The sequence below is a fragment of the Paenibacillus mellifer genome, from assembly GCF_023195895.1.
Classification (GTDB): domain Bacteria; phylum Bacillota; class Bacilli; order Paenibacillales; family Paenibacillaceae; genus Fontibacillus; species Fontibacillus mellifer.
The window spans coordinates 1-57,671 of record NZ_JALPRK010000001.1 but is presented as its reverse complement, the minus strand read 5'-3'; the positions used below and the strand labels follow the sequence as shown (position 1 = coordinate 57,671).

Genomic DNA, 57,671 nt, shown 5'->3' with positions numbered 1-57,671 from the left:
TCAAACAACTGCGTTTCCATGACCCTGCGGTTATTATCGTAATGCTGGCCCGGCACACTTACCGGGTAACGGAATACCGGATGTACCGTGCAGGGCAGGAAACGTCCGCATTCGATGCTCTCCGCTCCGTCCCGGCCGAGAAAAGCACGGAATGTCGTCGGCACGGCCGTGTAGATGTAACACGGATGATTGTCGGCGCTCTGCGGAGAACGCATATACGTAAATTGACCGTCGGTCACGTTTACCGCCATGCCATGGTATCCGTAAATCGCCGCGTCGCGCACTTTCTCCTGCGTTCCCTCCAGCAAACCGCGAAGCGAATGGCCTTTCACGGTTTCCGGAACCGCCACGCCCATATAATCAAGAATCGTCGGCATCAAGTCAATCGTTTGCGTTAACCCCGAAATCCGTTTCCCACCGCTCACTCCGCCAGGCGGACGGATCATGAGCGGAATATGGGCCAGCTCGTTGTAGACATGCATTTGGTTCTTGCCGAGCATGTGGTGTTCGCCAAGCAGGAAGCCATGATCCGTGGTGAATATAAACAACGTATCCTCCCACAATTGATGGCGGTCCATCGTATCCAGCAGTTTGCCGAACCAGTGATCGATCATACTGAGATTGGCCGCGTAACGGACCTGAAGATGGCGTAAAGCATTCTCTGGCACATTTGCATCGCCGTAAGCTGGCCAGTCAAAACGGGGACCGTCATAATCATCCCCGTACCGATCCAGATAATGCGGCGGGAAATCAAACGGCTCGTGCGGATCAAACGCCTCCACCACTAGGAAATAGTTGTCTTCATCTTTATTCAGCTCCAGCCAATCGCAAGCTGCAGCCATAGTACGCGGCCCGGAAAAATCCTCTTCCCGCCGGAACAATTGTCGGTTCAACTCATATTGCCCCTCGACCCTCCCGAAATACGCTTCCGGTTTCTCCGGTTCGCTTACGATCGAATGCCATGGATCTCCCTCCTGCCCCCGATGGAAATCCCAGGTCGTAAACGACTGGCAGTAGTTTTCCCCGCCCCGCGCGAAGTAGTGGTAATGGTCCGTGATGATGTGGCTGAAAATCCCTGCTTCGCGCAAAGTATCCGGCAATGTCCGATCAAAGGGCTCGATGCCACCCCAGCCCTTTTCCAGGAAGGCCGTTCTTCCGGTAAACAAATCGCGCCTTGCCGGCATGCAGGGCAGCGAACCGGACCAATGCTGCTGAAATACCACGGATTTCTCCGCCGCTCGCTCTATGTTAGGCGTGCTTGCCCCGCCGCCGTAAGTGGGAAGGCTGCGACGATTTAAGGTGTCCATTAACACGAGTATTGTTTTCATCATGATCCCCCTCAGGCTTTCAAGCCGGTCGTAACAATCCCCTGCACGAAATATTTCTGAGCTGCGAGGAACAACAGAATCAGCGGTAACACGACCAAAGTAGTGGCGGCCATTAACAGATTCCACTCCACGTTTGTTTCTCCCCGAAAAATCGTAAGTCCCAGTTGGACCGTCCTCATCTCCGGCGTATTGGTCATAATCAGCGGCCACATATAATCGTTCCAGGCTGAAGTCGTCTTGAATATGGCCAACGTGGCCAAAATCGGTTTGCTCAGCGGCAAATAAATTTGGAAAAATACCCGCAGCTTGGATGCTCCGTCTATTTGCGCCGCTTCGTCCAACGCTCTCGGGAAGTTAAGGAAGAACTGGCGGCACAAGAAGATGCCGAAGGAACCGGCGATGAATGGCAGGATCAAGCCGGTGTAGCTGTTTATAAAACCAATCCCTCCTTGGCCGAACAGATCGTTTCCGCCTGCTAGGGGGAACTGCTTCATCATCAGAAAAGTGGGAATCATCGTCGTTTGGGCCGGTACCATGATCCCGATCAGGACGGAAAAAAACAACACGTTCCGACCTGGAAACCGCAGCCGAGCAAAAGCGTAACCGGCCATGGAATTCAGCACCAAACTGATGATTACGGTAATGGCCGTGACGACAAAAGAGTTGAAAAAGTACCTCGCCCAGTCTCCCCGGGATAAGGCTTCGGCGTAATTGTCAAAATGCCATTCCTTCGGAAACAGAGTAAAAGTCGGCGATTGGATCTCTCCCATCGTCTTGAAGGAGGTTAAAACCATGATCACAAAAGGCACAAGCATGACTACGGCCACGGCCAATAGAACGACGGACAACAAAAAACGGCTGTTTCGTTTGATACTCAAGCTCTCCACCTCCATCTCTAATCTAAAATTGCCCGGTCATCTGTTTAATCGACATCCAAATCGTCTCCCTGATTGCCATACCGGAAATTAATCAAGGTAATCGCCAGCGTGATGATGAACAACACGACGGCCATTGCCGAGGCATAACCCATCTGAAAGTCCTGAAACCCCCGCAAATAAATCTGATGTACGACCGTGGTCGTCGAGTTGAGCGGCCCGCCTCCCGTCATAATATTCACTTGCTCGAACACCATAAAGGAGTTGATGCAGGACATCACGAGAATGAAAAAGGTGGTCGGCTTCAACATTGGAATCGTAATGGAGAAAAACTGCTTTACCTTCGAAGCTCCATCCATATGGGCGGCTTCGTATAGGCTAGAAGGGATCGATTGCAATCCGGCCAAATAAACGATCATCGTATATCCAATCGATTTCCAGATGCTCATGACGACTACCGCCAGCATTGCCGTGTTCGGATTATAAAGCCACTGCATCGGATCAAAGCCGAACGTTTTGATCATTCGGTTCAAAATCCCCAACGCCGGGTCGTAAATCCACAGCCAGATCATCGATACAGCGACCATGGAAGTTACGTTGGGAATATATATGCTGGCCCGGGAAAACACGCGGCCGAACACTTTACCATTCAAGAGCGCGGCCAACACCAGTCCTAAAAACATCTGCGGCAAAATCGTCAACAAGGCATATATAAACGTGTTGTACATTGCCGTACCGAACAATTCATCGTGGAGCAGTCGTATGTAGTTCTGTAATCCGACGAACTGCGGTACGCTGTAGAAATTATAGTTCGTGAAGCTGTAATAAACCCCGACAAGAAGTGGGATGAAAATAAACAAGAAATAAACCAGATAACCCGGGGCGATCATGGCATAACCGATATAATCGATATTCGTCCCCCGCCTGGATTTGATCCGCTCATGTACCTTCGAGCCGGAAACCACCGATTTCATTCGAACCTCACCTCACATAATTCAATAATGGCTGAATGCGCCAGAATAGCGAAACGCCCGTGCGCGATTTTCCGGCAATCAGGCGTTCCACAATAAGGGCCGTGTTATTTTACGATCAAATTAGGCAACTCTTTGTTCAATTGCTCGACGCCGTCCTTCATCGCCTGCTCGGCCGAAACTTTGCCATAATAAGCAGACTCCAGATTCTGGCTGATAATCTCGGTCAGCTTGCCTGCATACGTTACCTTTGCCGCCCCCTTACCATACATAACGGCGTCGAAGATCGCCTGGTTGATCTCCGGTTTGTCGTTGATGTAATCCTCCTTCAAGGAGTTCAACACAACCGGCGCTCCCAGCTCGGTATAACGTTTCCAAGTTTCCTCCTTGGACAAGACCTGTTTCATGAATTCGGCGGCCAATTCTTTATTTTTGCTTTGCGAGCTCATAAACAGCAGCCTCATGCCGGAGAACGTCGCCTTTTGCTTTCTTTCGATCGGGCCGGATACGCCGATTTGACCTTGCAGCTCCGGGTGGTCCTTCTGCAAATTGGCGTAAGCCGTGGGACTGTCGTATGCGATCGCCGCTTTTCCGTTCGGGAACAGATTTTCGTTGGACTTAGTCGAATCGTTGGGGATCGTTACCCCCTTCGCCACGAGATCCGCGAGATATTCGGTCGCTTCGATCGCTTCCGGCGAATCGAACAACGGCTTATTATTCTCTTCGTCGATAATCAGACCTCCGTTTTGCAGAACAAAGGACTGCCAGAGCGTCCACCCGACTGATGTCGGGATGGCAAAACCCGCCAACGTGGTCGTATTGCCGTCCTTCTTCGTCAACTTCTGGGCATAATCGGCCAGTTCCTCCCAACTGCCCGGCGGCTTCTCCGGATCCAACCCTGCCTCCTTGAACAAATCCTTCCGCCACAACAATACGCGAGGGTCGGGAATAAAACCAAGCCCGTACAACTTCCCGTTATAATAACCCGTCTGCGCTACGCTTTCCATCAAGTCGGACTTGCCGTCCCAATCGGCCAAATATGCGTCCAGCGGTTCATATTGGCCCAAGCTGGCGCGCTGTGCTACGGAAGCCAGCGTATATGACAAGACGTCCGGCGCCGTTCCACTGGCATAGGCCGCGTTCAGCTTGGTCTCCATGTCGTTCCCAAACGGGGCCTCGCTTAGTTCTACCTTCACGCCCGGGTGGCTGGCTTCAAACTCGCTGATCACCCGTGACCAATACGCATTTTCCTGAGCGTCCGTACCCGCTCTCCAGAACGTAAGCGTCGTCTCTTTGCTGCCGTCCGACGCCTTTTCGTTTAATTTTTCCGTGCCCCCGCTACCGCAACCACTGAGTGCGGTTGTCGCCAGAAGGGTTACGCCTACCGCGGCTACCAACCATTTTTTCTTCATCCGTGTAACCTCCCTTTTTACTGTTTCCGGTTGTTGCAAGCCAAGTATACGACAAGCCCACCTTCTCTCAGTGACGGAGGATTCGGCTCTTTTACAACTTTGGTCCCTTCTACGGTCCATACACTGGCTGATATAAGAGTGCGCCATAGCACGATATTCGTCTCCCGTAACACAGCATTCGGATTGCCATCTGAATACGAAAAATCCGAACCCACGGGATGTGGATTCGGACAATCTCACCTAACGAGTCCTGCCTCCGCCCTGCATTTCCATAAATTCATAAGGGGAAACGCCGGCGTGCTTTTTGAATAGCTTGATAAAATAGCTTGCATTGGCATAGCCGACCTCCGCGGCCACGTCCGATACCCGCATCTGCCGCTGCCCAAGAATCTCCTTCGCCCTTTCCATGCGGACTCGCATCAAATACTCATTAAAGTTCAGTCCGGTTTCCTTCTTAAACAACTCGCTGAAATAGGTTCGGTTCAAGTGGACGTGCCCGGAAATTTCTTTCAATGAAATATCCTCGGCGTAATTGTGCCGAATATACTGGCAAGCCAACTCCACCGGCTCGGCATAACGGACACGGTGGGCTTCTATCATTTCCGAAACTTCGCGAAGCTGTTCTCGGGTCCAATCTGCGAGCTCGGGATATGTCTTCTTGTTCATGGCCTGACCGGCGGTTTCGCCAAGCACCTTATCTAGCTTATCCTCTGGCACATGAAGGCGCCGTGCCTGGTTAACCGCCTTGTAGATCAACTCAAGAAACAAGGTGCGAATGGGATTGGGTGAAACCGCCTTCTCGATTTCAACCACCCGCTGCAGACGTTCAAATTCGGCCAATGCTTCACCCGTTTGGTTATCCTCAATCCAGTTGGCAAATGCATCCGCATGCGGTTTAAGGCTGGCTATAGTTTTTTCTCCTTGTTCTAACCGGGTGTCAGCTTGATAATACGCGATGCCGCGGTCGCCGTAAAACCGATTGCGGTCAAGCGCTTCCATTGCCTCGTCGAATTGTTTCGGGAGAAAGGAAAGCCGTCCGTAAGGCATGCTGATCCCGATCGCGGTATCGATGCCAAGAAACCTCTTCAAATTTTCCGATACGCGGCTGGCAACCAGCAGCAGCAATTCCCGCTGCGACTTCATGCCGGAAGCCGAAACGTTGACGAACAGGAGATACACGTCGGGTTCGTACATAAAAGAACATCCGCTTCCCGTCTCATTCATCAAGGTTTCATTCAATACATTTATGACAGCGTGCTGCAGCAGAATCGGATCGACGATTTTCAACTGCCCTTCTTGATCAGGACGTCGAATGAGGCCGAGGATCAATAGAGTCAAGTTTTTCTCAGCCAACCCGATGCGAAAAAACTCCATTTTCTCGCCGAATTGCATAACCGCTTGCCCGCTACCCATCAGCAATTCTTTGAAATAGGCCGCGCGGAGCGCCTGCTCGTTTTGATTAAGTACATGCCGGAGCGAATTGACTTCCATGGTCCGGTTTCGCTCCAGTTCGAGATCCCTCCTGACTTTTTCCAGGATTTCCGTCAAACCGGTTTGCGTGATCTCCGCCTTCAGAACGTATTCGCTGGCCCCGAATTTCAACGCCTCGACGGCAAAATGAAACTCGTTGTAGGAACTGAAAATGACTGAACGAATCCCGGGTTGCTCCTCTTTTAGCCTTTTGATCAACGCCAACCCGTCCATACCGGGCATTTTCACGTCCGTGACCACCAGGTTCACCGGATGTATTGCGCAAAATGCCAAGGCTTCCTCTCCGTTGGACGCTTCGCCGATGATGCAGTATTCCCCGCCAAGCTTGTCCACCGTCATTCGAAACCACTCGCGGATGATCCGTTCATCGTCAACAATCAGAATATTCATCGCTGCTTCGCTTCCTCCAGATGATAAAATGCCGGAATTCGTATTTTGACCCGGGTGCCGCCTTGTTCTCCCGCAGCGAGCGCAAGACCGTATTTTCCTCCGAAATGTAGTTGAATGCGCTCATGAACATTCCGGAGTCCACCGCCATGCGCGGTTTCTTCATCTGCCGCCCTGCTTCCGAAGTTCGCTAGCGTTCCGGCGTCCATCCCGATGCCGTCGTCGGTTATCTCAAACAATACGTCCGCTCCCTCCAAATAGCCTCTAATCCGGATGGTCCCCTTATCCCGCTTCGGTTCAATCCCGTGAAAAATGGCATTTTCCACGATAGGCTGTAAGATCAGCTTGATCGTCCGGTAAGCGAGAATGGCTTCGTCGATTTCGTATTGGATATCCAACCGGTTGCCCTGGCGAATTTGCTGAATGAACAGGTAGTTTTTCAGAATGCCCAGCTCCTCTTCGATGGGAATCCATTCATCCGGCTTGGATATCGACTGTTTCAATAAGCGCACCAGCGCCACGATCACCTCGTCAATCGTCTCCGGCTTATGCTTGTATAACATGAACCGGATCGAGGCCAGCGTATTGTACAGGAAATGTGGGTTGATCTGGGACTGCAGCGCCTGGATCTCGGCTTGCCGCTTATTTTGCTGTTCCCGGGTCACATCGTGCATAAGTTCGTTCAGCTTAGCAACCATTTGATTGAACTTCCGGGTCAGCATGCCAATTTCGTCCTCGCCGTAAACCGGCGATCTGACCGACAAATCCCCTTCCTCCACCCGGCCGAAATCTTTGTGCAGCCGTTTGATCGGAATGGCGAGCCGCCGTGCCATATAATAGGAGGCTGCGAAGGACAGTAACGCCACGACGGCAAAAACAACCATAACGATCGTTTGGATCCGGTTGATCGAAGCCAGCACGGTACGCGTCGGAGTGTATGATACGAGCTTCCAGTTCGTTTTGCCGATCGTCTGGAAGGAAATCAACTGTTCGGTACCCAGCTCCCGATCCACGAAATAACCGGAATCGTAATGGTCTATTTTCTTGTAATAAGGACGGTTATTCAAATCAACGTTTTCCATAAACCTTTCGTTTGAAGAGACGACCTGACCATCATTGACGATGATGATCTCCTGATTTTCGTCCAAAGAACCCGCATAGAGATTTCTTAGCGTTTTTTCGTCAATGCGTATGATCACGAGCCCGATCGGAGCCCAGCTTTCGAACAGGTTACTGACCCGGACCGCATAAACCGAATGGTCAGCCGTTCCCGCCGGGCCTAGGCCCGGAATCGGTTCGGTAATCCACAAAATCCGTCCCTTGGCCTCTGTCGCCGTACGGTACCAGTCCTGCTCTACAATGTCCTGCAAACGTATGGAATGATATTGGGGATTCGTCGATAACTTAAAGCCATTGAGGCCAAGCAGAGTAACGTCATATTTGATGTTTCCGAAGGAGTAAATCGAGTTGGTCAGCAGCCGATCGAAAGCGGAACGAATCTGCGCTTCCTCGTAACTGTTTGGGGTAAAATGGGTCGAGAAACCGTGGGTGACCTCCGTGTTCAGATAAAAGGTGTTGGACACAGAAATGATGTCATCGATAAGCATGTCCGTCTTTTCGGAAATTTGGCCCAGCGTTCTTAAGTTGAGTTGGTTTACCTGCGACTCGATCGATTGCTTGGATACCTGGAACGAAACGATCCCGAACAGCCCGAGCGGAATGAGGATCAGGAACAAGGTCGAGATCAGAAACTTGTTTTGCACGCTGCTGTTACGAATAAACCATCTGCGAAACATCCACGCTCCACTCCCTGAAAAATCATTATTTTCACTATATCAAAAGAACGTTTTCAAAGATATATAGAAATGAACATTCCCGTAAGCGTAAATAAACCCCTGCCTATAGGCAGAGGTACGCTTGATCGAGAATCTCACGGAAACCGAGGCCAATGCTGCTTAGATCATTGTTACATCTTTTCCACCTGCACCAGCGTGACTTGTTTGACGGAGAACGTCCCTGCCAGCTTGTCCTCGGGGATCACGTTCAGCTTCACGAGTCCGGCTACCTTTTGCGCATCGGCTTTGGAAATCAACCGCCATACTTCGGGATCCGGAAGCGCTTCGTAGAGCTTATGGTCATCGTACTCCTTCCGTTCCTGGCGGATCGTTCTGACCCGGTATCCGTCCAAGTCCAGCTCCGAGATGCCTTGATCACGAAAATGGTCTAAAATATCCCCGCGCAAAGCAGCCAGCTCCTGCTCCGTTTCTTTCTGCAGTTGCTTCAATTCATAATAGCGATGCACTTTCTGATCCATTTAACCACGCTCCTTCAGGAAGATCGAAACCTACCTGATGTATATGAAAACCGCCGTCGGCATCATGCGCAACAACGGCGGTTCGATTCAATCTTATTTCGTGAAATCCTTAAAGATTCGGTAAACGACGACAGCCGCTTCGGCCCGGGTCGTTGGCAATTCAGCTTCGAAGCGGTTCCCTGCTTTGCCTTTCATGATGCCAAGGCCCGTAACTTTGGCTACCGCCTCGTTGGCCCAGTCCGGAATGCGGGCTTGGTCGGCAAAACCGTTCAGCGAACCGGCTGCCCCCGCAGATTGGCCCAATGCTTCCAGCGCCTTGGCCAGAACGACCGCCATTTCACCGCGGGTAATCGGCCGGTCCGGCGCAAAAATGCCGTCGGAGTAGCCGCTGATCAGGCCTCGGGATGTCGCAATCTTCACGGCCTCCTCATACCAGCTTCCTGCTGGAACATCAGTGAAGGAAACCGTGTTAGCATCGGTTGGATCCCCCTTCAGTTCCAGAGCTCGCACCAGCATGGATACGAACTCGGCGCGGGTCACCTGTGTATCGGGATGGTAGCTGCCATCGCTCGATCCGGCGAGAATGTCCTTCGACGCCAGGATTCCAATGGCATCCACTGCCCACGCGTACTTCTCGAAAGTCACATCGGTAAAGCTAACGTTTTTGGCTAGATAGATGTACCGGCTGAACCCGTACAGATTAGCAACAACCTTACCATCCGTTATTCTTCCGAAGAACTGGGTCAGCTGACCTTTATCTCCCAGCTTGAACAAGCTGATCTTTTCCCCTTTAATAGTCCTGGGGTTCAATGCTGTAAGTGGGATCGCCGCTTCGGCTGGTTTGCTGAGCGTGATAGGGTCCAGCGGTTTCCCGTCTTTCGTCAAAATGTTGATATCATAATAGATTCCAAACGGTTGAATCCCCGCCGCCAGCTTCAAGCCTTCCAGCAGCTTCTTCGTATCTTCCTCGGTCGCCGGCGTGACTTGAACGTAAGCGGCCTCCGGCGAAGTAATTGCGCCTGCGGGAATCGTCAGCGTAAACCCGTTCGGCAGCTTCACGACCGTAGGCTCGCCTGCCTTGATAGCTACGGCATCCTTAGGGATTGCCGGTGGAGCAGGTGGAGTTGGCGTCGTTGTTGGCGTAGAAGTGGAACCGCCGCTGCTCGATCCTCCCCCGCCGCTGCCGCCGCCATTACCTCCTCCGCCTCCGTTGTTAGGCGGGTCTGCCGGAGTGACCGTGACGGGCACGTGCTCCGTTATACCTTGGTAGGTCACGTCGATGGAGGTTGAGCCAGCTTTCACGCCCGTGACCAACCCCGTACTAGATACGGTAGCAACCTGCGGATCCATCGATTCGTAAACCGCATCCATCACGGTTATTTCATTACCTTCCTTATCCGTATACGTAACGCTCAGCTGAGCAGTGCCCCCGACTTTCAGCGGTAAGGAAACTGGGGTGACCTTCAAAGTACCATCAGGCTGCTCCGTAGGTTCTTGTACCGTCAATGTCGTGCTGAGAGTTTGTTCAAACTGAAGCTCATTCCCGTCTTTGTCGAATAATTTCAAATCACTTAAGGTAAAGGTGTAATCTCCTGCCGGGGCTCCATCAAAATGAAATACCGCCAAGGATCCCGTACCTGTATAACCATCCCCTGAGCTTAAGCTTTCCGAGAACTCATGACGTGTCAGTTGCGGCGATTGTTCATATACCGCTTCTGATACTGTCAAAGGAACCCCAGGAGCCTCCTTTTCCTGATAAGTGCTTAATTCTGGGCTAGGTAATACCTCACTTGCCGTTAGTTGATTGCTATAAACCAAGTTAAATTCTGCTCCGTAAACGGCGGTCGTAGCTGAGAATTGCACATGGAGATCGAACGGTTCATTAGGTTGAACTTGATCGGGCTCAATAACCGGGAATACGTAATCCTGCTTGTGCTGGTACTCCACAACATGAGCCGGATCCCAATACCCATTCCAATATCCATTCCCGGCCAAGTCATAGACGTAAACCTCGTAATAGTTGTCTCCAATTACAACCGGGACGTCGATTTTAAAGTTTCCTTGATTATCAATAGTCCCTATGCTTGTTTCGACCTCACCATTTGCGTTCAAATACAGCGCTTCGACGCCAATCACAACGTCCATATCCAGCCCACCTCCGGTGACCAGATAATTGATCAGCATATCCTCTGTAACTTCGCCGTAAATGACCCCGGTCTGACCGGAGCTCTTCACTTTCAATGCTGGCTCGTTAAGCTTGGAATTCGGCGCTGAAGTGTCGACATAGAAGACGTATCTAGAATCTTCCGAAGGAACCGATTCAAACTTGGACGGTCCGGTATAAGGGACCAGCAGGTATTCGCTATCAGGAAGCACGATTTCCTCATCGAATTCTCCGTAGATGATTCCGTCCCATCCGTTTAATGTGTAGCTTCCCGGATCGATGCCTGTATCTGCTTGAGCTATTACACCTAGCCAATATCCGTCCATATCATGGACTTCCAACGAGAAATACTCGGCGTATTCGTTCACCGTAAACGCGATATCTGTGGTATCAAACAGCCCATCGTCGTTTGGCGAAATCGGGTTGTTCGACAGTTCTACGTCCGTAATCACATCCTGCTGTGGTGTATCGCCGACATAAACCGCTACCGGCAGTTTGATCTCATGCCCGGTCGTCGTCTCCGTCAAAATCACTTCGCCTTCGTACCGCTCATTTGCCGCTTCTTCCGGCACGACAACTTCGACATCGAAGCTGGTTTCCCCGCCGGCGCTTACCGCGACCTCAGTTGCAGACAAATTCAGGTCAATCGTTGCATCTCCATACCACTGCGAGCGAACGGTGTAGTTGGAGGACGCACCTGCGATGTCCTTCACGATCACCTGTTGCTCGGCGGAAAAGCCGTTACCCACATATCCGAACGACAGGCTGCCCGTATAAAAAGTTTCCGGGACCTCCCCATCCACATATGGCGTCGAGTCCTCCACCATCGCTACCGCTTTGGCCTCCAGCACCTGATCCAACGCGATCCGCCCGGCTCCCTGATCCATATGCGTATAGCGGTCACCGTTTCGATCGCTCAGTTTCACCGTGCTATTCATCAATAAGGACTTGACTTCATAAGGCGTGAGGCTTGGATATTTCTGCACCACCAGTGCCGCTGCACCTGCAACATGCGGTGCGGCCATGCTGGTACCGTTCTGGGCGGCATACCAGCCCTCGTACTCCGGCACGCTGGAGCGAATGCTCATCCCCGGTGCGGAAATGTCCGGTTTGATGTCATACCCAGGTTTGGCCGGCCCGCGTGAGCTAAACCCAGCCATAATATCCTCTTCAATCGTCGAACTGAACTCGGCGGACAACTCCTGTGTTTTCAGAGCGTTCCGAATTCGTTCTCCGTAAGCTCCGGAAAGCGCGTAAACCGGAATATTAATCTCCGCATCCGCTAATGTCCCGCTTTCCAGTGCCTCCGGCGCGTTGTTGAACACGATCGCGGCCACCGCGCCTGAAGCTTGGGCGTTCAAGGCTTTATCCGCAAAGGAGATTTCGCCGCGTTTGATGAAGGCGATTTTACCGGTTAAGTCTTTTCCCGCATAATCCCCCGGCTTCCCTACCCCGACATCGACCAGCGGGTAAGACTCGGTCAGATCCTCAATTCCCGCGGATTTGTCGAACGTCTCCATAAAGAAGCCTTCCTCGCCCATCGCCGCAATCTGCATGATCGGCGTGACAAGCGGCGGCTTGGAAGCGCCGACGGTTATGGCCAGCTCCGAGCTGCCTGGATCGGTGACAGTTGCTCCTCCAGGTCCAGAGTTGCCGCTGGATACGACAGCTACAACCCCCGCCTTCATCGCATTGTTGACGGCGATCGAATCGGCGGAGCGCTGGTTATTGGTCTCCGAACCCAGCGACAAGTTGATGACGTCCATGCCGTCCTCCACAGCCCGCTCGATTCCGGCGATCACATCCTCCGTCGAACCGCTGCCGTAAGGCCCTAATACCTTATAAGCGTAAACTTCCGCTTCAGGTGCAACCCCTTTGACGCCAGCGAGTTCGTCTTTGCCTACGCCGCGTCCGGCTACAATACCCGATACATGGCTGCCATGCGAGGTGTAGTAAGCTCGACCGTCTTCATCCACCTCAGGCAGCGATGGATCCTCGGCCAGCGCATCCAAATAATCCTGCTTCGTCGTTTCATAAGGCTCAGAATCCTCGTTGACGAAATCATAACCCCAGTATCCCTCAGGAATCGCTCCCGACAAATCAGGATGGTCCTTGGCCGTGCCGGTATCGATTACGCCGACCTTAATGCCTTGGCCTTCGGTCCCTTCCTCCCAGAACGCCCCGCTGCCGATGAATGACACGCTGTCCAGCGGTGCGGCCGGAACCTCTTCTTCCTCAGTTGCATAAACCATCTCATTCGGGTATACCGCCTTGACGCCCGGGAGCTCCAACAGGCTTTCCACCTCGTTAGCCGGAATCGTCAATGAATACCCATTGAAAATATGTTCGTATTCGCGGTGAATGTTCGCCTTCAGTTTACTAACCGCCTGCGTCTTGAACGTTTGCTGTTGTAAATCAATCGCTTTTCTGTGAGAACTCAGCGATTGGCTCGAACGCGCTTTGCTCTGCGAAACTTCAAACACCTTCAAAGGCGCTTCCTGCAGCTCAACGATCACCGTTGTCGGTTCGCTGCCGTCCGTAAGTGGCACGAAGTTTTGCGGCTGAACCGCAGACGCATCGGCATCCCGGCGTTCCAGGGTTAATCCGTTGTCCACAGCGGAGGACTGCCCGGAAACTTGCCGTTTCTCTCTACCGCTGAGCTGAACCTTCGCGGCCTGATCCCGCAGCATCTCTTGAGTCACGGCATCCTGATTCAGCCGAGGAACGCCTTCCCTCCTTCCATCGGCTCCCGCCAAAGCGCCGCCTTCTGCTCCCGCCATCGGCAGCAGCAGCGTAAACGCCAGAATGAAGCTTAAGATTCCTGCGACGACTCTCTTGCTCAAACTCTCATCTCCCTCACCATTCATAGTTTTCAAGGAGCCTATACAAGCTGATACCTTTATATCTATTGGTGAGGTTTCGATATATTCCCATTTTCATGGTAAGGAATCACAATAAGGATATAAAAATACGCCTACCCATTTCAGGTAAGCGCATCCATATCAAGTAGATTCAACTAATCTGCCATCGCCGCAAACAGTTGCCTTTTTAGTTCCCGATTTTTCTCTATGAAGAGATCATTATGCGAAGAGACCATCCCGTAAGCCTCCGCCTCTGGGGTGATATATTGTTTGGCCCGGTTTACGGCGTTGGCTGCATCCTGGAAAGCCCCCGCGATCAAATGCAGCTTGCCTTCATAAGCCAAGATATCCCCGGCTGCAAAAATCCCCTCCACCGAAGTTTCGCTCAGGGGAGTTCCTGCGACCCCGTACTCATTTGCCATGTTCATTTGAATTTCACTATTGTCCAGCAGCGCTTTATCCCGTTCATATCCATGACTCACGACGACTTCATCGACTTCCAGCTCGACGATGGAGCCATCCTCATGATTTTGAATCCAGACGCTGTGGATCGCTTCCCCGCCCTTAGCCCCGGTCAATTTCACAATCGAGGTGTTCAGCAGACAGGCTACATGACTCTTCATCAGCTTCGAGACCTCCGCCTCGTGGCCTTTCAGCACTTCCTTGCGATAGGTTAAATACACTTTCTTTGCAATCGGAGCCAGCTCATTCGCCCAATCGATCGCCGTGTTTCCTCCGCCTGAAATCAGCACGGTTTTCCCTTTGAACCGGCCTAACGATTTCACCGTATAATGGAGGTTCGTCACTTCAAACCGTTCGGCTCCTTCGATTTCGAGCTTCGTGGGTTTCAGGATCCCGCCTCCAATGGCAAGAATGATCGTCTTGGAATAATGCGGGGTGCCCGATGCGGTGTGCAGCGTGAACGTGCGATCTGCGTTCTGAGAAATCGACGTCACCTTCTCCCCAAGCACGACTTCCGGCTGAAACGTCAATCCCTGCTGGGTCAACTGTTGAATCAGCTGTTCCCCGGTAACCGGCGTCAGGCCGCCGATGTCCCAGATCATTTTCTCCGGATATACATTCACTTTGCCGCCGAGAAAAGGCTGATATTCGATCAGCTTCGTTCTCATCTCGCGCAGGCCGCTGTAGAAGGCGGAATACAACCCTGCCGGTCCTCCCCCGATAATCGTGACATCAAACACGGTTTGTTCCATCGTCGCAACCTCTCCTTTTAATCACATAAGGAAGTGAAAATTCACTAGGATGGAACCATCGTATCATATCTAATTGAGAATGAAAATCATTATTATTTGAAAAATACCCCTGGAACCGTCAAGTCAATCTTAACCAAATAGCGAATCCTTCCCCGATTTCGACTGGCTGCCGCGGATGAAATATTCGTAACGGCCCAAGTTCCGCAGCGCTTTGTCATCCCGTTGCCATACCCATTCCATTAGCTCCGATTGGCAGCGGTGAGCGCGAAAGGCAGCCAGCTTGGCCTTCAAATGCTCTTGTACATCCACGCGAGCGATGTCGCCCGCGGTATAGCCGTACTTGTCCGGCTGCAGCATCATGTCGCCGAAAGAAACAAAATACAGCGCACCTTGATTGTACCGGCGAAATGCTGCCGTTGTCGCTTTACCAATCGCGCAGTGGTCCGGGTGTCCACCCAATGTCTCGTGGAACGTGAGCACCACATCGGGCTGAAGCTCTCTCATCAGCTCCTCGATCCGTCCGATAAGCAGCTTCTCGTCAATGAACTCGACCGTTTTATCACGGATATCGAGGAACTTCAATTCGTGTACGCCCAAATGGTCGCACGCCTGCCGCAACTCGATTTCCCGGGCCGCCGCCAGCGTCTCCCGGTTTAAATAAGGTGGATTCCCCATCCGCCGCCCCATTTCGCCGCGAGTTGCACTTACTACCGTGACCTCCACACCTTCGGCGGCATATTTAGCTAACGTGCCTCCGCAGATAAACGACTCGTCGTCAGGGTGGGCAAACACCGCCAGTAGCTTACGTCCCATAGTTTGTTGTGTATTCATTCCGGAAACGGCTCCTTTCCCAAATGCAGTGCGACGTCCATACGTCCCTTGTCGTCAAAGCCCTCCAGCAGGAGACGCCCTTGCTCGTCAAGCTCGAAATGGGTCAGCCCTTCGATGCGCAGCCAACCCAGGCCGTCAAATCGCAAAGCCGCCCGGTAAGGTCCGTCCCCGGCAATAAAGGCAGCGGTCAGGTTCACCTTGAAATTACGGACAAACAGATACGAAGTAGCTTCACTATGCAGATACACGTCCGATCCGACAAAAGCATTTAGCAGATCTTCCGCATGTTTCTTCTCAATGAGATTCATGTGGGCATGCATTCCTTTTCGTTGTATTTGTTGGCTACCAAAATCACAGTAACTATTATACGCTCAGGGTCCGGTTGCACAAGTGACCTTTCCTCAGTTGACAAATCCCTTCAAATTGATTATTATTAAATTGTAAACAATATAATTTTACGAAATGTATAATAGAACTCAAAGGATGTGTGTCGCGATGAGAGTAGACATGACGAAGGATACGAAAGAGAAGCTGCTACAAACTCTAGGAGGCCGGCCTGGATACTTCAAGCTGTTTGGTGAATCGGAAGGGTGCAGCGCAGCCGGCGTGTATTCGCTGCATCTGATCAGCGAACCGCTCCCCACCGACATCGCGTTTGAATCAGACGGCTTCACCTTCTTGGTGGATCGCCAGCAGGAAATTTTGTTTGACGACGTGATGCGGTTGCTTGCTCATGACCCCTTCCCAACCTACCGTTTAAGCAGCGATTCGATGTTATATAGCAACAACGTCGTGCTGAAAGACAAACGCGTTGCCGCTCCTAGCGAAACCGTTCGCTAACACTAAGATTCCTATTCCTTTCCGCTTTCGGCTGCCGGGATTCATGACCCGGCGGCCTTTTAGCTGTTATCCCCACGCTCCTCGCCCTGCTCTTGAAACCGTCGTCCTTCTATGTCACAATGATGGGGGCATCCAGGCGCCAATCACGCATTGCTGTATTGAGAGTTGTTTCTCTCCATCTACATAGCTGCCCGGGTGACCGTTCATCTATTCCTATTCAACTGAGGAGGATCCGACTAATGAAGACCATCAAGCTTGGAACAAGCACGCTGGAAGTCCCCGTCATCGCTGTCGGCTGCATGCGCATCAACTCGCTGGACAGAGCCGGTGCGGAACGTTTCGTGCAAACTGCGCTGGAAGAAGGCGCGAATTTCTTCGACCACGCGGATATATATGGAGGCGGCTCCTGCGAGGAGATTTTCGCCGATGCGATCCACATGAACCCGGAAATTCGGGAGAAAATCATCCTGCAATCGAAATGCGGCATCCGCCAAGGCTCCTTCGACTTCTCGAAAGAGCATATTTTATCGTCGGTAGACGGTATTTTGAAACGCTTGAACACCGAATATCTTGACGTGCTGCTGCTGCATCGTCCGGATGCCCTGGTAGAACCCGAAGAAGTTGCCGAAGCGTTCGACCAATTGCATACCGCGGGCAAAGTACGTCATTTTGGCGTCTCCAACCAGAACCCGATGCAAATCCAACTGCTGCAAAAATACGTTAAACAGCCGATCGTCGCCAATCAGCTGCAGCTGAGCATCACGAACACCACGATGATTTCGGCCGGCATTAACGTAAATATGGAAAATGAAGCGGCTGTTAACCGCGACGGCAGTGTGCTCGACTTCTGCCGTTTGAACGACATCACGATCCAACCTTGGTCGCCGTTCCAATACGGATTCTTCGAGGGAGTCTTCCTCGGCAACGAGAAGTTCCCTGAGCTGAACCAGAAGATTGACGAAATCGCCGCGAAATACGGCGTTACGAACACAACCATTGCCATCGCGTGGCTGCTGCGCCACCCGGCCCAAATGCAGCCGGTGATCGGGACGATGAACATCGATCGCTTGAAGGACTGCATCCAAGCCGGCGAGATCCGCTTGACCCGCGAAGAGTGGTACGAAATTTACCGTGCTGCGGGCAACATTTTGCCATAAGCCAAGTCGTCCCTACGCGAAACAACCTAAGCCCTGTTTCTTACGGACTTAGGTTGTTTTTTTGCCAAAATTCCCGAAAGGAGGCGTTCGAATGCCATCCGGAAGCACACCGATTCTGTTGAGTCGGTTTCTGGTGTTGACCCTGGCCGTCACCGCCGGCATCGCCGTGGCGAATCTTTATTATATCCAGCCGCTGCTGGCGGAAATCGCCGCCGCGTTTCACGTCACGCAAGCCCAGGTTGGTTATGCCGCCACCTTGACCCAAGTCGGATATGCGCTGGGGATGCTGATGATCCTGCCGCTGGCCGATATTCGCGAGAAGAAATCGTTGATCCTGTTCATGCTCCTCTGCTCCGCCGGCGCCTTATTATTTCTGGCGTTTGCCTGGAACAGCGCCGTGTTAAGCATCGCTTCTTTCGCCGTAGGCTTCACTTCCGTAGTGCCCCAACTGATCGTGCCGCTCGCTGCACAGCTGGCCGACCCGAAGGAACGCGGCCGGATTATAGGCACCGTCATGAGCGGACTCTTAATCGGGATTCTTGTCTCCCGAACCTTCAGCGGACTTGTCGGGGAATACCTTGGCTGGCCGGCCGTCTATTTTATCGCCTCTGGACTCATGATCCTTCTGGCTGGCTTTCTGACATTCCGTCTGCCCAAATCCCCGTCCGCAACAACGGCCGGTTACGGGGCTTTATTCCGCTCGATGGCCTCGCTTATCAAGGATCTGCCGCTGCTTCGCGAAGCGTCGCTGAACGGCGGCATGATGTTCGCCGCCTTCAGCGTGTTCTGGACGACGCTGTCGTTTCTGCTGGCCGAACCCCGCTTTGGCCTAGGCCCTGACGCGGCCGGTCTGTTCGGCTTGATCGGCGTCGTCGGAGCCTTGGCCGCTCCGGTTGCCGGGCGGATGGCCGATCAGCGCAGCCCGCGCTTCACCATAGGCATCGGTATGGCCGCGGTCATCCTCGCCTACGTCTGCATGCTGGGCTTCGGCTATGCCTTGGCGGGGCTGGTTGTCGGCGTGATCCTGCTTGATCTCGGCGTCCAATCGACGCAGATCTCCAACCAGGCCCGCATCCACGCCATCAGCGACGAAGCCCGCAATCGTATCAATACGATCTACATGGTTTCGTATTTCGTCGGCGGCGCCCTCGGCTCCTGGGTCGGCTCGTTCAGCTATGCGCATTTCGGCTGGACCGGCGTGTGCATCGCCGGCCTGCTAACGCAACTCATCGCCGTTTATGCGCAGGTGCGCGGGCGGCGGCGCGAGCTGGGCAGTAGATCGGACGCATCGGCGTAACGGAACGTAAAGACCTTATTCCGCTCGAAATCACGTCTACTAGGTGATTTGGAGGAAATAAGGTCTCCTAGTTCCTTCTGTTAATCCCCAGCCAACTCCCGTCGCTTCAACGCTTCGACCGCTGCCACGGTAAAGCTCGCCAGCTTGTCCGGCAAGTGATTCAGCGGGAACCACTTCATCGCGCCGATGGCTCCCCCTTCTTCCATATTCCGAAGCTCGCCGCCAACAATCACCGCTTCGTAAATCACCGAAGCCCAGTGTTCCTTCTTTTCCGGTCGGATCGTCTCCGCCGTACATAATACCCCCGTTACTGCGATATCGAGGTTTACCTCTTCCTTGATTTCCCGCACGATGCCGTGCTCCATCGTTTCGTACAAATCAACTTTTCCGCCGGGGATGCTCCACGTGTCCTTTTCCGGTTCCCGATTGCGCAGCACCATCAGGGTCTCCCCGCGGTCGTTCCGAATCACCGCACCTACACCCAATCGAGGGACAGCGGTTTCCGTCGTTTTCATGCGTTCCCCTACCTCTCTATGGCGATCTCCCAAGTCAATCAACGGGTTCTATTATAAAGCAAAACCTTTTTCTTTGTTTTGTGAATTTTTTCACTTTAATAGGCAAGGAATCGCGCTATTCTGATACTGACCACGGTCACTGACTTCGGTCATCGAACGCGGCCAAATTAGGGTTGAAGGGGAGTTTTGGATATGAAATCTTGGATTAAGCCGGTAACGGCGGGCTTATTGGGCCTGGCACTCGTGCTCGGCGGCGCACAAATCGGCAGCAAGTCCGTCAGCGATGCCAATGCCGCTGCTGCTGCGAGCAGCAAGACGGGCACGGCGACGGAAAAAGGGTTCGGAGGCGACGTCAAAGTTTCACTGACCGTCGAAGGCAAGAAAATCACCAAAGTGACGATTCAAGCGGACAAGGAAACGCCGGAAGTTGGGGGTGCCGCTGCGAAAAAGCTGCAAGAGCAAATGTTAGCTAAGCAAAACATTGAATTGGACGGCATCGCAGGCGCATCCCACACCTCGGCCGCCGTATTAGCTGCCGCTAAAGCAGCGCTGGCGCAAACCGGCCTGAAGCCTTCCGACTTGCAAACGGTTACGACAGGCGGCAAGGTACATACCGCTACGGCGGACGTCGTAGTCGTTGGCGGCGGCACATCGGGAACGGCCGCTGCACTGGCCGCAGTTCAAAACGGCGCGAAGGTGATCGTGCTGGAGAAAACCTCCGCGATGGGTGGTCTCTTAAACTACGCGATGGGCATCGCTGGTACGGAAACTTCCCTGCAAAAGAAAGCTGGAGAAACCGTAACGACCGAATACCTGTTTAACTATTTGGAGAAATACAACCATTACCGTAGTAACGCCCCGCTGCTCAAAGCGGTTCTCAACAAATCGGGCAGCACGATCGATTGGCTGCAGGCCAATGGCATCGGATTGCGGCTGAGCCTTGGGGTCAACCAGAAGCTGCACGTCGATTCACCAAAGACCTATCACCTGTGGACGAACGCGAAAGCGGACTTTGCCAAGCTGCATGAACGGATGCAAAAAGAACTCGGGGTGGACGTTCGCTTCAACACGACCGGCCAATCGCTGATTACCGATGCCAATGGCCGCGTGACCGGGGTCACCGCTACCATGGAAGACGGCAGCACGCTGAAGGTTAGCGCGAAGAACGTCATTCTCGCAAGCGGCGGCTTCGGTGCCAATGAAGAGATGTTCAAGGAGAAAACGAAAGTCAATTATTACAACTATTACGGGTGGGGAAACAAAGGCGAAGGCGTAAAGATGGCCTGGGCAATCGGAGCCGACGAAATCGGCAGCGGCGTGATCCAAATCCACCTAGGCGACCTGTCGGGGACGAAAGGGATCTTCGAAAATTACAACGGTCGTCCAACCTTTACCGTCAAAGATCTGCCGCTGTTCTGGGTGAACAAAGAAGGCACCCGGTTCGTGGACGAAGGGGTTGTGTATGATAACGTTCTGTGGGGCAACGCGGCCTACTCCGCGGGAGGCGAGTATTTTGCCGTCATCGATCAAGCTACAGTCGATAAGCTGACCAAAGAGGGCAGCAATTTGTGCGGCGCTTATCAAGTGAACGGGGACGGCTTATTTGCCCAAGGGCGCAACGACGTCAACAAGTTGAAGACCGCTCCGATTAAAGATTTGCAAGCTGATCTTGAAACATTCGCCAAGGACGGCGTTGTCGCCATCGGCAAAACGATTGACGATTTGGCGGCCAAGACGGGCATGAATGCTGCAAAATTGAAAGCATCGGCACAAACCTATAACCAAGCCGTAGCGGCTAAGAAGGATACTTTGTATTACAAGGACCCGGCTTACCTGCAATATACGATTGAAAAAGGTCCATTCTACGCCATCCGCGTCAGCGGTTCGACCTATGGGTCGATCGGCGGCGTGCGCGTTAACGAAGACCTGCAGGCTCTGACCGCCGAAGGCAAAGTCATTTCTGGCCTTTACGCGGTTGGCAACGATGCCGGTGGTTTGTATGACAACAGCTACCCGGATGTGGAAGGCCTGACGATGGCATTTGCCGTCAACTCCGGCCGAATTGCCGGGGAACATGCAGCCTCCCATAAATAGTAAGGAAACAAAACAACCCGTTCCTCCGCGAGACTGCGGGGAAACGGGTTGTTTGTTATTTCATGAACGGATCGCATTCATCATAAATTCAAAGTAATCTAACCCTTCCTGCATCAAATCATAACCTTCGCTGTCGGCGATCCAATATCGGACCAGGCCGAGATTGCCGTCCGACCAATAGTGGCCGATTTTCTCCGGATTCAGCTCTTTGCGGAAAGCCCCTTGCTCTTGTCCCAGGCGGATGTAACGCTCGATAAAGCTATTATGCAAGTCAGACACATCCCCGCTGGAGAATTGAATCGTATGGATGATTTTGAAGATCTCCCGCGACATGGCCGGCCCGCATTCCATAACCGTGTGAAAATACAATCGGGTATACTCACGAAGTTGCGGCTCCGCCGGCTGCGTAACATCAACTTCCAGACCGTGGAACAAACGGACGTTAATGTCCTTCAGAATTTCGATCGCAATCTCACTCTTGGAGCTGAAATGGGTATAAAATGAACCCTTGGCCACCTCGCTTTTCTGGCAAATCTGCGAGATCGTGACCTCGTCATATCCGTAGGCCGTAATCAGCTCGATCGAATTTCGCAAAATTTTCTCTTTGGTCAGCAGCGATTGCTGCTCCCTTTTTTTCAATGCCATGGCTTGCCCCTCATTACCCGGCTAGAATTCCTAACCGCAGCTCATCGTTCTATTCTTGTTTCAGTGTAACGGATGTTCTGCTGGAGAGGCAAGTTCAGCTCGCTGCCTAGGACGGAGTCCAAATCAAAACTTGAATTGTCCAACCAGACGATTTAAATCGTCGGCGACTTCCTTCATCTCCCCAGCCGAAGCGGACACTTGCTCCATGCTAGCCAATTGCTGCTCGGTTGAAGCGGAGATTTCCTCGGTAGCTGCGGTGGATTCCTGAGCGATCGAGGAGATGCTTTCGATGGTGCCGATGACCTCGTTCTTATCCTCGTTGACTTGGGTGATTCCATTGATCAGTTCCTGCATCCCCGCGATCATATGGTGAGTCTTCTGATCAATTTGTCGGAACGCTTGGCCGGTTTCTCGCGAAACCTCACTCGTCCGGGTGATGACCTCGGCTCCTTGCTGCATGAACTCCCGGGTCTTCGCGACTGCTGCCGCCACTTCCCGTGCCATATCCTCGATCCCCTGTACCGAACCCGTCGTTTGCTCAGCGAGCTTGCGGATCTGTTCTGCCACAACTGCGAAACCTCGCCCTTGCTCACCGGCTCTTGCGCTTTCGATCATGGCGTTCAGCGCCAGCAGATTGGTTTGTTCGGCTACGGCCTTGATCACCGTAGTGACCTGGGTGATCGATTCCGACTTCTCGCTGAGATCGTTCACCTGCTCCTCGATGTTGATCGTCACTTCTGCATTTTCACGGATCGCCTTCTGCAACTGTTTCATGCTGCTCATGGTCGTTTGGTTAGCTTCCTGCGTTTCCTCGATGCTGGACTTCATTTGGTCCGCCCGCCCAGTAAGCGATATGATCTCCTCGGCCAAGCGATTCAATCGCTCAAGCCCTTCCTGTGCGTTCAGCGCAAGGTCTCCCGACCCCGCCGCCAGCGCATCCGTTGCGGTCGAAATTTCCTTCGCCGCCTGCGAGCTCTCACCGATCATGACTGAAAGCTGCTGCGAACCGGACGTGACTTGGCCGGCGCGAAGCTGGATGTTCTCCATCATCCCGCCCAGCTTGCTGCGCATATGGGCCAAATCCGCCGCCATTCTCCCGATCTCATCCTGACTATGATGCACAAACTCCTCCGAGAAATCCCCTGCGGCATAGCTCTTGATTCGTTTAGACATCGCCGTAATCGGCCGGATCATCTTGCGTCCCATCAGCAGGCCCAAGGCTACCGCTAACAGCAGTATGACGAGCGAAATTACAATCGTTTCGAACAACGCTTCCCGAATCTGATCGTACATGCTCTTCAGCGAGATCCCCACGTTTAATGCGCCGGAGAGCTCCTTGCTGTATGTAAAATCTGTAGAGATATTATAAACCTTCTCCCCGCCGGCGGTTTCCAGGATGCTACCCTGGGTCTCTTGATTCGAAACCACGGTGGTTAAATCCGTGCTCGTCGAAGTTGCCGAGGCTGAAGCAGTAACGTCCGTCGCCTCTGCATCGTTCCCTTCCCGGGTCTGACTATTGTCGGACACGATCAGATTCCCTTTCGCATCAGAGAGGGAGATATAAACGATGTTGCCTTCCCCCTCCTCTTTGATCGTCTGGAACACCTTCTGAAGTTGGCCCATGTCTAGCAGCTCGTTGCTAATGATCTCGCGTTTGATATTGGTTACCAAGGTTGTTCCATCGCTTTTCATCTGGCTGGTCATCGATCTTTGCACCTCGTAGTAGGACACCAGTGTGAAAGAAACGGCGCATACCGTCATAAGCAACACAATCATTCTTACCAATTTGGCGATAAGCGAACGAGATCTGAATCCCTTGAACCATCGGAATGGATTTCCTAGCCTGAACATTATAATTCCACCTTTGATATTATTTTCACATATAGGATGACTTCAACAGCGCTTGCATATTTGTCAATTAATACAAGCGAAGCTACCTTTCTAATTTTAACCAAAATGAATAATATCACAGTGACTATTTTAATAGTTCACATGACATGGAATAGAGGGCTTAAGACCCATACATTCCGATGGCCGTCACAATTTATTCATCATCCCGCTCCTAATTTCCAGAGAGCACGAGCCTACTGCATATTTGTCCCGGTTTCGCAAACAATAACCAGCGAATACCAAATGAAAGGAGTAGATGGCATGGCCCAAGTCAATCAGCAGGAGCTGCAAAGCCTGCGGCACCTGATCGGCGCTCATGAAACGGCACATCAAAAAATGCTCACCTACGCGCAGCAATCCGTCGATCCGCAGGTCAAAGCCTACTTTCAAAAATCGGCCCAAGACGCGATGAACACCAAGCAACAGCTCATGTCATTTTTGAATTAGGGAGGAACATTACACGATGATGCAAGATAAAGAAATGGTGAACGACGCGTTGTCCATGGTCAAGAGCAGCTTGACCACCTACAGCAGCGTCATTTCGGAATGCGCCAATCTCCAGCTGAGATCCACCGTTCAACAAATCCGGGACAACTGCGAGAAATCGCAATACGAGCTGTTCCAGCTGGCCGAGTCCAAAGGCTTCTACCAGCCGGCGATGATGGCGGATGCCCAGGACGTCCAGCAAGTGAAATCGCAGCTTGGCAGTTGAAGAGTCCACTTGCAATTGCACGACAAGAAGTAAGAAGCTTCCTCGCATCTGATTGGATGCAGGAAGCTTTTTTAACACAGATGTATTCGAAAAATCGAATACATCGAATACAAATCGGTTGTACAAGTTCTCCATCTCATCATTTTAACCTAGACCCACCTCCTGGCCTTGCTTCTGCTCCTCTGTCGCAAGCCGATACCGAGCCAAATTCTCGGTTCAACTCGGCTACCGCCTCATCCAGACGTTCCCGGAGTTGCGGTTCCAACGCAAACCCACCGTTCTCCAGCCGGCTGACCCACTGATCTACTGCGAACACGCCGCTGAGGATATGCGTCCCGCCAAGTGCCGCCACCACCGGTTTCAGTGCATAGTCCACCGCCAGCAAATGGGCGATCGTCCCGCCGATAAAGAGCGGCAGTACCACTTTGCCCTGCAGCCCTTTTTGCGGAATCAGGTCTAGGATCGTCTTTAGTGCGCCTGAGTAGGCTGCTTTGTAGACCGACCGGACTCGCGATGACGACGGCATCCGCCGATTCGACGACAGCGAGCGCCGCCTTTATGGCCGGGCTACCGAAGTTAGCCCGCAGCAAATCCTCCGCTGGCAGTTCCGCAGCCGAAACCCAATCGATGGCACTGCCCGTTTGGATCAGTCGTTCCCGCACGTAATCCGTTAATCCAAACAACCGCGAACCTGGGGTTGGGCTCCCTACAATAATCGTCACTCTAGATATAACTCTCTCCCTCCTTTCTCTTAAGCCTTAGCTACCGCTCGGCGTTCCAACGTATACCGGTTCTCCGGAACCGGCAAGCCCAGGTTGCCGCGCAGCGTATCGCTTTCGTATTCCGTCCGGAACAAGCCGCGCTCCTGCAAAATCGGAACGACCAGATCGACGAATTCTTCCAGGCCGTTCGGAACGGCCGCGGTAATCATGAACCCGTCGGCAGCGCCCCCCTCGAACCAGGCCTGAATCCGGTCCGCGACCTGCACCGGCGTACCGATGAAGCCGCCGCGCGGCGTTGCAGCCTGCAGCGCCACTTCTCTTAGCGTCAGCCCTTTTTCCTTGGCATCTTTTTTGATTTTGTCCGTGCCGCTTTGGAAGCTGTTTTTGCCCAAATCGCCGAGTTCCGGGAACGGCTCGTCGAGCGGGTATTGGGAGAAGTCGTGGTGCTCGAAGAACCGTCCCAAATAATCCAGGGCATTTTCGATTGTCACCAGGCTGGCGACCTCTTGATACTTGCGTTCCGCCTCCTCCGGCGTGCGGCCAAGGATCGGGCTGATCCCCGGGAAGATCAAGACTTCGTCCGGATTGCGCCCGAACGAGGCGGCGCGGGACTTCACGTCTTGATAAAAGATCTGCGCGTCCTCTAGCGTTTCATGCCCCGTGAACACGGAGTCCGCATGCTTCGCCGCGTAATTTTTGCCGACCTCAGAGGAGCCCGCCTGAAAGATGACCGGCTGCCCCTGCTTGGAACGGGCGATATTGAGCGGCCCTTTCACCGAGAAGAACTCTCCGACGTGATTGAGCGTGTGCATTTTGTCCGGATCAAAAAATACTCCCGTCTCCTTATTCCGCAAGAAGGCGTCATCCTCCCACGAATCCCACAGGCCGCGGGCAACCTCCAGAAACTCGGTGGCAATCCGGTAACGTTTGTCATGATCCGGATGCTCCTTCTTCCCATAGTTCAGCGCAGAGCCTTCCAAGGGGGACGTCACGACGTTCCAGCCTGCACGCCCGCCGCTGATCATGTCCAGAGAGGCGAACTGCCGGGCGACCGTGAACGGCTCGCTATACGAAGTGGACAACGTCCCGACCAGGCCGACATGCTTGCTGACCGCCGCCAGGGCGCTAAGGAGCGTTAAGGGCTCAAAGCGATTCAGGAAATGGGGGATCGATTTCTCCGTGATATATAAGCCGTCCGCTATAAACACCAGATCGAATTTGCCGGCCTCGGCCTTTTGCACCCAGTGTATATATCCGTCGATATTGATGCTGGCATCCGACTGCACGTCCGGATGGCGCCACAGGGAGGTTCCTCCTCCTACCCCATGCAGTAACGCGCCCAGTTTGAGTTGTTTTGGCTTCGCCATAACTTCGTTCCTCCTTATCGATTCGATATTCTTTATTTCTTCCCTTGCTCAGGCAATCCCGGCCGCTTGTTTGATTCGATCGATTTGCCCCAAATGGCGCTGCACGTGGCGGGTAAAGCCCTCCAGAATATCCGTAATCTTAACGGTCTCTCCTTTGGCATTTACGCCGGTTTTCTCCAGGTCGGCCGCATCCAAGCGGCTAAGCAGCAGACTGTTGTAGAGCAAAAGCGCATGGAAAGCCTGCAACACGTCGGCAACGCTACCCGCATTGGCATATTGGCCGCTGACCCAAGCATCTTGGTTAAAAGCCGGCAGCCGGGCCTCCGTCCCCGCCAGGATATCGCGAATCCGAAAGGAAATGACGAGGCTGTGATCCACCAAGTGGGACAACACCTCCAGAACGCTCCAACTCTCCGGCTTCGGCTTCCATGTCGTCTGCTCCTCGCTCAGGCCATTGATCGCCGAGGCGAGTTGCCCATGCGTATTCAAAAAAGCTTCAAAGTTGACTAGGGTCATGCAATCCCCTCCGATTCAAAATCAGGCTTCCTCCCTAATCACCCGATCGGGCCGGCTGACCAAAACGATCCAGCGCAAACGGCTGCAGGGAGTAGCCGACCTTCCCCTCTACCAGCAAGTCCGCGAGCAGTTCCCCGACCACGCTGGCAAATTTGAAGCCGTGTCCGGAAAATCCGCCCGCCACCCAAACCTGCCGGTGTTCCGGGTGTCGGTCGATGATAAAGTCCTCGTCCGGCGTCAGCTCGTATTTGCAAGCAACGCCTTGCTTCAGGCGGCCGGCTGCCCCCGGCATATAAGTCGACAGTACGCGGCGCAAAACGTCCTCATCCTCGGGATAACTCCCGAAAGGCGCCAACGTCTTCCCGGGTGCCCAGGGGACTCCGCCGTCGTGGCGGCCGATCTTGAGGCCGGCTCCGCCGATGCTCGGGAACCCGTAGTAGCCGCCTTCCGGTGTACCCAGCGTAAACCCGGGAAACCGTCCCGCGTCAAAGCCAGGTCCCGTTGTTTCGAACCACCCGACCACCTTGCGCACAGCGCGGATGGGAAGGTCGATGAACGGAGCGAGTGTGCTGAACCACGCTCCTGCGGTAAGAAGAACGGCCCCGGCATGAAATTCGTCGTCCGCCGTGTAGACCGTAACGCCGCCTTCTCCCTTATGCACCTTCACTTCCCTTACAATGGAGTAAGTCAGCAGCTCCGCGCCCTGCGCCAACGCCAGCTTGCGATATGCCTCCAAGCATCGTTCGCTGTACAAATACCCGGCGTCCGGCTCAACCATCGCCTCAAACGAATCCGGGATCGTCAGCTCCGGCCAACGTGCGCGGATTTCCGCCGCGTCCAGCCATTCCGTGCCGACGCCCAGCGCCTCCGCCTGCGCGATTCGCTGCTTGTAGGAGTACAGCCCTCGGTCCGCAAGATTCAGTACGCCGGACGGCTCCAGCAGCCGGGTCCCGGTCAGCTCCTCCACTTCATTCCATAACCGGTGGGCGCGAATTGCCAATTCCGTATACACGGGATCTCCGCTGTATGCATGCCGGATCAGCCGGGGCTCGCCGTGATGGCTGCCCTCCCGATGCGGGGGATCATAGGCGTCGATCAGCAGCGTCCGGAGGCCCTTGCGGGCTAAATAATAACCGGCGCTCATCCCCATGGAGCCCGCGCCGACGACAATGACGTCATAGGAAGCGAACGTGCTCATCGTGGCGTCCCTTCCTTTCGGCCGTCCTCCCTTTGCAGACTATCCAGCGCCAGCTCCGCCAGCTTCACGAAGAAGCCGATGCTTACCGGAATCGCCTGCTCGTCAAGATCGAAGGCCGGGTGATGCCATTCCCGCGGTCCATCTGTCCCCATGAAGACGAAGAGTCCCGGAACTTCCCGTTGATACCAGGAAAAGTCCTCCCCCGCAGGCGATGGAACCGGCGTAACGGCCCGGTATCCTGCCGCCTCCGCCGCGGCTAGCCCGAGCTCCGCCAGCTCAGGGTCGTTCAACACGGGCGGCGGGCCTTCGATCCAGCGGACGGCGGCCGTCGTGCCAAACGCAGCCGCCACTCCCTGAACAACCTCCTCAAAGCGCTTCAGCACCCGCTGCCGCACCTCTTCGTCAAAGGTCCGGATCGTGCCTTCCAGCAGTGCGGTTTCGGGAACGACGTTCCAGGCCGTTCCGCTAAGCAGCTTCGTTACGCTGATGACGGCACTCTCCTGGGAACCGACGTTCCGGCTGACGATCGATTGCAGTGCCGTCACGAGATGTGCGGCGGTGACGATCGGATCGTTGCCGGCTTCCGGCACGGCCGCATGGGTCCCCCGTCCGGCGATCTCAACGACAAAGCCGTCGGCGGCGGCCATCAGCGGGCCGCTCTTGATCCCGATCGTTCCGACGGGAAGATCCGGCTTATTGTGCATGCCGAAGATGGCTTGCACCCCTTCCAATGCGCCGCTGTCGATGACTTGCCGCGCGCCTTTGGCTTTCTCCTCGGCCGGCTGGAAGATCAGCCGGACCGTGCCCTTCATCTGCGACTCCCGGGCTTTAAGCGCATACGCCGTACCGATCAGGGCGGCGGTATGGAAATCATGCCCGCAGGCATGCATTTTGCCGGGATGCGTCGAGGAAAACGGCAGCCCGGTCTCCTCCTGGATCGGCAGCGCGTCGATATCCGCCCGAAACGCGATGACCGGCCCTCCCCGGAGCCCGCCGACCTCCGCAACCAGCCCCGTCGCCAGCGATACGTCCAGGATCCGGACGCCCGCTTCCTCCAGCCAGCTGCGGATTCGGCGGGTCGTCTCGAATTCCTCGTTCGACAGCTCCGGGTACTGGTGCAGCTCTCGGCGAATCGCCACGAACCGTTCTGCCGCTATCCCGGGCGTCCCTTGAATCGTATAAGTATCGTTAGACATGGTTACGCCTCCGCCGTCACTTCGACCAAAGCCTCGTGAAGCAGTTCAAAGGAGCGGACACGCTTCTCGAAAGGGCTGATATTGCTGGTCACGATCACTTCCTCAATGCCGGTGTCCCGCTGCAGCGCCAGCAGTTGGTCGCGAACGGCTTCCTTGGTGCCTTTGACAATCCAGGGCTCCTGCTCCTCGATCGTATAAGGCTCTCCCGCCTGACGGCCGAACTCCTCCGCTTGCTCCCGCGTGCCGAGCGTCACCGTTTTGCCGCTGCCCAGCCGGACCTTCACGACCTTCTGCCTGCCGGCGAGTTCGGCGGCTTCCGCTTCGGATTCGGCGACGACCACGGACACCGCCAGGATGACTTGAGGCTCCGAGCCGTACGACGTATCAAAGCTCTGCCGGTACGTTTGAATCGCTTTGAGCGCGATTGCCGGATCTCCGTTAATGAACAGGGAGAACACATAAGGCAACCCCAGTCCGGCGGCAATCTCCGCACTGTCCATGCTCGCTCCAAGCACGTATAGCTCGGGGGCCTGCGCCGGGCGCGGGGCCGCGCGCAATCCAGCCAGCGGGTGATCCGCCTCCAGACTGTCCTGCACGTATTTGCGCAGCTCCACGATTTTGTCCGTCAGGGAAGCCGATTCCCGCGTGCCTTGCTGCAAAGCCTGCGTACTTTTCGGTAATCCTCCGGGAGCGCGGCCGACGCCAAGGTCCACTCGCTCCGGCTCCAGGGATGCCAGCACGTTAAAATTCTCCGCCACCTTATAGGGACTGTAATGCTGCAGCATCACGCCTCCGGAGCCGATGCGGATCGTGTTCGTTTTGGCCAAGAGGTAGGAGATCAGCACCTCCGGAGAAGAACCGGCTACCTGCTCCGAATCATGATGCTCCGACACCCAAAACCGCCGGAACCCCAGTTCCTCGGATTTTTGGGCCAGCGAAATGGTATGCTTAAGCGCCTGCTCCGCCGTTTCTCCCGGGTAAATCGGGCTTTGATCCAACACGCTAATCGTTAGTCCCATCTCTCTCGCCTCCTAAATGCGAAATCTAAATGCTATAGTTGAGCTCGGGGGTAATTCGTTTCAGGAACTGCTTCGTCCGTTCTTCGCGCGGATGGTACAGCAGTTCCGCCGGGCTCCCTTCTTCCACGATGACGCCGCCGTCCATGAACACGGCGTGGTTGGCCACGTCGCGGGCAAACCCCATCTCATGGGTCACGACAATCATCGTGATCCCTTCCTTGGCGATCTTGCGGATGACCTCCAGCACTTCGCCGACAAGCTCTGGATCCAGTGCCGACGTAGGTTCGTCGAACAGAATCACCTCCGGCTCCAAGGCGAGTGCCCGGGCAATTCCCACCCGCTGTTGCTGACCTCCTGACAACTGGCTTGGATAGGCGTCCAGCTTACTGCCGAGTCCAACCTTCTCCAGCAGCGCGATGCTGCGGGCCTTGGCTTCCTCCTTTGGCTGCTTTTTGACGATAACCAAACCCTCCATCACGTTCTCCAGTGCCGTCTTGTGTCGAAACAAGTTATATTGCTGAAACACCATCGCCGATTTCTGGCGGAGGGCATGAATGTCTTTCTTCGTCGCTCGGCCACAATTCAGTCGAAAGTCGCCAATGGCAATCTCGCCGCCGCTGGGTTTCTCCAGATAGTTGATGCAACGAAGCAGCGTGGTTTTGCCGGAACCACTCGGTCCTAGAATGACTACAACATCGCCTTGGTTCACCGTCAGATCGATCGATTTTAACACCTGCTGACGACCAAAGGACTTGGAAATATGACGAAGCTGAATCATGCCACTCCCCCCCGATTGTAGATCTGAATTCGTTTCTCGAGCCGTGCCGTCAGTCGTTCGATCAGGACGGTCAGCCCCCAGAAAATCACCGCCGCCGCTAAATAAGCCTCAAAAAACTTCCAGTTGGTCGAAGCGACGATTTGCGCTTTGGCGTTAATGTCCACGACGGAGACAGTGAACGCGAGCGTCGAGCCGTGCAGCATCCCGATCGCCGAGTTCGACAGGTTCGGAAGGCTGACCGCCAACGCCTGAGGGAAAACGATCCGCCGCAGTGCTTGAGACGTCGTCATCCCGACGGAGTAAGCCGCCTCGATCTGCCCGCGGTTCACCGCCAGCAATCCCGAGCGGATCACCTCGGACATATAAGCTCCGGCCGTGATGGAGAACGAGATGAAAGCAAAAGCGATCATCGGAATCGAGGCAGATTTGAACCCCCAGCCAAACCAACTGGATAAGCCGTCAAGAATCACCGGCAAACCGAAATAAATCAGCAGGAGGTGCGTCAGCATCGGCGTTCCACGGATAAATGTGACGTAGGCGGTGGAAAGTTGACTCAGCACAGGCACCCGATACAACCGGAACAACGCGGTGATCACGCCAATTATGAAGCCGACCGAGACAGACACGGCGGTAATCACCAACGTGGTAGGAATCGCAGACAACAGTTGAATGAACGCCGTCCAAATGAACGAGGGGTCAATTTTCACAGTTTTGCGCCTCCTTTTTCCGCGCCGATCCCGGCGTACATGCCCCGGATCGATGGCTTCCGCTCGATGCGAAATCTTCTTCTCTCCGCCCCATTCGGCTGCTCATGCTTCAGCAAACGCCGTTCGGCAGCCCGCAGCAGCTTCTCCAGCGTGAAGCTCACAACCAGATAAATGAGCGCCAAGGCCAGATAGGCTTCGATAAAATGCTGGGTAAGCGCGCCTAGCGTCTGTGCCTTACCGGTTAACTCCATGACGCCAAGCGTAAACGCCAGCGAAGTATCCTTCAGCAAGGCAATCACCATATTGGAAAATACCGGCACCGCAACCGCCAGCGCCTGCGGCAATACGATCCTGGTGAACGCCTGAGCCCCCTTCATCCCGATCGCATAAGCTGCTTCGACTTGCCCCCGGTCTACGGCCGTCACCGAAGCGCGGATGGTCTCCGACATAAAGGCTCCAGTGTGCAACCCGTAGGTCCAAATGACGAAAAATAACACGGGGGCGCGGGAGATATCCAGGTGGGCCAGCTTCAAGAGCTCCGGCAAGCCATAATAGAATAGGAACAATTGAATCAAAATCGGCGTCCCTCTGAAAAAAGAAACGTAAACCTTCGAAAACTGCTCCAACACCGGAATCCTGTAAAGTCTGGGGAGCGCAATCAGAAACCCGACAACAATCCCCGTCAGCAAGGATCCGCCCACAATCAGCAAGGTCACGCCCAGCATCGACCACAGCTTCGAAAAGGCGCCGATCACGAAAGAAAAATCAAACGGTGCCCCCATGGATTCTCCCTCCTTTCCGTCTTGTTGATTAGTTATCGGAAGTGAAATCTTCCCCGAGCCATTCCTTGCTCAGCTTGCCTAACGTGCCATCGGCTTTCAATTCCTTGATGGCGCCGTCGATGGCGTCAGCGAGCTTTTGCTCATCCGGATCGTCCTTCCGGAATACAAAGAGGATATCCGCCTCAGAAAGGTCCTCCCCAGTCGTCTTCAACTTCCCTTGAGGATCGATCAGCGAAAGCGAGAAGTCCGCCCCTAATGTGGCATCGACGCGGCCCGACGTGATTTGACTAACCGTATCGTTAGCCGCACCGCTTTGATAAACAATTTCGATCGCATTGTTATTCTCTTTGTTATAGTTCTCCAGGATTTGGGCCTCCGCGCTGGTTGCCCCTGTCAGCACCTTTTTCCCCTTCAGATCATCCAGAGATTTAATCGTATCGTTATCCTTCGCGACGATGATTTTGTTTCTCCAGTGAGCATAAGGCTCCTTGTTGAACAGGTACTTCTCGGTTCGCTCCGGATTCTTCTCCATTTCATGGGCGACAAAATCGATTTTCTTCGTCTCCAGACTTAACAGCAGGTTGGAGAACTCCTGGGTCTGGAACTCGAATTCATATTCTACCAGACGGTTATCGATTTCACGGACAAGTTCAACATCAAAGCCGGTCAACTTCCCGTTCTCGTCGATAAAGCATACCTTCGGAAATCCCGTGCCCGTTCCCACGATAATTTTCTTAACTTCCCCCGAGGCCGCGCTTGCTGCAGTTTCCTTAGATTCTGTCCCGCCAGCCGCCTCCGTTCCGCATCCTGCCAGTACCCCCGTTAACACCAGTACGGCCACGGCACTTAACCATCTCTTCATGTCTCTAACCCCTTCCCATTCCCCATTTTCTTAGTTTTACAATCCCTATAAGTTTAGTCAGGATTATGTTGACACTACTTTACTGTGATTTTTGTTACGCGTCTAATCGAGTTTTTCTATGGGTACATGCAAATCGTTGATGGGAGGAGCACCTAGTTCCAATAATGCCTCCATGAAGACGTTGTTCTCGCCGCTAAGGGAAATCAAGTGGGTTTGTAAGGAGACGCCTGCCGTCTCGAGGATGTCTACCGGGACGAGGTTTCCCTCCTCTACTTCATGTCTGGCAGACAATCCGGGAAGAAAGCAAATGCCGGCGCCGCTTAATACGAGCTTCTTGGCGGTTTCGGCATGATCAACTTGAAACCTAATGTTTGGCGGCTGCTCCAGACTTTCGAACGCACGGTGAATTCGCATCCAGTCAAGGGAGCCGCACTCGAAGAACACGAGCGGTTCCCGCCGGATGTCGCGGATGGATGCACTTCCGGCCGCGGCAAGCGGGTGATCCTTATATACGTAGAGTCGGATGGGGTCATCATAGAAGGGATAGGATTGGAAGGCCGGGCTCATTTGCTTGCGCGCGAAAGCAAGGTTGATTTCTTTGGCGGTCAGCTTTGCCGCAAGGACGTCGGTCGGGCCGGTTGTCACTTTGATGTTGATCAGCGGAAAGCGTTGATGCAGGAGCATGAGCAAATGCGGCATCAAGTAGTTGGACACGGATACGGTGCTGCCGATCCGAAGCTCCTCGGGGGTACCCGACCGGGAGTGGAGATGATGTTTCCCTTTTTGGTAAGTCTGAAGGATTTGCTGGGCATAGGGTAGGAATTGTTTGCCTTTCTCCGTCAACTGGATTTGTTTCCCCAATCGATCAAACAATCGGCTATCCAGTTCCCGTTCGAGCGATTGAATTCGCGCGGTCACCGTCGGTTGCGAAAGAAACAGCACCTCCGCGGCCTTGTTGAAGCTGCCGTAGTGATTGATGTACACAAAAGCCTCGATATGATCGATGTTCAAAATGATCCCTCCCCTAACATTCCATATATCTCACTATACCAATCTATATAGACGGTTTTGGTTAAATTATCCTTTATCTTAGGGAGCCCGCCACTTTTTGTCAATCCTCCGATATAGAATTTCTTAATGGAAGTGCAAATATTTTTTATATTCCGATGCGTTTAGTTGGCTTTTAACTTATACTAAGTTCACTTCACCTGATTGATGAATGAACTACCTCTATAAAGGGAGTGTTGGAGATGAGCCGTTTCGAACAGGAAGTGAAAATACGGGATGCCCGCGACGAAGAACGCGAGCACATCGCCCATGTGATGCTGGAAGCTTATCGGCAATATGCGTTTGACATGCCACATGAACGTTGGGAGGAGTATCGGGAGAACATTCGGAACTCCGTGTACGGCAATGGCCCCCACGCTAGACTCGTGGCGGAGCTTGGAGGCGACATCGTCGGCAGCGTTCAGCTGTTCCTGACCTCGGAGGCGGCTTACGGAAGGTCGGATCTAGGCATCGATTCGCCTATAATCCGGCTGCTTGCCGTATCGCCCTACGCCCGTAGACGTGGCATCGCCAAGCTGCTCCTACGCGAAGCCGCCCGCAGATCCCTTCAACTGGGCGCCCGCTCCCTGTATTTACATACGTCAGACATGATGGCGGCCGCCGTGAAGCTGTATGAAAACCTGGGATTCGAACGGGCTTACGAAGCGGATACATCCAATGGGGAGACCCTCGTTAAATCCTATAAAATCCAATTGACGGACGCGCTGCCTTTACTGCAAACGACGTAATATGGAAGCGAGACGACTCCGCACCGTTTAAGCGTGTTCTCATGGGATCTATCCCCCCTTCTGGCTTCCGGCCTGTTCCCTAAGCTATAATGGAAATGGAATCATGATGAGAACTGAAGATAAAGGACGGAGTACCCCATATGATCAATAATTCTTTTGTGAACCCCCTGGAACAAATGAAAACATTACAGAAGACGCTGACCCGATTTATGATGATGTATAAATTTGCTCTCCACGAGGTGGAGACGAAAATCGAAATCCTACAGGAGGAGTTTCAGCTTCTCCACGACTATAATCCGATCGAGCACACGAAATCGAGAATCAAATCTCCGGAGAGCATCATGAAGAAGCTGTACCGCAAGGGCGGCGCCACCTCACTGGAGGACATTAAACGAAACATCCAAGATATTGCCGGCATCCGAATCACCTGCTCGTTTATCTCGGACATCTACCGGATCAGCGATATGCTGCGAGCTCAGAAGGATCTCAACATTCTCTCGGTGAAGGATTATATCAAGGATCCCAAACCCAACGGTTACAAAAGCCTGCACTTGCTGGTTGAAGTACCGGTGTTTATGTCCGACGGTGAGGAGCTGGTTTGTGTCGAAATCCAGATCCGCACGATCGCCATGGATTTCTGGGCTAGCCTGGAGCACAAGATTTTCTACAAATATAATGAATCGGTGCCGGACCGACTGCTGGAGGATCTCAAGAACGCCGCCGACACCGCCTACGAGCTGGATTTGAAGATGGAGCAGCTTCAGCAAGAGATGGAAGAAATCAAGCACGCGCATCAAGCCGAAGCCGCCGAGGAATTCCAGTTACTCATCGACAACAAGAAGTTCAATATTCCGGAAAACCTGCTGAAGTTGTTGTCGGGCGGGGAGTAACTCTTGCCTTTTCTTCACACAAAAGAGCTTCCCAAGCCGAAATCTCGGCGCTAGGAAGCTCTTTTGTGTTCAATGGATCTTACTTGGACTCTGCTGGTCCCTTTTTATCCGCTTTGCTTGTATAAGGTTTAGGAGCGCTTTTCGCTCTCCGCTCACTCGCTTGCCAGCGATTCCAACCTTTCTTGTCCGTTCCTCTGCCCGTACCACCTTTACCTTTGGCCATATCATCACTCCACTACAGTTGGTATACCTATTATCCTTTTACTTTCACCTTGGGTTTAACCCTTTCCAATTCCTTGCCCTTGTTTCTAGGTGGCCGCACAGGCTGGGCTTCCTTCGGGGTTGGTGCGGTCTGCGTCATCGGGTAAGGATGGTCCTTGATGACAGGGATCCGCTTCCCAATCAACTTCTCGATATCGGCCAAGTAAGGCTTCTCGTCGAAATCACATAAGGAAATGGCGACGCCGCTTTGTCCCGCCCGGCCTGTCCGCCCGATCCGGTGAACATACGTTTCGGGAATGTTCGGCAGCTCATAGTTGATCACATGGGACAACTCGTCGATGTCGATCCCTCGTGCCGCAATGTCGGTAGCCACCAAGACGCGTAAGGTACGGTTCTTGAAATTTTGCAACGCAGTCTGCCGTGCGCCTTGCGACTTGTCACCATGGATGGCTTTCGCACTGACTTGCGCTTTCGTCAAGTGGCGCACCAATCGGTCAGCCCCATGCTTGGTCCGCGTAAAGACGATGGCGGATTCGATAGATGAGTCCTTCAAGAGGTGCAGCAGCAGGTCTTTTTTGTTACCCTTATCCACGAAATACAAACGTTGCCCAATGGCGTCCACTGTGGAAGAGACCGGTGTAATCGTGACTTTTACGGGATTTTTCAATATGGAATCGGCCATTTGCGCGATCGCACTCGGCATCGTTGCGGAGAAGAGCAAGGTTTGCCGCTGGGAAGGCGTTTTGGCGATGATTTTCTTGACGTCGTGAATAAAGCCCATATCGAGCATGCGGTCGGCTTCATCCAAAATCAGGAGTTCCACGTCCTTGAGATCAATCAGCTTCTGCTGGATCAGATCATTCAGCCGGCCGGGGGTGGCGACCAGGATATCCACGCCCTTCTGCAGCGCGATCTCCTGCGGCTTCTGCGACACACCGCCGAAGATGACGGCGCATTTCAGAGGCAAATATTTGCCGTAGGCGCAAAAGTTCTCGTAGATCTGCAGTGCCAGCTCACGCGTTGGCGTGATCACTAGCGCGCGGATGTTCCGCCGGCCAGGCTTAGGCGCATTGTTCTTATGGAGCAATTGCAGGGTAGGAATGGCGAACGCCGCCGTCTTGCCCGTACCGGTCTGTGCGCAGCCGAGCAGGTCTTTGCCGCTCAAAATGGGCGGAATGGCTTGTTGTTGAATCGGCGTAGGCTCCGTATAGTTCTCGTGTTCCAATGCTTTTAATATAGAAGGGATCAAGTTCAGTTCTGTAAATTGCATAATAACTCCTTGCCGAAATCACTAATTTCGGCGGCCAGAGCTTCAGGTCACCGATCATATCAATATAACACGGCACGGATCACCCGGCAAATTCGGTCTCTCGAGACAGGACAGCCTGCCACCAGCCGATCAAGCGCCAATTCTATGCGAAAAACTGAATACAATTCATGAAACCAGGCGATTTCAACCGATTATATATGAAATTTCATACACAATTGTTCATCCCGATGGCGTTTGCCTAGAATCTATATGAAAAATCGAATAGAAGTCCAAATTTCGGCCGCCAGCACCATTTTATATATGAAAAACCGAATACAATTTCAAATCGTCGAGCCGACCTCGCCACCTGAAAAATAAAGGGAATTTCCGCCGCTTGGGAACTAGAAGGCCGGATCGGGTCCAAATCTGGTGGAATCCGAAGCGCATGTCCAATATCCTCTGCTTTCCAATCGACTTCTTCTCGGATTTCTTCCATTAAATGGCCGATCCCTTCGACCATCGCGGTCCCTCCTTCACATTTTCTCCGATCTGACTTCAAAAACCTCGATATCCACTTCATATTCTAAAGATTTTACCGAAATAAAAGCAAAGGGGCGATCCCTTCGAGAAAACGCAAACATACGTGACAACAAGCTGGAATACGCGGGTTTTACCTGTGGGTGGTTGTGGTATAATCACGATGATTTGCGAAAACGGATTGCCATCCGGCAGCTTGCAAGAACAAACAGAAACGGGTGATCAGATGTTCGAACTCAAATGGCTATGGCAGAATTTGGAGGGCAACCGGGCCAGGTATATTACGGCGCTAGTGCTGTCCGTCGTGGGCTCTTCGCTCATGATTATCAATCCATACATAGGCCAACGCATTGTCGACACGTTTATCACGGGTGAGAATGCGGTACAGAATCTAACGCAGGAAAGAGGACTGCTCATCATGCTCTGTATGGGCATGATCGGGTTTTCCCTGCTGCGCACGGGGCTTGCTTACCTAACAACGATGCAATACGAGCAGGCTTCGCAAAATATGTTGTACAAAGTCCGCATCTACCTGTACAACAAAATCCAAGGTCAGGATATGGAGTATTACGACCATAACCGGACCGGGGACTTGATGACCAAGATGACCGGTGACCTGGACATGGTACGCCACTCCATGGCGTGGATCATCAAGACGATCATCGAATCGGTAACGATTTTCCTTGCGGCTGTCGTTTATTTCTTCACCATCGATGCCGTGTTGACGTTGTGGCTACTGGTTCTGGCACCGCCGATCTTCATCGTGGCTTATATTTTCGCGAAGAAGGTCCGTCCGATGTACATCGACCTGCGTGAACGGTTGTCTCAGCTGAACACGACCACCCAGGAGAATATCTCCGGGAACCGCGTCGTTAAAGCCTTTGCACGCGAAGAATACGAAATCGAGAAGTTTACGGACAAGAACATCCACTTCTCCCAAGCCAACAAAAAAGCGGCGCTCGTGTGGCTGGACTACTTCCCGTATCTGGAGACGTTCGCACAGGCGTTTAACGTGATCTTGATGCTGGCCGGCGGCTACTTCGTGATGCAGGGACGAATTACCTTTGGGGAATTCTCCGCCTTCTCCGCGCTGATCTGGGCGATTTCCAACCCGATGCGCAATATCGGTATTATCATTAATGATATTCAACGTTTCTTCGCCAGCTTAAGCAAAATCGTGGAAATTTACTACGCGAAACCAAACATCGTGAACGAGCACAAAGCTACCGAAAAACGCCGTTACGAAGGACGGATCGATTTCGATCACGTCAGCTTCAAATATGACGGCGGCGAAGTGCTTCACGATATCAGTTTCTCGGTCAAACCAGGAGAAACCATCGCCATCATGGGTTCCACCGGATCGGGTAAAACGTCCCTTGTGAACCTGATCCCGCGCTTTTACGACGTATCTGGCGGGCAAGTCTTGGTTGACGGCGTCGACGTACGCAAGCTGGAGCTCGACGAACTCCGGGGCAACATCGGCATCGCGACGCAGGATGTGCTGCTCTTCTCCGATACGATTGACGGGAACATCGCTTACGGCGATCCGGAGCTGCCGGAAGAACAAACGGTTGAGTACGCCCGATTGGCCGCAGCGCATGATTTTATCACAAAAATGCCGGAAGGATACGATACGATCGTCGGAGAACGCGGCGTTGGCTTGTCCGGCGGGCAGAAACAGCGGATTGCACTCTCCCGCGCCCTTGCGGTGCGCCGGCCGATCTTGATCCTCGACGACACCACGTCCGCGGTTGACCTCGAAACCGAGGAGCATATCCAGAAGAGCTTGCGCGAGCTGGACTTCCCGTGCACGAAGCTGATCATTGCCCAGCGCGTGTCCACGACGGCCGAAGCCGACCGCATTCTGATCCTGGACGGCGGCCGCCTGATCGAGGAAGGCACCCATGCCGAATTGCTAGCCATACGCGGTTATTATTACGAGGTCTTTATGCTTCAGAACGAAGGTATCGGAAGGAAGGTGAGCGCTCATGGCCAGAAATAAATTCGATGTCGACGAAAACCTAGAGTCTCCCTTTGACATCAAGCATTTCAGGCGAGCCATGGTATACATCCGGAAACAGCAGAAGCCAATGATCGTCGCGTTTGTGCTGAGCGCCTTGTCAGCTGCAATCGCGCTATCGGCGCCTCTCATTATCCAACACGTCGTTGACGTGACGATTCCGGAGAAAGCCTTCGGCGCATTGATCTGGTGGTCCTTGCTTATGCTGCTCACGATCGTGGTCAGCGTCGAGCTGGCGACCATTCGCTCCCGGATTATGACCCGGGTCGGGCAGGATATCATCTTCGATATCCGCACGGATTTGTTCAAGCATCTGCAGAATCTGCCGTTTAAATATTACGATGACCGCCCTCAGGGGAAAATCCTGATCCGTGTCGTCAACTACGTCAATGCCGTATCCGACGTCTTGTCCAACGGGATCATCAACTTCATTCTGGAGATCGTCAACCTGATCTTTATCGCCGCTTTTATGTTTGCGGTGGATGTGCGGTTGTCGCTGGTCACCTTGGCCGGTTTGCCGGTGTTCCTCGGCGTTATGCTGCTGATCAAAACCCGGCAGCGCCGGGCATGGCAGGCCGTTTCGAACAAAAGCTCCAATATGAACGCCTATTTGCAGGAAAGCATCAGCGGGATTGGCGTCACGCAGATTTTCTCCCGCGAGAAGCATAACGAAGGCATCTTCACTCGTCTGGCCGGGAACTACCGAAAGGAATGGATGCGGGCGCTGCGATACAATGCTCTGATCCCGTTCACGGTCGACAATCTAGCCACGATCGTAACGACGCTCATCTATTTGGTCGGCTTGCTTGCGATGGGGCCGCAAGGCGTGACCTTCGGGGTCATCCTTGCAATGAGCAGTTACGCGGCGCGGTTCTGGCAGCCGATCCTGAACCTGTCGCAGCTGTATAACAACTTTATTAACGCCGTTGCTTACCTAGAACGGATCTTCGAAACGCTGGATGAACCGGTGACGGTCAGCGATGTACCGGATGCGAAGGAACTGCCGTCGGTGAAGGGCGACGTCAAATTCAACGACGTGACGTTTGCTTATGATCCAGGCCTTAACATTCTGGAACACCTGAACTTCGACGTGAAGGCCGGGGAGAGCATCGCCCTCGTCGGTCCGACGGGTGCAGGCAAAACCACGGTCGTCAACCTAATCTCGCGCTTCTACAACTTGACCGACGGCGAGATCCTGATCGATGGTCACGATATCTCGCAGGTGACGCTGAAGTCGCTGCGCAGCCAGATGGGGATCATGCTGCAGGACAGCTTTATTTTCTCCGGCACGATCATGGATAATATCCGTTACGGCAAGCTGGACGCCACGGAAGAGGAGATTATCGCCGCAGCCAAAACGGTCTGTGCCGACGATTTCATCCGCGAGTTCGAGGAAGGCTACCAAACCGAGGTTAACGAACGCGGCTCGAAGTTATCCCAAGGACAACGGCAGCTCATCTCGTTCGCCCGGACCCTGCTGGCCGATCCGCGCATCCTGATCCTGGACGAAGCGACCTCCTCGATCGACGCCAAGACGGAGCGCCTGCTCCAGCAAGGCTTGAACGAGCTGTTAAAAGGCCGCACTTCGTTCATCATCGCCCACCGGCTGTCGACCGTGAAGAACTGCGACCGCATCATGTACGTGTCCGACAAGGGGATTGCCGAGTCCGGTTCGCATGACGAGCTGATGGCGAAGAAAGGTCTGTATTACCGCTTGTATACAGCACAGAAGATGGAAGCAGTGTAATTACGTAAAGAAAGGCAATTCCGAAGCCCTTTTCAGGGCTAACGGAATTGCCTTTTGTTTATTCCTGGATGACATCCATCCGTTATTCGTATTGGCCGATTCGGTTTTCGATATATTCTTCAACCTCTTCTTTGGGAATGTCCAAGGCGATCGCCAACTCGCCGTGCAAATTCTCAGAAGCTGAGCTCAATAGCCGTTCATCCGATTGCCGCAGCTTTTTGCCTAAACCGTTTTGCTCTCTTTTTTTGTGCAACATCGCTTTGATGACTTTGATCCACTCCACGGTATCGCCTGTGCCAATCGCTTGCTTGCAGCTGGCTTCCCGGGCTTTATCGTTGCTGATCCAGGTCACGTCAATGCTTGGAATCCGGGAGATCAGACGCTCGGATTCTTCCCGCGAAATGATGCTGCGCATGATCACCTTGATATTGTCGATCGGCGTATAAATCGTAGTCCCTTTCAGATAAATCGGGTTGAGCAGATAATACTTGCGGTCCCCCTCCACTCCCGGCGGCGTGCAAATGTCTTTAATTTGGCAGACCCCATTGCTTCCGTAGATCACATATTCATTTACCGCAAACATATGCCTTCCTCCTTTAGTCTTCTGATGAGATACCTTAATCTGGACCCTAAAATATAAAAACACCGCCCACTCTAGCTGAGTGAAACGGTGTCTGAGAACTCCGCCGTTTGGTTATTTATCACCCTAAGGATGTACCTATAATACCATTATAGACTAAATTACGGGGTTCATGTCATTTATTTAGGAAATACTAAATTTTATTCGATAATCCCTTAAGGAGGTTAGGTGTACTTATGAACGAAAACGACAACGAGAAAGCCAAGCAGCGGCTGGAACAGGCAAAGGCCGCGGATTCCACCGATGAAGGCCGAAAAGGCGCCTTCATGACGAAGGACGCCTGGAACCAAGATGGCAACCCCGCCGCTGCGATGGACGACTTTGGCCCGGAGATGAAACCGGAGGACCCGCCGACGTTGAATGGGAAGCCGATGTAACTCGTTACAGCCTGACTTTCCCGTGGAGCGCAGAGTTACTAGACTAATCTGTATGATTTTTCGAATACATTTTGCCGGAATCGTTGGATTTGGCAGATTGTATTCGATTTTTCATATAGATTCGTCGATTCTAACCGCAGCAGGCACGAATCTATATGATTTTTCTCGAACACAATTGTTCAAAAACGATGAAAGCAGCAGATTGTATTCGAAATTTCACATAGAATGTCCCGTCCCGGTGATACGCGTTGTATAACTTGTCATTCCCCATTCCGCATGCATATCTGCATTAACACCGCACATACTTCCGCTTAAATCCAAGCTGTCCGCGATCCAGCGATTTTTGGATTGTTTCCGAAGCGTTCAGGTAGGTACTCTTCTTGGAATCCCGTTTCATCTCGACCGGGCCGATCACTTTGGCGACCTCAACCGCTTGTGCGTGGAGCGGCATATACGAAACCCCGACGGTGTAGATAAAATTGTTCATTGCGGATTTCGTTCGTGCAGGCGCATCGTGGATCGAGTTCTTCACCGTTTCCAACATACCGGCGAGCTTATCCTCGGCAAATTCACGGTCCGGCCGGCTCCCCAATAGCCAGCAGTAACAGCTCCAACCCGCCGACATTTTTAGCTCGTCCCCACTGGCGATCCACTTGTCCGCAACCTCTTGGGCAATATCCGTCTCCGCCAAGGTGACGGCCACCACATAATCCGACAGCATATAGAAATAGGCACCCTTGATCCAACGCTCAAAGTCCGCTGAGGTCATCGCCTTCGGATCGGCAATGATCCCGGCAAAGTACATGGCATCATAATTCCCCGTCGCATACAGTTCTTCGGCCAATGGCTGATTGATCTTGATCTGCCGGAACAGCGGCTTCATTTCGCCTGTCGCTACGCCAAACAGCGGCTCCCGCGCGCCGTTAGACATGTACATTTTCTTCAGTCGCTCTTTGCCGAGTGCCTCAAGCTCCTGCATCACCGTTTCCAGATTCATCATGGGCCAGCTCCCTTCATCCCGCATGGATTCTTTCGTCTAGCTTACTACGTAAGCAGGGCTAGATTCAAATCCCTGACCGGGTCGTCGGACGTCTCACTGTATTACTTGCTCCGTGCCAATCGGAACCCTTGATCCGGACCAAAGCCGTTTGCTTCAAACTTGCCGCGAAACGACACCTGGCTGCTGCCGACATCGCCGATCCAGCCGCCGCCTTTCACCACCCGGAAGGAGCCGTGGGCCTCTGGCCGGTTCACGTCATCCCCATACCAGTCCCAGCACCATTCCCTCACATTGCCTGACATATCGTAAAGTCCAAGCTCATTAGGTTTCTTACCACCGACAGGCTTAGGTTGGCTATGGTTACTCTCGATGATCGGCCAGTTCCAGTCTCCGGTCAAATATTCATCCCCGACGTTCCGCCAATACCAAGCCACATCGTCCGCGCGGGAGCTGCCGCTATATGGGTAACTCTTACTCAATGCGCCGCCACCGGCCGCATACTCCCACTCCGCCTCTGTCGGCAGCCGGTACCCGTTCGCCCCCTCATTCAATGAAACGAGCCATTTCACTTGATCGTTTTCGCTGAGATTGTCCGGGTCGACTTTACTCTTCTCTATATTGTAAAAAGATTCCAAGCCCTCTCGTTTGCTCCGCTGATTGCAATACTCAATCACGTCATACCAGCTCACCATCTCCACCGGTAAATCGCTGCCTTGAAACTGGGACGGATTGCTTCCCATCACTTCCGTCCATTCTCTCTGGGTAACTTCATATTTTCCGATATAAAAATCAGCCAACGTGATCCCCGTACCGTAGTAATTAGACCGCTCATTCATCGCACTCCCGCCTTGAATCAGCACGAAGCGATCCTGTAGCGTTTCGGATTTCTCCAACCCCGCCTGCGAGCAAGCCGTAACCAGCACCATCATCGCGATGAACAGGAACATCAATCGCTTCCTCATAGGTAGCTCTCCTTTAATTGAAAGATCGATACGGGCCGCCGGCTGTACGCCGAACGGCCCTTTCACCAAGTTCAGCGATTAACCGATTACCACACCGTTACGTTAGAGCTTCCGCTGCTCTGATAACCTTCCGTCGCCAGCACCTGATAAGACCAGCTGCTTCCCAGGTTCATGCCTTTGCTCTTCCAGGCATTCACATGATTGCTGAAGGTGATGGCAACGTTGCTGCCGGTTGGTCTCTTGGATTGCCGTACGCTCCAGAATTGTTGGAACGTCTGCGTACCATCGATGGAAGGCGCATTATAGCGCATCGTGGTATAAATATCATAGGTGCCCCCGTCGCTGTTCACTGTCCCTTTATAGGTGCCGGTCGGCCGGTACGTGCCCCAGCTGTCCACAACGTAATACTCGATCAATGAGTTTCTTGTCCATCCGTAGAGGGTCAAATACCCGTTCCCCGAAGGGGCCCAGACGCCGGCGTTGTAGTTGACCGTCCGATTGGGCGACCCTACGTTCCAGCCTTTGCCGACTACGAAGTTCCCGGTATTTTGCCAGGTCACGCTGTAGTTGCCCCCGGACCCATTTACCGCATTCACCGTTCCGCCGCCGTCCGTCCAATTTTGCCAATAATCCGTCGCTGCATTTGAGGTTGCCCCAAACAAACCGAAACTCATCGAAGCTGTCAGGAGTAAAGTCAACATCTTTCTTTTCAATTTCATGATCAATTCCTCCTCAGATCTCTTTTTTTAGAAACCAAATCGAATCGTTCTTGCTCCCTGCTTCTTACCGAGATACAGCATTGCTCTTTGGGGCATCACCTACCTTGTGTCATAATCTAGAAACATTTGGCTATCACCTCCTTTACTAGAAAATTATAGAAGGTAAGCGCATACATTTCACTTCGCAAAATAAAGGTTTTATCTTCTTTTTTACATAGATTAATAGACTTTTTGTTGTTTCCCTCTTATACTTCCATGTAAATGCTAGGACAACTAGAATGGGAGTTGGAAATCGCGTGAAGTCAACTAGAAACCGCCGAATACATAAGACAATCCTGCTTATCCTCTGTTTATGGCTTGGATCTCCGCTGATCGCTTCCCCCCGCGAGGTTCAGGCGGCAGCAGCACCCCCTATCGTAAATCCCCAGCAAATCTATTCCTACAAGGTTCTGACCCAGGATCTCGAAGAGCTGGCGACAGCTTATCCCAACTTGGTCACCTATGAATCTATTGGCACCACCAGTTATGGTCGAGAGATTTGGGCGGTCAAGCTGGGTCGGGGCGAGTCCACGATCCTGCTGAACGGTTCCCATCATGCCCGAGAATGGATAACAACCACGCTCTTAATGAAAATGATCGATACCTATGCGGCAGCCTACACGAAAGGATCTTCCTTGTCCAACTCGTACCCGGTCCGCGAATGGTTGGATGAAGTCAGCATCTGGGTTGTCCCGATGGTCAATCCCGACGGCGTCACGCTGGCCCAGCAAGGAACAGCTGGTCTGCCGCAATCCCAGGCCGCCCTGCTTCGCAAGTACAATGGCAACAGCTCTTATTTTGCCCGCTGGAAAGCCAATATGGATGGAATCGACTTGAACCGCCAATACCCGGCGGCCTGGAATACGATTACGCAATCGACTAGATACCCTTGGTATTTCAACTATAAAGGTACCCGTCCGGCACAGACATCCGAAGTCCAAGCGATGATGAAATTCACGACCGCGGTCGACCCGGAACTCACGATATCTTATCACTCCTCGGGCGAAATTATCTTCTGGCATTTCCATACGCCAGCTCAGAACGCAACCCGAGACCGAGCCATGGCTGCTGATTTGGGACGGCTTACCGGCTATTCCATCGTTCAACCGGAGAAGAATCCTTCGGGCGGTGGATATAAAGACTGGTTCGTCCAGCAATTCGGTCGTCCCGGGTTTACGATCGAAGTTGGCAAATACGCTGGGGAAAGCTATGTTCCGCTTCAGCAATTCAATGAGATTTGGGCCGACAACCGGGAGGTCGGATTGTATTCAGCCAAGCAGGCTTACGGATTATGGCTGCAGAAGCAGAAGGTACAACCCGTAGCCGAATCCGCTGATCTGCTCGTACAAACCCAGTTATACCCTTACCCAGAGGCAAAAACCAAACTTGGCGCGTTAGCGGCGCAAGAGGTAGAAGTTACTTCTCGCAAAGGGGACTGGGTCGAGGTTCGCTCCGCCGATGGAAACGGATGGATCCATCCAGCGCCGGGAACGGTGGTCAAGGTGAGCAAGCTATCGGCCACAACCGATTTAATGGAGACAACCTTGACCTACAACTATCCGGATCGGCTCTCGCCGGCGACCGCCCTACCGCCCCAAACGGTGCAAGTCATCGGCGAGTGGGATGAATGGCTGCAAATTTCCACCAATCAGGGACTGGCCTGGATCGATGGACGACATCTTGAGCTAAAGCCGCTGCCGGAAGTTGAGGAGTCTGAATCTCAGTCGCAGCCGGGAACCTTGGATCCGGGCGAACCCGAGGCCATAATAACAACATCACAGGAAGTCGCTTCATAATCATCGGCCTTGACCATGGAAAAACCCGCTGGACACCTTGGTGTCCTAGCGGGTTTTTGAATTTGAAGGCGTCAGGGGACATATTATACGCCTGTATTCGCCTTGACGAGCACCTCCGCGTATTTCGCCTCATCTTTCTCGCGGGACAGGAGGGTACCGACAACCGCAGAAAGAAAGCCCAGCGGGATAGAGATAATCCCCGGATTCGTCATCGGAAAGATCGCCGTTCCGGTCAAGATCGCCTTGCCCGGTTCTGGATCCCATACGTTTGGACTTAGCGCGACGAGAATAACCGTGCTGAGCAAGCCGACCAGCATGCCGGAGATCGCCCCCGTTCGGTTGAATCTTCGCCAGAACACGGTGAACAGAATGATCGGCAGGTTGGCGCTCGCCGCGACGGCAAAAGCCAAGGAGACGAGGAAAGCCACATTCATCTTCTGGGCGAACAGGGCTAGCACGATCGAGATGATCGATACGCCGATCGAAGCCCAGCGGGCCATGCGCAGCTGTTCCCGCTCGGTTGCGTTGCCGCGGCGGACGATTTGCCCATAGAAATCGTGCGCGAACGCGGAGGCGGCCGACAACACGAGGCCGGTGACGACGGCTAAGATCGTAGCGAACGCCACCGCCGAGATGAAGGCGAACAGGAAGTCGCCGCCAAGCGCTCTAGCCAGCAGCGGAGCAGCCATATTGCCGGCCTTGTCGACGGCCGTGATCTCCTCCGTACCGACGAATGCCGCAGCCCCGAAGCCAAGGAAGATCGTCATGACGTAGAAGATGCCGATGATCCAGGTGGCGTAGACTACGGAGCTTCGTGCCGTGCGGGCGTCCTTGACCGTAAAGAATCGGGTCAAAATATGCGGAAGCCCGGCGGTGCCCAGCACCAGCGCCAGGTTGAGCGATATCGTTTCTAGCGGGACCTTGTACTTGTTGCCCGGATTCAGATAGTTCTCCATTAATGGGGTTGCCGTCTTCATCTGCTCGAACATGCCGGTTAGACTGAAATCGAACTTCGCGAAGACCATCAGCGAGATGACAAAAGTGCCCCCCATCAGCAATACCGCCTTGGTGATTTGCACCCAGCTCGTGGCATGCATGCCGCCGAATACGACATAGACGGTCATTAACACGCCAACGATCAACACCGAGGTGACGAAATCAAGGCCCAGCAGGAGCTTGATCAGCGCCCCCGCCCCAACAAGCTGCGCAATCATGTAGAAGATGGAGATCGCAATTGTATTCAGCGCCGCGAAGCCGCGCACTTCTTTATTCGAAAAGCGGGCGGCAATCATGTCAGCGACCGTATACTTGCCCAGATTGCGGAGCGGCTCGGCTACCAGGTACAACACGACAAGGTAGGCAACGAGAAATCCGATACTGTAGAAAAAGCCGTCGAACCCGACCAGGGCAATGGACCCGGCGATGCCGAGAAACGACGCAGCCGACATATAGTCGCCGGCGATAGCGGTTCCATTTTGCCAGCCCTTCAACCCGCCGCCTGCCGTGTAGAATTCGCTGGTGTTGTTCGTTTTTTTCGCTGCAAAATAAGTAATGACCAACGTCAACAGCACAATCGCGCAAAATAAGGTGAACGCCATGTCGTTACGCCCCCATTTCCCGCCGAATGTCGTCTACCAACCGGTCAAACCGTCTCGCAACCCGCGAGTAAAGGATACACAACGCCCACGTCATGACAAACTGGGCGAACGCAAACACCCATGCCCAGGAAATCGGCCCGATCGCCGGTCGATTCAGCACTTCCGAATATGAAGTCATGATCGGGAGCGCAAAGTAAAACAGCAGAAAAAATACGGTTAACGGGATAATGAACTTTTTCTTGCGGGAGATCAGCGTTTTGAACTTGGCGGAATGCCACACCTCGGTGTAGCTTTTCCCTTGCGTACCTTTTGCACTTTTAGCCGCTTTCGCAGCCTTTGCAACTTTCGCATCCATCCTTCACCCTCCAAATCATGAACTTTGAAGATCACCCAATATATGTAAGCGATTCAAATTCATTTTATGCAGGGTTCGGCTGGTGAAATGTTCAATTTTTAAGTAACGGTAATGAATCTTCTAAATCCGAGATTTATCGTTTACACTAGGGCAAAGGCCTACCATTCAAAGCTGAGTAAACAGCTGGGAGGAATCCTCTGATGAGCATTGAACCGTTACCCTTCATCCCATCGTTTCGACGGGCCAATTCCGTTCTGAACCGAACGTTAAGCCGCATCGAGAAGCCGGATTTGACCGTTCAAATCCACTATTGGGGGTTTATGCCCCGCCATTTCGACAATACGGAGCATAAACATTCGTTCTTCGAAGCTTGTTTCGTGTTAACAGGCTCCGGCTTCTACCAAGAAGAACATACAGAATTCCCGCTTCAACCCGGGACCCTGTTTCTTTCCAGACCGGGGATTCAGCACCGCATTTTGAGCAAGAAAGGGCTGGCCCTATGTTACGTGGCCTTCGAGCTGGAAGAATCGGCTTGCAGCGAGCTTTACGCCGCCGCTTTCGGGCTGCTGGCCAAGCAGGGCATCCCGGTTCTTGGAGAAGGGGCCGACCAGACGCCGGGACTTCTCTGGCGCTCTCTCTTATCCCTGTTCGATTCGTCTACTACCGGCGTAAATTCCCCGCCGCCCATGCAACTCAGTTTGGCGGAGTCCCTGATCTTGTCCATCCTTTCCACCCACGGACCCGGTTTCTATCAAGATACTGGCAGTACGGACAAGAAGGAAGAAGGCGCCTCGATGGTACATCAGGCAGAACTGTTTATCATGGATAACTTGAGCGAACCTCTGTCCTTAGAACGGGTTGCCAGTCATCTGCATATCACGACGCGCCACTTGACGAGGTTGTTTCGCCATTACGGACACCAATCCTTTGTGCATTATGTACAGGAGCAACGCGTGCAAAAAGCCAAGAACCTCATCTTGAACACAGACCTTCAGCTTAAACAGATTGCCGCTTTGTGCGGATTTGAATCTATACACTATTTCACGCGTGTATTCACGTCCAAGCTTGGCGTAACCCCCGCTCGCTTCCGGCGATCGCAATTTACGGAAGGACGGTACGATTCCGACTTATAACCTGTCGCCGGAATCGATGTCCGGATCGTACAAAAACACTTCCTCTTTTTATAAAGACGGATTCTCCCTTCTGATTCTACAATAGGACCGTAAGCTGATCCTAAGAAGGGAGGATACCCCCACCAGTGAACCCTCAACCTGTACCGGCCTTTCAAAAATATCCTATCAATAAGTTACACTTTCGGGACACCCCCGTGTTCATGCAACAGGGTACAAACTTGTGGTGCTCGTTCATCTTATCCGCATATCAAGAGACTGCGGGCTCCTTCTATATTACGCTTGACGGGACCCACGGAGCAGATTTCTCCGCCTTGCTGGGCCCCCTCCGTCAAGCTTGTGATAAGGAAGGCATTCCTTTCTCAAGCGATTTTACGGCGGATTATGTGAAGCCCGAAGGGGAACTGCGATCGGAAATGGCGGCTTACCTGACGGATAACCGGGCATTTGGCTATAAAGCAAACGATGTCCGCCCTATGCAATATTTTCAAAACAAGGCCAAGGCATTCTTGGAGAAAAAAGCGCATGAACATACGCCAGGTGGCGGGATTTATGTTCTATTTGGACCAGGAGCCTCCCTTCTAGCCGGAAGGGAGCCCAACCTCGTCTTTTTTGCCGACTACTCCCGGGAAAACCAACAGCTGCGGCATGCACAGCGGATGGGCAGCTTTGGCTTCGGCGAATCGGACGACAAGGTCGAGACCTACAAGCACTGCCTGTTCCTGGAATGGCCCGTATGGGAGCCTTATCGCCAAGACTGGCTGACACTGAATGGAGGACATCCGGATAAGAAGGGTGCCTACTATATGGACATGAATCGCCCAGAAGCTCCAGTATGGCTGCCGGTCGTAACATTAAAAGACGTATTGCGACAAGCGGCAAAGCAGCCGTTCCGGGTAAAGCCGTTTTTTGCTCCCGGCATCTGGGGAGGGCAATATTTGAAGGAGTTGTGCGACCTTCCGGAGGAATGGGCGAACTGCGCCTGGAGCTTCGAGCCAATCGCTCCCGAGAATACGCTTCTTCTCGAAGTCCACAGGATCCCCTTGGAAGTTCCCTTCACCCTTCTTATGGAGGAAGCCCCCTACGAGATTTTGGGAGAGCGTAATGTAGGGTTGTTTGGCAATTATTTTCCCATCCGGTTCGATTACTTGGATACGATGCAAGGCGGGGAATTATCGCTCCAAGTCCACCCGCTTCAGGCGTATGTGGAATCTACATTCAACGAGCATATGACGCAGCAGGAATCCTATTACATCATGCGAAATGAACAGGGGGCCAAGGTCTATCTCGGATTAAAGGAAGGCGTCACCGGCGAGAAGCTGCTTGAAGCGGTGGAACACGCCCACTCGACTAGAGAACCGCTTACGTTGTCTTCCTATGTGAACGAATACGAATCAGAGAGGGGAAACTTGTATCTCATTCCTCCAGGAACGGTGCACTGCTCCGGCGGAGACAATCTGGTTCTGGAGATTTCCTCAACCACCTGGTGGTTCACCTTTAAAATTTATGATTACCTGCGCCTGGATGCTGATGGCAAGCCACGTCCCATGAATCCCGAACACGCACGGCATAATATCAACGATGCCATAGACACCTCCGCCGTCGAAAGAGGTCTGATCGCTCGGCCGATTGTTGTTAGCAGACAGGGCCGGAGCACGGAAGAAATGCTGGGGCAACGCGACGATCTTCTGTTCCAGGTCAGCAGGCTGTCCCTGCAGGATACTTGGCACACGGATACCCGGGGCGAATTTGTGATGTACAATCTCGTGGAGGGCGAGCATGTCCGTCTTGTCCCGGCAAACAACGAAGCTGCTGCGGTGGAATGGGGATATGCCGAAGCTTATATCGTACCGGCCAGCGTAGGCGAATACCGCCTGGAGAACCTTTCCAATACCCCGTGTACGCTGATAGCTGCTAGAGTTAATCCGGCATGGAATCTCCCGCTCCTTCCACCCTCCTGGAATCCGGGTAAAGAGGCTTCCCATGAAATTCATTAACGGGCAGGACCTTGAAGCGAGAGCCCCAGTCATGATTACGCTGGCGCTCGATGCCGGCGGAACCGTCCTGAAGGGGGCCCTTCTCGTTAACGGGGAGATTGTACCCGATTCGTTCCTGAGCCGGCCATCCGAATCCCAGGGGCCGCCAGCTAACACCATCGCCCGCTTTGCCGAGGTATGCCTTCATCTGCTCTACTTCTATACCGCAACTTACGGACCATTGCGTAATAACGATAAAGTCCGGATCGGATTTGCCTTTCCCGGGCCGTTTGATTATGAAGAAGGCATTGCTCTTCTCCAGGGGATCGGCAAATATGAAGCCTTGTACAAGTTGTCCGTTCGGGACCTGCTCCGTGAGAAGTTGCATCAACTCACTTCCCATACACCAGGCATCCTGACCGATTTGCTCGCCTCCGCCGAAATCCGGTTCGGGAATGACGCCCACCTGTTTGGACTCGGAATCGGCCTCCGTTTCCCCTCGGACCGACTGATCTGCCTCACGCTCGGAACCGGCTTGGGCTCCGCCTTTGTCGAGAACGGACAACTCGTCACCGCCGCCGATGGAGTCCCGTTAAACGGAATGCTGTTTGCCGAACCTTACCGGGAGGGGATCGTTGACGACTATTTTGGGAGAAGAGGGATTCTTGGGATGGCAAAGGAACGGGGAGTCCTTGTAGAGAACACCGATGTAGCAGATCTAGCAGAGGCAGCTAAACATGGAGACGACAAAGCCCTGGAATTGTTCCATGAATACGGCAGACGGCTGGGAGAGATGCTTTTGCCTTATATTCTCGCTTTTAAGCCCGGCCGTATCGTGCTTGGGGGACAGATCTCCAACAGCTTCCCACTCTGGGATGATGACTTTCAGCAATCTCTTGGCGAGTTTACGCTTCCGGTTATCCAGTTGCAGGATGGGATCACCGACGTATTTCAAGGCATTCACCAGCTATTCGAAGATACGGAGGGAAATCCTTCCGCCTCATTTCATAACTAGGAGGTTAACTCAAATATGAACCATCTCAGCAAAAAGGAACCTAAACCCGCCCGTCCCTGGACCCTCTATGTCATCCACCATTCCCACACGGATATCGGCTATACGGAGCGCCAGGAGAGAATCGAACAGTACCATGCCGATTTTATCCGCCAAGCCCTGAAGATTACGGAAGCCGCCCACCGCGGGGAACGCCCGGAGTGGGATTCCTTCCGATGGACATGCGAAACGTTCTGGGCCGTGGAAAGATTCCTGGAGAGCGCTTCGTCCGAGGAGAAAGAAGCTTTCCAGCAAGCCGTAACCCGAGGGAAGATCGAGCTGTCGGGGACCTACCTGAACATGACTGAGTTGCCCGACTTTGACCTCCTGCTTCGGAACCACAGCAAAGCCCAACAGTACGCTAAATCGTTCGGACACCGGATCGACAGCGCTATGACGGCCGATATTAACGGATACAGCTGGGGTTATGCCGCAAGCCTGCTGCAAAACAACATCGAGCATCTCTTCTCCTGTATTCACACCCATCATGGCATGTACCCGCTTGGCCGCAAGCAAACCCCGTTCTGGTGGGAAACGCCGGACGGCGGCAAGCTGCTCGTCTGGAACGGGGAGCACTATATGTTCGGCAATGAACTGGGATTCTGTCCGGACGCGTTGGGAAAATATATCATCAAGGACGAAATCCAGCATTTCCTAATGGAGCCGGAGCCTCGTCATGACGAGATCGCTTCCTTGCGGATTCACCGTTATCTCTGGAATCTGGAGCAGGAGCAGTATCCATACTCTTTTGTTCCGATCATGGTCTCAGGGCTTGGGACGGACAATGCTTCCCCAAATGCGGATATCGCAGAATGGATTGCGAAGTGGAATGGGCAACACGGCGATCACATTACGATCAAGATGGCTACTCTCTCCGAGTTCTTCGCGATCCTGAAGCAGGAAGACCTGTCTTCTCTCCCGGTCCATCGAGGTGACTGGCCAGACTGGTGGACCGACGGCGTCGCCTCCACGGCGATGCACACGCAGATTTACCGCGATGCCCAGCGGACGCTGCGGAAGGTAAAGAGCCTCGATCCGAACCATGAAGTGGTAAGCCCCGCCGAGCTTGATGAAGCATCGCAGGCGATGACGATGTACGCCGAACATACGTGGGGATATCACTCCTCCATCTATGAGCCTTGGCATCCGCAAGTACAGATGCTTGAGGTACGGAAGCAGTCTTATGCGGCTGAAGCCAGCAAGCTGGCTTACCGTGCCTTGGATAAAGCGTTGATTGCCCGAAAAGGAGCTCTCCTGACCCCCAAACGCCCGCTGCGGTATGAGGTCATCAATACAGAACCCGCCAAAGTCACGCTTCTGATGACGATTCCGCTCGATGGATGGGAAACCGTGCTGCTGCAGAAGGAGTTCCGGCTCATCGATGAATCAACGGGGCAAGCCATACCGTACCAGCTGTCCTCTACGCAAGCCATCGTCGCCGAACTAACGTTGTTGCCTGGCGAGTCCCATATGCTTCATCTTCAACCGGTCGATAATGCGGGACTCTACGCCGATTCGAATAAGATCGTGACGGCCCGGAATACCGAACCGATCCCCAGCGAAGGAGTCTACGATATCTGGTCTGCATCTTCCGTCAAGCCTCCGATCCATATCGGAGACGACTTCATGGAATCCGAAACGATGCGGATCGAATGGAGAATCGAGGAAGGGATCACGGCATGGAAGGATAAAGGCCTGTCCGCCGACCTGCTGGACATGAACCGCAAGCATGCGCCATTCACGCCGGTATATGAAGTGACTCCGGCTCAGGACGAACATAGTCCTTCACAGGTCTGCTCCACACGGTCTCGTATGGGCCGGAATCGGAAAGGGATACATGTTCAGCGGGACAGCGGCCGCCTAACCAGGGTGAAGGTGCTGGACAATGGGCCGTTATACGCGCTTGTGGAGCTGGTGTTTGAAGTAAAAGGACTCAGCTATTACGCCCTACATCTTAAAATGTTCGCCAATCAGCCTCGAGTCGAAGTATCCGTCCGTTTGCACAAGGACAGCGTATGGCTCCCGGAGAACGTTTATGTCGCCCTCCCCTTCTCCCTCGGACCGGAAGCGGAGCTTTATGTGGAGAAAGCCGGCTGCCTCGTTCGTCCCTGGAAGGATCAGCTCCCAGGCTCCTGCCTGGATTACACCGCCGTACAGGAAGGGTGGTTCTGGCACTCGGCCAAAGATCAGGGAGCTCTTGCTCTCTCCATGACGGATACCCCATTACTGCAGTTGGGTACCCTGGAACATGAGCCGCGGAAGCTTCATACGATGCAATCTGAGAACAGCCGTCCCAGCACGTATGCATGGATACTGACCAACTATTGGGAGACCAATTTCAAAGCAACGCTCGGCGGTTTCTATGAATTCCGCTATGCGGTTGAACGCCTGCATCAGATTGATCCGCAAGAAACAGTGAGCGCCCTTCATGCCTCCACTGGACAATTTACGGTTCACCGCATTCAATCGTAGCAACTACGACCCTTCTCACAACGTCTAATGATAAGGAATACCTAATGTGAGGAGTGTTCGTTCTGAAAAAGCTGATCTTTACAGTTGCTGCGCTGAGCATGTTGTTCCACTCATCCGCTTACGCAGCAGAACCCATGAAAATTCGCATGAAAAATCAAGGCGATGCCGCATCGATTGCCATTTCCTCCGATGTGAAACCCGAAGTGAAAAACAACCGAACGATGGTCCCACTGCGAGTGATCAGCGAAAATTTGGGAGCTGCGGTCCACTGGTCGGGTTCGAAAGTAGTGCTTACAAAAAACAAAGTAGAGATCACTTTAGAGCCGAGTAGCAGAATAGCAGTTAAAGACGGTAAAACAGTCACGCTCGATGTTAAACCCTATCTAAAGAATAATCGCACGATGGTTCCACTCCGCCTTATCGCAGAGACATTTGATTGCAAGGTCAGTTATAACAACGCTGCAGTCACCATTGAAACGAAACCTTTGATCATCGATGGCGTAGAAGTGAAAGCCTTGCAGCAGGAATACCACATGACGATGGGCGGGATAGTCAATCAAATCAACGGCAATAGCTATATTGAAGCCATCTACAATCTTTTTATCAAAAACAAAGGCAATAAGGTCGAAGCCCCTGCGAGTTACACCTGGATGAGCCACCCTTCCACCGGCGATTACTATAAAATTGGACAATATGACTTTATAGACCAGGAAGGGAACAGCATCCAACGTTTTGACATTTATTCTTTAGTTCAATCTTCTGACGGGGACCCTGAGGTGTTGATTTATGAAGCAAAGGAAGAGCAATGGTATACATTTAACTACAAGGTAAGTCAAGACATATGGCAGTTCATTGATACCGCTGCAAAGAACGGCTTACTAACGGAGATCAGCAATACCGTTCCATAAACAGCGTAGCGGCAGACAAAAAGACGCTGAATATTCAGCGTC

At 53.2% G+C, this 57,671-nt stretch carries 50 protein-coding genes and 1 pseudogene (1 of these 51 running past the window's edge); 17 read left to right on the top strand and 34 right to left on the bottom strand.

Features of this window, described 5'->3' with window-relative positions:
- The 11 genes from M0651_RS00255 to M0651_RS00205 all read right to left on the bottom strand — a co-directional run.
- Nucleotides 1-1,328: the 5' portion of a sulfatase family protein gene (locus tag M0651_RS00255; RefSeq protein WP_248549863.1), read on the bottom strand. The gene continues 142 nt to the left of window position 1, outside the view; only the first 1,328 of its 1,470 coding nucleotides appear in the window; the start codon lies at nt 1,326-1,328; the stop codon falls past the left edge of the window.
- An 11-nt stretch (nt 1,329-1,339) separates the two neighbouring features.
- Nucleotides 1,340-2,206, bottom strand: coding sequence for a carbohydrate ABC transporter permease (locus M0651_RS00250; protein ID WP_248549862.1), 867 nt, complete (start codon nt 2,204-2,206; stop codon nt 1,340-1,342).
- 44 nt (nt 2,207-2,250) lie between these two features.
- A complete protein-coding gene (locus M0651_RS00245) occupies nt 2,251-3,177 on the bottom strand; it encodes a carbohydrate ABC transporter permease (RefSeq protein WP_248549861.1) in 927 nt (308 codons plus the stop codon).
- 104 nt (nt 3,178-3,281) lie between these two features.
- Entirely contained in the window at nt 3,282-4,586 is a 1,305-nt protein-coding gene (locus tag M0651_RS00240; protein WP_248549860.1) for an ABC transporter substrate-binding protein, read from the bottom strand.
- A 240-nt stretch (nt 4,587-4,826) separates the two neighbouring features.
- Nucleotides 4,827-6,467 (bottom strand): response regulator transcription factor, encoded by a 1,641-nt coding sequence (locus tag M0651_RS00235; protein WP_248549859.1) that lies wholly within the window; start codon nt 6,465-6,467, stop codon nt 4,827-4,829.
- Complete coding sequence (locus tag M0651_RS00230) at nt 6,464-8,260, bottom strand: cache domain-containing sensor histidine kinase (protein ID WP_248549858.1); 1,797 nt, start codon at nt 8,258-8,260, stop codon at nt 6,464-6,466. Before M0651_RS00230 ends, M0651_RS00235 begins: the two co-directional genes overlap by 4 nt.
- A 170-nt stretch (nt 8,261-8,430) precedes the next feature.
- A complete protein-coding gene (locus M0651_RS00225; protein ID WP_248549857.1) occupies nt 8,431-8,778 on the bottom strand; it encodes a hypothetical protein in 348 nt (115 codons plus the stop codon).
- A 93-nt stretch (nt 8,779-8,871) separates the two neighbouring features.
- Entirely contained in the window at nt 8,872-13,785 is a 4,914-nt protein-coding gene (locus tag M0651_RS00220; protein WP_248549856.1) for a S8 family serine peptidase, read from the bottom strand.
- A 173-nt stretch (nt 13,786-13,958) separates the two neighbouring features.
- Nucleotides 13,959-15,017 carry an NAD(P)/FAD-dependent oxidoreductase gene (locus tag M0651_RS00215; RefSeq protein ID WP_248549855.1) on the bottom strand — a complete coding sequence of 353 codons (1,059 nt, stop codon included), beginning with the start codon at nt 15,015-15,017 and terminating at the stop codon, nt 13,959-13,961.
- Between the two features lie 129 nt (nt 15,018-15,146).
- On the bottom strand, nt 15,147-15,848 hold the full coding sequence (locus tag M0651_RS00210; RefSeq protein WP_248549854.1) for a PIG-L family deacetylase: 702 nt from the start codon (nt 15,846-15,848) through the stop codon (nt 15,147-15,149).
- Nucleotides 15,845-16,156 (bottom strand): DUF1806 family protein, encoded by a 312-nt coding sequence (locus M0651_RS00205; RefSeq protein ID WP_248549853.1) that lies wholly within the window; start codon nt 16,154-16,156, stop codon nt 15,845-15,847. Before M0651_RS00205 ends, M0651_RS00210 begins: the two co-directional genes overlap by 4 nt.
- A gap of 187 nt (nt 16,157-16,343) precedes the next feature.
- Here M0651_RS00205 and M0651_RS00200 point away from each other — a divergent pair, with 187 nt between their 5' ends.
- The 3 genes from M0651_RS00200 to M0651_RS00190 all read left to right on the top strand — a co-directional run bounded on the left by M0651_RS00200 (nt 16,344) and on the right by M0651_RS00190 (nt 19,142).
- Nucleotides 16,344-16,688: an iron-sulfur cluster biosynthesis family protein gene (locus M0651_RS00200; RefSeq protein ID WP_248549852.1), complete on the top strand. Its 345-nt coding sequence runs from the start codon at nt 16,344-16,346 to the stop codon at nt 16,686-16,688.
- A 239-nt stretch (nt 16,689-16,927) separates the two neighbouring features.
- Nucleotides 16,928-17,845, top strand: coding sequence for an aldo/keto reductase (locus M0651_RS00195; protein WP_248549851.1), 918 nt, complete (start codon nt 16,928-16,930; stop codon nt 17,843-17,845).
- 91 nt (nt 17,846-17,936) lie between these two features.
- Nucleotides 17,937-19,142: an MFS transporter gene (locus M0651_RS00190; RefSeq protein WP_248549850.1), complete on the top strand. Its 1,206-nt coding sequence runs from the start codon at nt 17,937-17,939 to the stop codon at nt 19,140-19,142.
- A gap of 80 nt (nt 19,143-19,222) precedes the next feature.
- Here M0651_RS00190 and M0651_RS00185 read toward each other — a convergent pair whose 3' ends face one another.
- Nucleotides 19,223-19,657: an NUDIX domain-containing protein gene (locus M0651_RS00185; RefSeq protein WP_248549849.1), complete on the bottom strand. Its 435-nt coding sequence runs from the start codon at nt 19,655-19,657 to the stop codon at nt 19,223-19,225.
- 192 nt (nt 19,658-19,849) lie between these two features.
- On the opposite strand from M0651_RS00185, the gene M0651_RS00180 reads away from it, so the two are divergent.
- On the top strand, nt 19,850-21,751 hold the full coding sequence (locus M0651_RS00180; RefSeq protein WP_248549848.1) for an FAD-dependent oxidoreductase: 1,902 nt from the start codon (nt 19,850-19,852) through the stop codon (nt 21,749-21,751).
- A gap of 60 nt (nt 21,752-21,811) precedes the next feature.
- Here M0651_RS00180 and M0651_RS00175 read toward each other — a convergent pair whose 3' ends face one another.
- Nucleotides 21,812-22,396 (bottom strand): TetR/AcrR family transcriptional regulator, encoded by a 585-nt coding sequence (locus M0651_RS00175; RefSeq protein ID WP_248549847.1) that lies wholly within the window; start codon nt 22,394-22,396, stop codon nt 21,812-21,814.
- Nucleotides 22,397-22,519: 123 nt separating this feature from the next.
- Nucleotides 22,520-24,100 carry a methyl-accepting chemotaxis protein gene (locus M0651_RS00170; protein WP_248549846.1) on the bottom strand — a complete coding sequence of 527 codons (1,581 nt, stop codon included), beginning with the start codon at nt 24,098-24,100 and terminating at the stop codon, nt 22,520-22,522.
- Between the two features lie 447 nt (nt 24,101-24,547).
- On the opposite strand from M0651_RS00170, the gene M0651_RS00165 reads away from it, so the two are divergent.
- Nucleotides 24,548-24,733 carry a hypothetical protein gene (locus tag M0651_RS00165; RefSeq protein ID WP_248549845.1) on the top strand — a complete coding sequence of 62 codons (186 nt, stop codon included), beginning with the start codon at nt 24,548-24,550 and terminating at the stop codon, nt 24,731-24,733.
- 16 nt (nt 24,734-24,749) lie between these two features.
- Complete coding sequence (locus M0651_RS00160) at nt 24,750-24,998, top strand: spore coat protein (protein WP_248549844.1); 249 nt, start codon at nt 24,750-24,752, stop codon at nt 24,996-24,998.
- A gap of 139 nt (nt 24,999-25,137) precedes the next feature.
- Here M0651_RS00160 and ssuE read toward each other — a convergent pair.
- The 11 genes and pseudogenes from ssuE to M0651_RS00105 form a co-directional block, all read right to left on the bottom strand.
- Nucleotides 25,138-25,729: pseudogene (ssuE, locus tag M0651_RS00155) on the bottom strand (NADPH-dependent FMN reductase).
- 20 nt (nt 25,730-25,749) lie between these two features.
- Nucleotides 25,750-27,087, bottom strand: a complete 1,338-nt coding sequence (locus M0651_RS00150) for an LLM class flavin-dependent oxidoreductase (protein ID WP_248549843.1) — start codon at nt 27,085-27,087, stop codon at nt 25,750-25,752.
- A 48-nt stretch (nt 27,088-27,135) separates the two neighbouring features.
- Nucleotides 27,136-27,603: a DinB family protein gene (locus M0651_RS00145; protein WP_248549842.1), complete on the bottom strand. Its 468-nt coding sequence runs from the start codon at nt 27,601-27,603 to the stop codon at nt 27,136-27,138.
- 34 nt (nt 27,604-27,637) lie between these two features.
- Nucleotides 27,638-28,801, bottom strand: a complete 1,164-nt coding sequence (solA, locus tag M0651_RS00140) for an N-methyl-L-tryptophan oxidase (RefSeq protein WP_248549841.1) — start codon at nt 28,799-28,801, stop codon at nt 27,638-27,640.
- The gene (locus tag M0651_RS00135) at nt 28,798-29,997 is read right to left on the bottom strand and encodes an amidohydrolase (protein WP_248549840.1); all 1,200 of its coding nucleotides are present in this window, start codon (nt 29,995-29,997) and stop codon (nt 28,798-28,800) included. Before M0651_RS00135 ends, solA begins: the two co-directional genes overlap by 4 nt.
- A gap of 2 nt (nt 29,998-29,999) precedes the next feature.
- A complete protein-coding gene (locus M0651_RS00130; protein ID WP_248549839.1) occupies nt 30,000-31,016 on the bottom strand; it encodes an LLM class flavin-dependent oxidoreductase in 1,017 nt (338 codons plus the stop codon).
- Between the two features lie 25 nt (nt 31,017-31,041).
- Nucleotides 31,042-31,794: an amino acid ABC transporter ATP-binding protein gene (locus M0651_RS00125; RefSeq protein ID WP_248549838.1), complete on the bottom strand. Its 753-nt coding sequence runs from the start codon at nt 31,792-31,794 to the stop codon at nt 31,042-31,044.
- Nucleotides 31,791-32,501, bottom strand: a complete 711-nt coding sequence (locus M0651_RS00120; protein WP_248549837.1) for an amino acid ABC transporter permease — start codon at nt 32,499-32,501, stop codon at nt 31,791-31,793. Before M0651_RS00120 ends, M0651_RS00125 begins: the two co-directional genes overlap by 4 nt.
- Nucleotides 32,498-33,283 carry an amino acid ABC transporter permease gene (locus M0651_RS00115; RefSeq protein WP_248549836.1) on the bottom strand — a complete coding sequence of 262 codons (786 nt, stop codon included), beginning with the start codon at nt 33,281-33,283 and terminating at the stop codon, nt 32,498-32,500. Before M0651_RS00115 ends, M0651_RS00120 begins: the two co-directional genes overlap by 4 nt.
- Nucleotides 33,284-33,311: 28 nt before the next feature.
- Nucleotides 33,312-34,145 (bottom strand): transporter substrate-binding domain-containing protein, encoded by an 834-nt coding sequence (locus M0651_RS00110; RefSeq protein ID WP_248549835.1) that lies wholly within the window; start codon nt 34,143-34,145, stop codon nt 33,312-33,314.
- 102 nt (nt 34,146-34,247) lie between these two features.
- Entirely contained in the window at nt 34,248-35,156 is a 909-nt protein-coding gene (locus tag M0651_RS00105) for a LysR family transcriptional regulator (RefSeq protein ID WP_248549834.1), read from the bottom strand.
- A gap of 239 nt (nt 35,157-35,395) precedes the next feature.
- On the opposite strand from M0651_RS00105, the gene M0651_RS00100 reads away from it, so the two are divergent.
- The gene (locus M0651_RS00100; protein ID WP_248549833.1) at nt 35,396-35,941 is read left to right on the top strand and encodes a GNAT family N-acetyltransferase; all 546 of its coding nucleotides are present in this window, start codon (nt 35,396-35,398) and stop codon (nt 35,939-35,941) included.
- A gap of 140 nt (nt 35,942-36,081) precedes the next feature.
- On the top strand, nt 36,082-36,831 hold the full coding sequence (locus M0651_RS00095; protein WP_248549832.1) for a GTP pyrophosphokinase: 750 nt from the start codon (nt 36,082-36,084) through the stop codon (nt 36,829-36,831).
- 79 nt (nt 36,832-36,910) lie between these two features.
- On the opposite strand, the gene M0651_RS00090 is transcribed toward M0651_RS00095, so the two are convergent.
- The 3 genes from M0651_RS00090 to M0651_RS00080 form a co-directional block, all read right to left on the bottom strand.
- On the bottom strand, nt 36,911-37,054 hold the full coding sequence (locus M0651_RS00090; protein WP_155608346.1) for a DUF3934 family protein: 144 nt from the start codon (nt 37,052-37,054) through the stop codon (nt 36,911-36,913).
- Nucleotides 37,055-37,084: 30 nt separating this feature from the next.
- Nucleotides 37,085-38,323 carry a DEAD/DEAH box helicase gene (locus M0651_RS00085; RefSeq protein ID WP_248549831.1) on the bottom strand — a complete coding sequence of 413 codons (1,239 nt, stop codon included), beginning with the start codon at nt 38,321-38,323 and terminating at the stop codon, nt 37,085-37,087.
- Nucleotides 38,324-38,561: 238 nt separating this feature from the next.
- Nucleotides 38,562-38,822: a hypothetical protein gene (locus M0651_RS00080; RefSeq protein WP_248549830.1), complete on the bottom strand. Its 261-nt coding sequence runs from the start codon at nt 38,820-38,822 to the stop codon at nt 38,562-38,564.
- Nucleotides 38,823-39,065: 243 nt separating this feature from the next.
- Between M0651_RS00080 and M0651_RS00075 the strand changes: the two genes are divergently transcribed.
- Together M0651_RS00075 and M0651_RS00070 are read left to right on the top strand one after the other, a co-directional pair.
- Entirely contained in the window at nt 39,066-40,841 is a 1,776-nt protein-coding gene (locus tag M0651_RS00075; protein WP_248549829.1) for an ABC transporter ATP-binding protein, read from the top strand.
- Nucleotides 40,828-42,606, top strand: a complete 1,779-nt coding sequence (locus tag M0651_RS00070; protein WP_248549828.1) for an ABC transporter ATP-binding protein — start codon at nt 40,828-40,830, stop codon at nt 42,604-42,606. The genes M0651_RS00075 and M0651_RS00070 overlap by 14 nt, the downstream gene beginning before the upstream one ends.
- 82 nt (nt 42,607-42,688) lie before the next feature.
- On the opposite strand, the gene M0651_RS00065 is transcribed toward M0651_RS00070, so the two are convergent.
- Nucleotides 42,689-43,189 (bottom strand): CarD family transcriptional regulator, encoded by a 501-nt coding sequence (locus M0651_RS00065; RefSeq protein ID WP_248549827.1) that lies wholly within the window; start codon nt 43,187-43,189, stop codon nt 42,689-42,691.
- Between the two features lie 233 nt (nt 43,190-43,422).
- Between M0651_RS00065 and M0651_RS00060 the strand changes: the two genes are divergently transcribed.
- Nucleotides 43,423-43,623 (top strand): hypothetical protein, encoded by a 201-nt coding sequence (locus M0651_RS00060; RefSeq protein ID WP_248549826.1) that lies wholly within the window; start codon nt 43,423-43,425, stop codon nt 43,621-43,623.
- A gap of 289 nt (nt 43,624-43,912) precedes the next feature.
- Here the strand turns inward: M0651_RS00060 and M0651_RS00055 are convergent, their stop codons facing one another.
- From M0651_RS00055 to xynA, 3 genes are all read right to left on the bottom strand, one after another.
- Entirely contained in the window at nt 43,913-44,620 is a 708-nt protein-coding gene (locus tag M0651_RS00055) for a DNA alkylation repair protein (protein ID WP_248550283.1), read from the bottom strand.
- Nucleotides 44,621-44,724: 104 nt separating this feature from the next.
- Complete coding sequence (locus M0651_RS00050) at nt 44,725-45,585, bottom strand: formylglycine-generating enzyme family protein (protein WP_248549825.1); 861 nt, start codon at nt 45,583-45,585, stop codon at nt 44,725-44,727.
- 86 nt (nt 45,586-45,671) lie between these two features.
- Nucleotides 45,672-46,304 (bottom strand): endo-1,4-beta-xylanase XynA, encoded by a 633-nt coding sequence (gene xynA / locus M0651_RS00045; RefSeq protein WP_248549824.1) that lies wholly within the window; start codon nt 46,302-46,304, stop codon nt 45,672-45,674.
- Between the two features lie 296 nt (nt 46,305-46,600).
- Here xynA and M0651_RS00040 point away from each other — a divergent pair, with 296 nt between their 5' ends.
- Nucleotides 46,601-48,139 carry a M14 family zinc carboxypeptidase gene (locus tag M0651_RS00040; protein WP_248549823.1) on the top strand — a complete coding sequence of 513 codons (1,539 nt, stop codon included), beginning with the start codon at nt 46,601-46,603 and terminating at the stop codon, nt 48,137-48,139.
- An 83-nt stretch (nt 48,140-48,222) separates the two neighbouring features.
- Here M0651_RS00040 and M0651_RS00035 read toward each other — a convergent pair whose 3' ends face one another.
- Together M0651_RS00035 and M0651_RS00030 are read right to left on the bottom strand one after the other, a co-directional pair.
- Nucleotides 48,223-49,737, bottom strand: a complete 1,515-nt coding sequence (locus M0651_RS00035; RefSeq protein ID WP_248549822.1) for a solute symporter family protein — start codon at nt 49,735-49,737, stop codon at nt 48,223-48,225.
- A 4-nt stretch (nt 49,738-49,741) separates the two neighbouring features.
- Nucleotides 49,742-50,092, bottom strand: coding sequence for a DUF485 domain-containing protein (locus tag M0651_RS00030; protein WP_248549821.1), 351 nt, complete (start codon nt 50,090-50,092; stop codon nt 49,742-49,744).
- 200 nt (nt 50,093-50,292) lie between these two features.
- Here M0651_RS00030 and M0651_RS00025 point away from each other — a divergent pair, with 200 nt between their 5' ends.
- From M0651_RS00025 to M0651_RS00005, 5 genes are all read left to right on the top strand, one after another.
- Nucleotides 50,293-51,225, top strand: coding sequence for an AraC family transcriptional regulator (locus M0651_RS00025; RefSeq protein WP_248549820.1), 933 nt, complete (start codon nt 50,293-50,295; stop codon nt 51,223-51,225).
- A 200-nt stretch (nt 51,226-51,425) separates the two neighbouring features.
- A complete protein-coding gene (locus M0651_RS00020) occupies nt 51,426-53,219 on the top strand; it encodes a class I mannose-6-phosphate isomerase (RefSeq protein ID WP_248549819.1) in 1,794 nt (597 codons plus the stop codon).
- On the top strand, nt 53,206-54,213 hold the full coding sequence (locus tag M0651_RS00015; RefSeq protein WP_248549818.1) for an ROK family protein: 1,008 nt from the start codon (nt 53,206-53,208) through the stop codon (nt 54,211-54,213). The genes M0651_RS00020 and M0651_RS00015 overlap by 14 nt, the downstream gene beginning before the upstream one ends.
- 15 nt (nt 54,214-54,228) lie before the next feature.
- A complete protein-coding gene (locus M0651_RS00010) occupies nt 54,229-56,721 on the top strand; it encodes a glycoside hydrolase family 38 N-terminal domain-containing protein (protein WP_248549817.1) in 2,493 nt (830 codons plus the stop codon).
- A gap of 53 nt (nt 56,722-56,774) precedes the next feature.
- On the top strand, nt 56,775-57,629 hold the full coding sequence (locus M0651_RS00005) for a copper amine oxidase N-terminal domain-containing protein (protein WP_248549816.1): 855 nt from the start codon (nt 56,775-56,777) through the stop codon (nt 57,627-57,629).
- Nucleotides 57,630-57,671: the final 42 nt, after the last annotated feature.

Bases quoted from the DNA above. Each gene is read 5' to 3' on its own strand.
- M0651_RS00010 (WP_248549817.1), top strand. From the start codon at position 54,229: ATGAACCATCTCAGCAAAAAGGAACCTAAACCCGCCCGTCCCTGGACC.
- M0651_RS00115 (WP_248549836.1), bottom strand. From the start codon at position 33,283: ATGGGGGCACCGTTTGATTTTTCTTTCGTGATCGGCGCCTTTTCGAAG.
- M0651_RS00150 (WP_248549843.1), bottom strand. From the start codon at position 27,087: ATGGCGAAGCCAAAACAACTCAAACTGGGCGCGTTACTGCATGGGGTA.
- M0651_RS00145 (WP_248549842.1), bottom strand. From the start codon at position 27,603: ATGACCCTAGTCAACTTTGAAGCTTTTTTGAATACGCATGGGCAACTC.
- M0651_RS00165 (WP_248549845.1), top strand. From the start codon at position 24,548: ATGGCCCAAGTCAATCAGCAGGAGCTGCAAAGCCTGCGGCACCTGATC.
- M0651_RS00160 (WP_248549844.1), top strand. From the start codon at position 24,750: ATGATGCAAGATAAAGAAATGGTGAACGACGCGTTGTCCATGGTCAAG.
- M0651_RS00030 (WP_248549821.1), bottom strand. From the start codon at position 50,092: ATGGATGCGAAAGTTGCAAAGGCTGCGAAAGCGGCTAAAAGTGCAAAA.
- M0651_RS00175 (WP_248549847.1), bottom strand. From the start codon at position 22,396: ATGGCATTGAAAAAAAGGGAGCAGCAATCGCTGCTGACCAAAGAGAAA.
- M0651_RS00085 (WP_248549831.1), bottom strand. From the start codon at position 38,323: ATGCAATTTACAGAACTGAACTTGATCCCTTCTATATTAAAAGCATTG.
- M0651_RS00240 (WP_248549860.1), bottom strand. From the start codon at position 4,586: ATGAAGAAAAAATGGTTGGTAGCCGCGGTAGGCGTAACCCTTCTGGCG.
- solA (WP_248549841.1), bottom strand. From the start codon at position 28,801: ATGAGCACGTTCGCTTCCTATGACGTCATTGTCGTCGGCGCGGGCTCC.
- M0651_RS00095 (WP_248549832.1), top strand. From the start codon at position 36,082: ATGATCAATAATTCTTTTGTGAACCCCCTGGAACAAATGAAAACATTA.
- M0651_RS00065 (WP_248549827.1), bottom strand. From the start codon at position 43,189: ATGTTTGCGGTAAATGAATATGTGATCTACGGAAGCAATGGGGTCTGC.
- M0651_RS00100 (WP_248549833.1), top strand. From the start codon at position 35,396: ATGAGCCGTTTCGAACAGGAAGTGAAAATACGGGATGCCCGCGACGAA.
- M0651_RS00190 (WP_248549850.1), top strand. From the start codon at position 17,937: ATGCCATCCGGAAGCACACCGATTCTGTTGAGTCGGTTTCTGGTGTTG.
- M0651_RS00025 (WP_248549820.1), top strand. From the start codon at position 50,293: ATGAGCATTGAACCGTTACCCTTCATCCCATCGTTTCGACGGGCCAAT.
- M0651_RS00210 (WP_248549854.1), bottom strand. From the start codon at position 15,848: ATGAATACACAACAAACTATGGGACGTAAGCTACTGGCGGTGTTTGCC.
- M0651_RS00110 (WP_248549835.1), bottom strand. From the start codon at position 34,145: ATGAAGAGATGGTTAAGTGCCGTGGCCGTACTGGTGTTAACGGGGGTA.
- M0651_RS00020 (WP_248549819.1), top strand. From the start codon at position 51,426: ATGCAACAGGGTACAAACTTGTGGTGCTCGTTCATCTTATCCGCATAT.
- M0651_RS00035 (WP_248549822.1), bottom strand. From the start codon at position 49,737: ATGGCGTTCACCTTATTTTGCGCGATTGTGCTGTTGACGTTGGTCATT.
- M0651_RS00225 (WP_248549857.1), bottom strand. From the start codon at position 8,778: ATGGATCAGAAAGTGCATCGCTATTATGAATTGAAGCAACTGCAGAAA.
- M0651_RS00230 (WP_248549858.1), bottom strand. From the start codon at position 8,260: ATGTTTCGCAGATGGTTTATTCGTAACAGCAGCGTGCAAAACAAGTTT.
- M0651_RS00055 (WP_248550283.1), bottom strand. From the start codon at position 44,620: ATGAATCTGGAAACGGTGATGCAGGAGCTTGAGGCACTCGGCAAAGAG.
- M0651_RS00215 (WP_248549855.1), bottom strand. From the start codon at position 15,017: ATGGAACAAACCGTGTTTGATGTCACGATTATCGGGGGAGGACCGGCA.
- M0651_RS00015 (WP_248549818.1), top strand. From the start codon at position 53,206: ATGAAATTCATTAACGGGCAGGACCTTGAAGCGAGAGCCCCAGTCATG.
- M0651_RS00060 (WP_248549826.1), top strand. From the start codon at position 43,423: ATGAACGAAAACGACAACGAGAAAGCCAAGCAGCGGCTGGAACAGGCA.
- M0651_RS00130 (WP_248549839.1), bottom strand. From the start codon at position 31,016: ATGGGACTAACGATTAGCGTGTTGGATCAAAGCCCGATTTACCCGGGA.
- M0651_RS00195 (WP_248549851.1), top strand. From the start codon at position 16,928: ATGAAGACCATCAAGCTTGGAACAAGCACGCTGGAAGTCCCCGTCATC.
- M0651_RS00125 (WP_248549838.1), bottom strand. From the start codon at position 31,794: ATGATTCAGCTTCGTCATATTTCCAAGTCCTTTGGTCGTCAGCAGGTG.
- M0651_RS00235 (WP_248549859.1), bottom strand. From the start codon at position 6,467: ATGAATATTCTGATTGTTGACGATGAACGGATCATCCGCGAGTGGTTT.
- M0651_RS00245 (WP_248549861.1), bottom strand. From the start codon at position 3,177: ATGAAATCGGTGGTTTCCGGCTCGAAGGTACATGAGCGGATCAAATCC.
- M0651_RS00090 (WP_155608346.1), bottom strand. From the start codon at position 37,054: ATGGCCAAAGGTAAAGGTGGTACGGGCAGAGGAACGGACAAGAAAGGT.
- M0651_RS00180 (WP_248549848.1), top strand. From the start codon at position 19,850: ATGAAATCTTGGATTAAGCCGGTAACGGCGGGCTTATTGGGCCTGGCA.
- M0651_RS00200 (WP_248549852.1), top strand. From the start codon at position 16,344: ATGAGAGTAGACATGACGAAGGATACGAAAGAGAAGCTGCTACAAACT.
- M0651_RS00185 (WP_248549849.1), bottom strand. From the start codon at position 19,657: ATGAAAACGACGGAAACCGCTGTCCCTCGATTGGGTGTAGGTGCGGTG.
- M0651_RS00080 (WP_248549830.1), bottom strand. From the start codon at position 38,822: ATGGTCGAAGGGATCGGCCATTTAATGGAAGAAATCCGAGAAGAAGTC.
- M0651_RS00135 (WP_248549840.1), bottom strand. From the start codon at position 29,997: ATGTCTAACGATACTTATACGATTCAAGGGACGCCCGGGATAGCGGCA.
- M0651_RS00170 (WP_248549846.1), bottom strand. From the start codon at position 24,100: ATGACCAGCCAGATGAAAAGCGATGGAACAACCTTGGTAACCAATATC.
- M0651_RS00050 (WP_248549825.1), bottom strand. From the start codon at position 45,585: ATGAGGAAGCGATTGATGTTCCTGTTCATCGCGATGATGGTGCTGGTT.
- M0651_RS00205 (WP_248549853.1), bottom strand. From the start codon at position 16,156: ATGAATCTCATTGAGAAGAAACATGCGGAAGATCTGCTAAATGCTTTT.
- M0651_RS00075 (WP_248549829.1), top strand. From the start codon at position 39,066: ATGTTCGAACTCAAATGGCTATGGCAGAATTTGGAGGGCAACCGGGCC.
- M0651_RS00070 (WP_248549828.1), top strand. From the start codon at position 40,828: ATGGCCAGAAATAAATTCGATGTCGACGAAAACCTAGAGTCTCCCTTT.
- xynA (WP_248549824.1), bottom strand. From the start codon at position 46,304: ATGAAATTGAAAAGAAAGATGTTGACTTTACTCCTGACAGCTTCGATG.